This is a genomic window from Bdellovibrio sp. 22V (assembly GCF_030169785.1).
Classification (GTDB): domain Bacteria; phylum Bdellovibrionota; class Bdellovibrionia; order Bdellovibrionales; family Bdellovibrionaceae; genus Bdellovibrio.
The window spans coordinates 453,457-509,833 of sequence record NZ_CP125854.1 but is presented as its reverse complement, the minus strand read 5'-3'; the positions used below and the strand labels follow the sequence as shown (position 1 = coordinate 509,833).

The window sequence follows — 56,377 nt, the reverse complement described above, 5'->3', positions numbered from 1 at the left end:
TGATTCCAGAAAAGAATTCTGTAGCTGTCGACTCTTTCGACAGAAGGACACTTTCTGTCCTCTCTAAATTGAATTAGAGCTGTCTAAAGAGTCTGCAAGAAGATTATGAGGTTTTTCTTGTCTTCCGCAGAGAGGATTTCTTTGCCGTCTTTGATGAAAATGCGATCGTCGTGGCCCGCATTCGACATGCCCTTTTTTCGAGTGTCGTAGAGGTGCTCAGGAGTTTTCCAAGCCTGCGGAGTCATCACTCCTGTCGGGTAACCGTTGCAGGCGAAATCGAAATCCGTCACAGGATTTAAGGCTTCTCCGGAATAATAAGCTTTCGGTCTTTTCGCCGATGGAGTCAAAAGAGCGCACAAACTTGGAATTGAGTTGTTATGGAAGTAAGGCCAACGCGCCCAAATACCTACAAGAGGTGGCGGCACGTATCCAGGTTGAGCTTTGATGACGATGCCGTTCTTTTTGGAAATTTCGAGATCATTGAGTTGCTCAAGGGATTTCATTCCCAAGCGGCGATAGGGATCGGTGCCGACGTCAACGACCGGCGTTTTCTCTTTGTAGCGCACTTGGACCGTCTTGAGTTGTTCTTTCAAAGGTAAACTCTCTGAACCTGCGACACTCCATGCTTTGTCATAATGACCATGGCACTTCGCGCAGTTGTTTTTGAAAACCTGCTCTCCCAGTTTGGCTCTGCCTAAGTCGATCTTCGAAGCTGGAAAGAAATCCGTGATATGAGGAGCCTGACTAGAGAAAACAGCAGTCGTTAATTCTTTAATAACTTGATCGTTCTCTGCCAGCCACTGTTCAAGCTCGTGGAGATCGGCACCACGGCCGATTTCATTCCAAATCAAGTTCGTAAAAATGGGATTGCCGCTAAGGACACTTCCGTCAGAAAGCCAGCGATTTTTATATTTCAAGTTCCACCAGACAGCCGGTTTTGAATCGGCAGGATGATCATCCAAAAGCGCATCACGACGAGGAAAGCGCGCATGCCATTCGCTGTAAGAGGCATAGGCATCCTTTGCACGGCGGTTGAGTGACAGGCTGACTTGCGCAAGTGAAGTATCCAGCCCCAAGGCGATCGGCGCTTTTAAAGAGACGAAACGCAAACGATCTTTCGACTGCGACAAAAGATCCACTTCTGCTTTCGTGGCCCCCGTGTAGGCGCCAAAGATGTGGGGATCGATGACTGTCATCGCTTGTTTTGCTTTAATGAAGAACTCATTGGCGCGCGGAAAGCGATTGGTCATCCCAAGAACTGTTTTTCCAAAAAGATTGCTTGAGTGGCAGGCAGCGCAGCTGAAGGTAAAACCTTGAGCGCCGTTTCTTTCGATCAAACCAAAACCCATGCGTTCATCGGGACGAATGTTGTTGGGATAAGGAACGGCGTAAACGCCTTCATCTGTTGCTTTTGGATATTTGTGAAGTCCTAAAGTTCTAAGAACGTCGTCGAAACTTTTGTAACCACTCACACCGTTTAGAATCTTTTGCAGCCACTTTTTGAATGGATTTTTGGGATCTTCTTCGATGAGCCTTTGCACGGGTGCATAGGGTGGCAGCATGCCGGTGACACTTACGGGATAAATCTGCGTGTGAATCTTTCCCTGATTTTTAAATTGAACGAAATCCTCATCGCTCCATTGATAAATATTTTCGCGACCTGTTGCTGGGACCACGGCTCCTTCAGACCAATCAGGCTCGCTGAAAGCGTGACTTAAGGAAGCAAAAGAAAGAGCGAATATTACAAGAAGACATCTATTCATGACGTCAGTTTAATTACGAACAAGCAATACAAGACAATCACTATCTGTTCTTTGCTGTAAGGCGCGATGTTCTTTAAAAAATTTACAGGCAATAAATGGGGAGGTTGGAACTGAGGACAAGAGGTCTTTTGCCACCAGCCCTCAAGCGTCGTTTACTTCACGAGACTCACTACCTAAAATTTCCCTGAGCGCGACTTTTAAATCTGTCTCGCCAAGGAGGGTCCCATGAAGTTCCTAGTAGCATCTTTTATGGCTCTTTCGCTCTGTCTTGTTACAAACACGAGCGTCGCCGCTGAGTTTACTCCCGAGGGAGGACCCGGCACTTTAGAGAATGTCTTGCCACTCACCGAAGATAAAATGAGCTTGCCGGATTTCGCTGAACGTCTTCTGACTCCGCAGGGAAATGACGATGTCGAGAACCAAACCTACACATGCCGTGCATGGACAACATGCCCGGGCGGCTACCAAATTTCCTGCTGGTCACGCGGCTATCGCTGTAGCTCTTCCGTCATCCCCGGCTACAAAGTTTCCTGCAGCGCCACTTCCCGCAGCGGCTACACTCGTTGGTGGACTTATTACTGTTATTAGAAGACAAAGAACTAATGGCTTCCTTTTCGTATAAGGAAGCCATTGAAAATCAATTATTGATATTTATCGTTATAAACATAAATAAGTTGATAAAAACCCGCTTCGGGTATTTCATAACATTAGAGCAGTTATTAAGTTGTATTTTGAAGAGGTTACTGTGAACGGGCGGTTATCGAAGAGTCTTGGATCATATTTTTTTGATAGATCAATTATAGGAGTTGGAACGCTTGCTTTAGGTGTAATTCTTGTATCGTCAGTTTCACCATATTTTGTGGGTCCCGACAGCTATTTTATAACACCAATCTATATTTGGATTGCCGCGAATATCGGAGTTCACCCTCTCGCTTTCGTTCTTATTTCAGGGCTTTTGTTTTGGCTTATATTCGGAATCTTTCCTCGAGAGTCCGTTCCTTACGTCGCAATTATTTTAAATTTAATTACAACTGCCATCGGAACATATTGGCTGGTTGGTTCTAAACGATATATCACTCCTTATTATCCGGTAAGTTTTTACCTTTGGATGATTCTCGCGTTCATATGTGTGCAAAGTGCCTGCTGGATCGTCGCCCTAAAATTCAAACGACCGATGAGTGCCAATGTTTATCGCTCGGTAAATGCGCTTCTTATTACTCTGAACGTGTGTTGGAGCTTAATGCCTTACTATGGGATTCGATAATTAATAAACATGTGAAGATTACGTGACCTGATAAGTCGGGAGTAAAATAATGAAAATTATTTCGACGATAGTTACAATGGGCTTAATTGGAATCTCAATTGCCATGGCAAAGTGGGTGGCACAGAGTTATCCACCAGACTCCGCTTTAAAGAGTTTGGACTTTAAAACGAGGTTTTATGTAAGAATCTTTCCGTTTGGTAGCAGATGGGTGCCTTATGTTGACCAAAGTTTTAGTAAATTGATGCGAGAATATTCCAGACGTCTACTATATTCTTATTACTTAATGATTGCGTTGGTTTTCATATTCTCTGCTAAGCGTTTTATCTAAGCAAAACGCAAAAACCCCAACATAATTTTTTGTGTTGGGGTTTAGTTCTAAGTGCCGTAGAAACTACTCTTCGCCATCCATGCGCGCTTCGATTTTTCCGGAGCAATCAACAACGTACCAGCCCCAGCAAGAAGCGCCAGCGGCACAGTAGCCGTCATAAACCGCAGATGTTTGGTAGACCATACCGCGAGCATCCCATTCCAGGGATTTAACAGCGTGAGAAACGTCTCTTTGTGTAAGAGGAGCATCGTCTTCGCTCAACCAGTAGAAATCATCTACCGGTACTGTGCCCACAAGCGGGTTCATATACTTTTTAAGAGTAGATTGCGCTTCATTTAAGCTGATGCACTCTTTAGGCTCGAGAGGAAGCTCAAGCTGTTCAGCAAAAGATATTTGAGAAAAAGAAACCAACACTGACAAGAAAAGGAAAGCCACCGACTTCACAAAAGACCTCCGTTTTTAATTATTTATGTGGACGGAGAGGGTGTACCAACTTTTCCCTGAATTTGAAAGACCACGTTGTTAAGATTACATACTGGATTGGGTTTGGTTTTGGTTAAGACAGTAGGTGCCTATTCAAGAAAAACTTAGAGCATGGTCTGCTGACCCTACAAAGGGTCTATCTCATCATTGATATCTCAAATGGGGTGGCTAACTTCACGCCTGCTTTTCCAGACACCTTAAGGAACCAAATAGTTGTCCAGTACCGAAAAAATAGATAAAATTGGACATGGGAAAATTTAGAATTTCTTTTGGGGGCGCTTCTTGTGTCGAGTGTAGAGCAAGAAGTGCTGAAGAAACATCTCTTTGTGAAGTTGTCTTAATGAGATTGGAGCACATAAAAGCTCTATCGTTTGAGCAGCTTAAAAACTTTCCCGAGGAAGAGTACGAAAATTTTGATATTAAGGGAATTCAAACTGCATTGACAATCCATAGATGTGATCTTGATGAACAATCGATACTGATTGTAGTACAGGTTTTTTTACCAACTTGGAAATTTCCAACGTATTTTTCTGTCAATGGTGTCGGTAAAATGTTTGCGGATGGAATTATTGTTAACAAAAATGGACAAAAATCCGATGCGCCCGATGAATACCTTTTTCAATATAGATAGATACTAAATTGCTTGAAGCGGGCAACTATTAAGACATATAGGGGCCAAACCGTGGCCAAAAGTTCACTGAAATTCTCGAAATCCAGCCCAAAACCCCTCTCGGGTCTGGGGCCGCCCGCGATTCTTACGCAGGCTATTTTTCCAAAAGGGACCCAATTTTCAAAGATTTTGTATAGCCATAGAGAGGAAAATAATATCGAAAAATAAGATAAACAAAAATATTTCTGCAATTTTAGTGAAGCTAGCACGGCCTTTTCTTTCAGTTGCATTTATCACGACGGCAGTGGTTTTACTGGTCAGTATGAAATTTCTTGTTGAACCTTGGTGGGAAGCTGTTTGACTCTTATTGGAACTCTTTTGGGCTTTTATAGTATTTGGCTGACGCTAGAGATTTATCGCATTGGCGATCATTTATCCCCGTGAACGGACGAAGTTACTTGAAGGTCAGCATAATGTCATAAAGGAAGTTCATCTTTCGGTGACGGTTCGCTACGGAAAGGTTTATAAGATACTTTCAACGCCTAAAGGAAGCGTAAAGGCTATTTACGATCTCCAAGGAAATCTCACACAAGAATTCGAATACGACGAATACGGCGCGATTCTGAATGCAAAGAACCCTTTCTTCCAACCACTTACATTCAATTCGGGATTATACGATTACGATACTAAGCTCGTTCGATTCGGTGCCAGAGATTATGATCCTGAGGTGGGGCGGTGGACTTCGAAAGATCCGATCTTGTTTGAAGGCGGGGATACGAATTTGTATGGTTATACTTTCAACGACCCCGTGAACTTCATTGACCCAAGTGGTTTGGCTGTTGGTGACTGGTGGGACTTGCCTGCGAACTACAATAGATCACGTGAGATTGCCAACGAGGAGTATGCAAATTGGAGCGGTCACCACAATGACCGGGGAGATGCAATGAGGCATTATGAGTGGAGTCGACGGACTACCGCAGAGACCAACTCCTTTACGGCATTCACAGCCGGATGGGCCCATGAAATTGAATACTTCTTTAGGCGCGGCACTATGCCTGCGAGTCAATACTTGCGAGAATCAATGATGGATGTGCACAATAATGCTTTGGGACGCCAAAATGGCAGAAATGGAAATTTGATATGTCCGTCAAATTTATCTACTCAGCCTGGTTCCGGAGGATATTGAAGTGACGCTAAAAAGAATTATTCCTAGGTTGGCAATAGGCGTGGTTAGTATCGTTATTGCCGTACCAATTAACGCGAAGATTTTCGGGCTATTTGTTAACCCGAATACCGCAGAGATTGCCTTTGAAAATAGATCGAGCCTACAAGTTGAATCGATTGATGTTCGATTATGCTCCGATCTTCAGACGATTGGCCCCGTAGATCCAGGCAAGACGGCGTCACTTAAATTCAATGTATTAGGCGACTGCCATTACTCCATTCAAGCTCGCCTAACTGGCGACAAGCTCTTGAATGCTGAGTTCGGCTATGTCACTGCTGGCTCGGATTTTAAAGACACTGTCACTGTCGAAGATAATCAACTTATCGAAGGCAAGCAAACGATCGAATCTGACCCCAATTATTTAATAAGAACTATCAGCGTGCTTTTGACATATGTCCTGATTGTATTCATCTTATACAAAGTCCTCATGCTTCTTTTGAAGAAGGTAAGACCGGAGCGTGCCTAAATCGTGCCAACAAAATCCAGAAAATCTGGAAAATTTGGACGGGTTGGTCGGTGGACAAGCAAGGACCCGATCTTGTTTGAAGGCGGGGATACGAATCTGTACGGGTATGTTGCCAATGATCCAATCAACCTGATTGATCCAACGGGTCTTTATTGGTTTCGCCAAAACTGGCAAACTCCAGGAGAAGTCGGTCGTGTTGGTTCGATTGTACCGCCAGCACCAGCAGAGCAAATCAGTGACTTTATCGAGAGATATTGACTGACCCCGATGTTCATACCACCACAATATACCTTATAGGGTGAGCTAAGTTAAGGGGTGCAGGTCACACGGTTTGGCCACGAATAAGCCCATCAATCTATTTCGGCTTAGCCTTTTCCCGTACTTTCTTGAGCCATACGTCCCCATCAGTTTCAATTAGCTCGAAACTTTTTAGATGATAAGGCTTATCTAAGAAAACAAGATACTTCTTTCCTTTTTGGAAGTTAGGAACAATTTCACAGCTTGGCTCTATCTGCCCTCGTCCTCCTGATTTCGACCAGAAGCTTTCAAGTGTATGGGCCTTGAAATCCGTTCCGGTTTCTTCTGTTATCAGGGCGGGAACTTGAAACTTCTCCCTCTTTTTCCCTTTTATTCTTTCAATAACCTTGAAATCAACTTTTCCATCTAAGCTCCCCAGAGCTTCTGCCAAATAAATATTATTTGTCCTTTTAATGAGAACTACTGGGTCCGCAACTTGCTCAGGCTTGGGCGCAAAACAAGCCCAAATTACTCCTGGCAAGAATAAGAGAAATCCCATCACCAAGGTCTTAACAATTTTCATATAAGTTTCTCCTCTCTAATATGATGTACGGATTAGCCCATCAATGGGAGTCATAATTGGATTTTCATATCCGTTCACATTGTTCATTCGCCCGTTGTCTCTTGTGCCAGTAAGATGACCTAGCTCATGAGCATGAATGCGAGACGAGATTAAAATGAATTATGTGATGGGTCGTCTTGGGGTAAAATTTCAGAATGGCGACCTAACTGAAGTTTCGAGATAGAAAAAACCCACGATGTTTCCACCGTGGGTTGCAAATCTAAACGATTTTATCCGTCGAAGGATTACTTCAACATAGATTTCAGCGTGATGCCCATTTCTGCTGGGGAGCGAGAAATCTTACAGCCTGCAGACAACAAAGCTTCGAACTTCGCTTCTGCTGTGCCTTTGCCGCCGCTGATGATCGCGCCGGCGTGACCCATACGTTTACCTTTAGGAGCTGCTGCACCCGCGATGAACGCTGTTACTGGCTTTTTGAATTCGCGCTTGATGTACTCTGCCGCTTCTTCTTCAGCAGAACCACCGATTTCACCGATCATGATCACGGCGTCGGTGTCTTTGTCTTTGTTGTACATTTCAAGAACGTCGATAAAGTTTGTTCCATTCACTGGGTCACCGCCGATACCTACGCAAGTAGATTGACCCAAGCCCAATGCCGTCAACTGACCGACAGCTTCGTATGTCAATGTGCCAGAGCGAGAAAGAACGCCGATACGACCTGGTTTGTGAATGTGACCAGGCATGATACCGATCTTACATTCACCCGGAGTGATCACGCCAGGGCAGTTCGGACCCACCAAGCGAGTCTTCTTACCTTGCATGAATTTTTTCACTTTCACCATGTCTAGAACAGGGATGCCTTCAGTGATACAGATCACTAGGTCCAACTCAGCATCGACAGCTTCCATGATAGAGTCCGCTGCGAATGGAGGCGGAACGAAAATAACAGAAGCGTTACAGCCTGTTTTTTCTTTCGCATCGTGAACCGTGTTGAATACCGGAAGACCGATGTGAGTCGTGCCACCTTTACCTGGAGTCACGCCACCGACCATTTTAGTTCCGTAAGCAATCGCTTGCTCAGAGTGGAAAGTACCTTGAGCGCCAGTGAAACCTTGGCAGATAACTTTTGTGTCTTTGTTAATAAGAATAGCCATCGTTATTTTCCTTTAACTGCCGCTACGATTTTCTTCGCAGCATCTGTGAGGTCATCCGCAGGAGTGATATCCAAACCACTTTCCTTCAAGATTTTCTTACCAAGTTCTACGTTTGTACCTTCAAGGCGGCAAACAAGTGGAACTTTCAGACCCAATTCGCGAGAAGCCGCAACCACACCTTCAGCGATGATGTCACATTTCATGATACCACCGAAGATGTTCACCAAGATCCCTTTTACGTTTGGATCTTTAAGGATGATTTTGAAAGCAGCTGTTACTTTTTCTTTATTCGCGCCGCCGCCGACGTCCAAGAAGTTCGCAGGAGAAGCGCCATGAAGTTTAATGATGTCAAGAGTCGCCATCGCAAGACCCGCACCATTCACGAGACAGCCGATGTTACCATCAAGCTTGATGAACGCGAGGTCGAATTTAGAAGCTTCGATTTCAGAAGGTTCTTCTTCGTTCAAATCGCGCATTTCAACGATGTCTTGGTGACGGTAAAGAGCGTTGGAGTCGAAGTTCATTTTCGCATCCAAGCAAAGAACGTCGCCTTCTTTAGTTACAACAAGCGGGTTGATCTCCGCGATAGAGCAATCTGTTGTCACGAACGCGTTGTAAAGACCTTGGAAGAACTTCACAGCTTTGTTCACGATTTCAGGAGCCATGCCGATTTCAAATGCCAATTGACGAGCTTGGAAAGGAGCCAAACCGATTGTCGGGTCGATGTCGACTTTTTTAATCGCGTCTGGATTGTGCTCAGCCACTTCCTCGATGTCCATACCACCTTCAGAGGAAGCCATCATTGCCGCTCTGCCAGTGGCACGGTCGATCAAGCAAGCAACGTAGTATTCTTTCGCGATATTGCAACCTTGCTCGATGAAAACTTTCTGAACAACTTTACCTTCAGGGCCTGTTTGGTGAGTCACCAAAGTCATGCCGATCATTTTCTTTGTTAGATCTTCAACTTCTTGCAAAGTCTTTGCGATCTTAACACCGCCGCCTTTACCGCGGCCACCGGCGTGGATTTGAGCCTTTACAACCCAAATATTTCCGCCGATTTCTTTCGCAGCAGCTACTGCTTCTTCAGGTGAGTGAGCGACTTTACCTTTTAAAGTCGCTACGCCAAATTTTCTGAGAATCTCTTTGGCCTGATACTCATGAATATTCATTTTAACTCCGATTATTGAACGTTTTTAAGAGCAGAAACAAGTGCGCGAACTGCATCTACTGATTTTTTGAATTCTTCTTGTTCAGCAGGGTTCATTTCGAACTTGTGAATTTTCTCAAGACCTTTGCCGCCGATAGTAGCAAGAACACCCACCATCAAACCTTCATTTACGCCGAACTCACCAGTCAGCTCAACAGCTACTGGAAGAACGCGTTTTTGGTCTTTCAAGATGGCTTCCGCCATTTCAACTGCGCCGCGAGAAGGAGCGTAGTAAGCAGAACCTGTTTTCAAGTGGCCGCCGATTTCAGCACCCGCTTGTTTTGTACGAGCCACGATCGCCGCGATTTTGTCAGCAGGAAGAAGCTCTGTAAGAGGAATACCAGAAACGGAAGCGTGACGAACAAGAGGCATCATCGCATCACCGTGGTTACCGATAACGATACCAGTGACGTCTTTAACAGAAACATTCAACTCTTCAGCGATGAATTCACGGAAACGAGCTGAATCCAAGCAACCGCCCATACCAAGAACGCGCTCACGCGGGAAGCCCAAGATTTGTTTTGCGTAAACAGCCATGACGTCCATTGGATTACAAACAACGATGACGAAAGAATTTGGAGCGTATTTTTTAACGCCTTCACAAACGTCTTTAACGATTTTTGCATTGATGCCAACAAGCTCATCGCGGCTCATGCCTGGTTTACGTGGCATACCTGCAGTGATGATAACAACATCAGAATCCGCGATGTCTTCGTACTTGTTTGTTCCTTTGATTTTTGAATCAAACATTTCGATCGGACCAGCTTGAGCTAGATCCAACGCTTTACCGATGGCTGCACCTTCGTTGATATCCAAAACTACAACATCGCCAAGTTCTTTTTGTGCTGCCCAGTGAGCAGTTGTTGAACCTACGAATCCCGCGCCGATAACGGCAATTTTATTTCTTTTGTGAGCCATGTTAATCTCCTATAAGGCTTCAAAACGAATGGAAAAATTTAAAACTTGCGTTCGATGACACATTCAATATCAAATCGTATATAGAGACAAGATTTACCGCTAGGCGCAGAGGACATCGGCGCAAGAAACTGGACGGCCCATGAGTATGATCAGCTTGAAAGACATCACGGTCACTTTTGACTCCTACGAGGTGTTAAAAGGAATCAATCTCGAAATCGCGGCCGGCGAGTGTTTCGTGATCGTGGGGCCGAGCGGACAGGGAAAAACGACTCTGCTTAAGACCATGTCAGGTTTGATAACTCCTCAGAATGGCAAAGTTTTTATCGAACAGAAGGAATGGTTAACGCTGAGCCCCAAAGAGCGTCTGCCATTGCTTAAAAAAATGGGAATTTTGTTTCAGAAAAACGCTCTTTTTGATTCGCTCACCTGTATTGAAAACATCTGCTTTCCACTGAGGGAAACGACGCAACTCACGGAATGGGAAATTACAAAAAAAGCAGAGTCCTTCTTGGGTGCTGTCGGGATTCCGCATGCGAGAGATTTGTACCCCGATGAAATCAGCGGTGGGATGCAAAAGCGCCTCGGTATTGCTAGAGCGCTGGCTCTAGATCCAGAGATTATTTTCTATGATGATCCGACAGCAGGCTTGGATCCCATCACATCGAAAAAAATCATCGAGTTGATTCTAAAGTTGAAGAAGGAAAAAAACTCGACAGTGGTTGCCATCACCAACGATATGAATCGCGCCTTTCAGATGGCGGATCGCATCGGTGTTGTTATTGATCAGAGTCTTTTGATTACGGGAACTCCGGAGCAAACAAAGAATCACAGTGACCCTCGTGTGCATCAATTCATTCGCGGATCTTTAGAGGGTCCGCTGACGGCGATCGTTTAAAATATTTTAAAAGAATTATTCGGCGTGAACTTCAAGACGGCGCAAATACGTTTGCAGTCGTTTCAATGCTTTTTCAGGGTTTCCGCCCGAGAGAACATAGACATCCAAACCGTTTGTAAAAATAAAAAGCTCCTCCGCGAACTTCTTAAACCGGGAGGGGAGAAGTTCGCGGAGGGTGGTGAGGATCTGAGTTTTATCCGCAGTCAGAGTTCCTTTCGCCGGCCACTGCAGACTTGCAAGAGTACAGAGGCGTCTTTCTTCGATGAGAGGTCTTTCCGTTAGAAACAACCAATAATCGCAAACCAGGGACTTCCAATTTTTCTTCGCCGTTAAAGGCAAAGAATCCAACTGCTGTGTCGCCAAAGCCTTGCGGCACTCGGCAATCATTTTTTCTTTCGTACCGAAATGGTGCACTAAAAGTCGCGTCGTCGAATTGATCTGGCGGGCGACTTCATTCAAAGACAAATCCCAGCTGCGATGTTTTCTATACGCTTTCAGAATCGATTTTAGAATTTCTTCGCGTCGCGCGTGATCTTTGGGTCTCGCCAATGCAACTCCGTTTATGAACTAATTAGTTCATAAATAAAAAAGCCGCGCAATAATTATTTTTGATAAAAAACATTTTTATTTTTGCCGCCTCACACTTATCCACAATACACACAGAGTTTTCCACAATTCCCCTCTGAAAAACGGCGGCGGGATTGCTTTTGCAGATGAAGAAACGGAATGTGGAAATGTGGATACTTCAACCCTTGCGGATATCATTCTTTATGCGCACTTTTTATATGTTCTCGGTGTTGTCGTGCCGATTCCGCTGATTGTGATTGGAGCGCGAAGAGGCTGGAGTTGGATACGCAACCGAACCTTGCGGCGAATTCATTTCGCGATGATATTGATTGTGGTTTTTGAATCCTTGATTGGAATGATGTGCCCGTTGACGGTGTGGGAAGAGGCTTTAAGAAAAGGCGATCCGGCAGCGACCGACTATTCCCAAGGTTTTATTGCTACATGGATTTCACGAGTCATGTTCTTTTCATTTCCGCCTTGGATTTTTACTCTTCAGTATCTTTTGGTGGCGCTTTTGATCTGGGAACTCTACATTTGGATTCCTCCACGCAGATAAATACTCGGATTTGTCTATTGACCCGTTGTCTTACGGGCATCTAACATGACTATGTGATTGAGTTTAAAAACCTCGTAAAAAGATTCGGTACAAGGACGGTACTTAACGGATTGAATTTGAAAATCCGCGAGGGCGAGATCATTTTTATTTTGGGGACATCCGGGACAGGAAAATCGGTTCTTCTCAAAAATATCGTAGGTCTGATGACTCCTGATGAAGGCGAAATTTGGATCGACAACGAAGAAGTCTCCAAATTTTCCGAAGAACAATATCTTCCCGTCAGAAAAAAATGCGGAATGGTGTTTCAACATCCCGCTTTGTTTGATTCATTGACGATATTTGAAAACGTTGCTTTCGGTTTGCGCCGGCACTATCGCTTGGACGAAAAAACGATTGAAGACAAAGTGATGAAGGCTCTGAAGCTCGTGCATTTACATGGGATCGTGAATAAAAAGCCCGGCCAAATTTCTTATGGAATGCAAAAACGAGTGAGCTTAGCACGAACCATCGCACTTGAGCCCCGGGTTTTGCTTTTCGACGAGCCGACGACGGGACTGGATCCGGTCACAACAACGGCGGTGAATCAGTTGATTCTTGATCTTTCCCGTGAACTCAAAACCACCTCGTTGGTGGTTAGTCATGACATGAATTGCGCTCTGTCTATTGCGGATCGAATTGTCGTTTTAGACAAAGGCGAGATTGTCGCTCTGGGCACGCCTGACGAATTAAAAAAATCCACGCACCCGCTTGTGAAAGACTTTTTAGCTGAGGTTCTCAGCGCATGACGTTCGTAATCTCCATTCTCGACGAAGTGGGCGGAACACTTCTTTTCCTTCGCAATATTCTAAGAACACTTTTTCAAAAGAAGCTGAAAACCCATGAAGTTTTTGAGCAGATTTGGAAAGTCACAGCGGACAGTTTTTTCACGACAGCAATGGCTGGATTTTTTGTCGGCGCTATTATGACAGTCCAGTTTGCGATGCAAATGAAAGAGTTTGGAGCTCTCGGATACTTGGGAGGACTGGCAACCAGCGGAACCTTCCGCGAAGTGGGTCCTCTTTTAATTGCCTTTATGCTCAGCGGAAAAGTGGGAGCATTCACCTCCGCTGAACTTGGAACGATGCGAGTGACAGAACAAATTGATGCCGTTCGCTGTCTTGGTGCAGATCCGATGCAGGAAATTATTGTCCCGCGATTTATCGGAATTATTATCTCAAGCTTCTTCCTGTTAGGAGGCGGCCTGATTATGTCTGTCTTTGGCGGCATGCTTATGGGACAGGCTTTTGCGGGCGTGAACTTTGAAGAATATCTTCGTCATGTTCCGACGATTGTTAGTCCTGTCTCTGTTCTTAGCGGACTTGTGAAATGCTTCTTTTTCTCTTTGGTTCTGGCGACGGTCTGTACTTTCCGCGGTTATACAACGACAGGCGGAGCAAAAGGCGTGGGTCGATCGGTGGTTGCCACAGCCGTCACAACAATGGTTTGTATTGTGGTGATGGATTGGCTCACAAGCTTTTTGGGTGAGATTATTCTGCAAATGATTCGGGGATATCGCTCATGATCGCTCTTATTGCTGAAACTATCACCGGCATTTTCCTTCCGCCATTTAGAAGAAAAGAGTTCTTCCAACAGCTGTATTTCGTGGCAAATAAAAGCTTACTTATCATCGTTTTCTGCGTTTCTTTCGCGGCCATTGTCACCATTCTTGAGTCGTCTTTTCATATGAAAATGGTGATTCAAAATGATTCCATGGTTCCGGGTTTTGCCGCCCTTCTTATCCTACGAGAGTTAGGTGCTGTGGTAACAGCGCTTCTTCTGACGTCACGAGTGGGAGCCGGGTATGCTTCGGAAGTCGGTTCCATGCAGATCACGGAACAGATCGATGCGCTTCGTATGTTGGGAATTGATCCCGTGAACTATCTCGTGGTGCCAAGATTCCTTGCCTGTGTCTTGGGCGGAATTATTTTAACTATCATTGCGAACATGGCCTGTATCGGATCGGCGATGTTGGTTAGCAGTTCTTATCTGGGTTATACACCTTCGATGTTTTTAACTTCGATGGACCGGTTTGTTCAGTTTAAGGACATGGTTTTTGCAATCATTAAAGGCGCTTGCTTCGGAGGAGTGATTCCTCTAGTGGCATGTTATTTCGGTTTTCGCTGTGAATCGGGAGCCGAAGGTGTTGGCAGAGCGACAACAAATACTGTGGTCGTGGCCTCCATCGCAATTATTGTGATTGATTTTATTTTATCCTATACTTTTAGTTATCTTTATTAGGGACGGCGAACAGAGCTGTGGGCACGAGGCCCTCAAGCTGAAGTAGATAAGGACGTTTTATGAAAGTCGAAACCAAGGTTGGTTTGCTAGCGTTTCTTTCCATAGTACTCGTGGTGGTTTTTGCTTACTTCATGGGTTTTGTTTCTCCTTTCTCTAGCGCTAAAGAGCTCAATGTTATGTACAACTATGCTGGCGGAATTGAAGAAGGTTCTCCAGTGCGTGTCATGGGTATTAAAGTTGGAAAAGTAAAAAGTATTTCCTTCGATCCCTCTTTTAAAATGGCGAATGGTGAAGAGGTTAAATTGCGTCTCACCATCACAATTGATAAAAAAGCCTGGACCAGTGTCCGTAAAGATTCCAAATTTTTCATCAATCTTGCCGGTGTGATCGGCGAAAAGTTTTTAGAAGTTTCCCCGGGGAGTTCTGAGGCGGCCGAATTTTCTTCCGGCGATTATGTTCGTGGCGAAGATCCGCCAAGAATTGATCAATTGATCTCACAAAGTTACGGTTTGGCCGGCAAAATCATCGAGTTGGTGGAGAAAAATGAAGGCTCCGTGACAAATATGATTCAACAATTGGATCGTTTGACCACCAACTTCAATAAAACCCTCGTTCTTTTGGATAAAACGACCAAGAATCGTGAAGTCGCAAGACTTCTTGATAATGCGGTCAAAATCAGCGATGACGTTTCTTACATGACGCATAACTTGAGATCTAAGAAAGCGGAAGAAACTTATGACCTCGTTCATAAGCTCCTTTTCAGATTGGAGCCACTTGATGGCCCGGCAATCAAAAAGTTCTTCCAAGAAGAAGGCGTGAGAGCGCGCATTTTCTAGATCTCCGTAAAAAAGGAGGTTTTATGCATTCCCTTTCAGTACGTTTCGTAGGAGCCGCACTTCTTATCGGCTCTCTTCAGGCGCAAGCGGCGTCTTTGAATTTAGGTTCCGATGCGAATTCCATCAAAATGAAATCGCAAGCGATCGAAAAAGAATACAGCCGTAGCATGCGCATGGAAAATCAAGTCTCTGAGAACAGCGGGCATCAAGGCGCTTTGACTATCGAAGAAGGATCGGCCCCTGTCTCTAACAATGTTCCGCCGCAATATCGCGACATCCGCTCGATTCCTGGCGCCAACAACACTTATTTCTCTGGCTTGAGTGCTGCTCACTATGATTCGACATTGAAAATGCGCGAATCCCGAAAAGTAGGATTGGGTTTGACTGCCGGCGGAGTCAGTGGAGCTATCGGCGCCAACTTAGAACTTAACTTTGAAGATGCCGACGGCGTCGTTGCGGGATTTGGCACAGGACCAGGTTACAACGCTATTTCTCTTTCATGGAAACATGCCTTCGACGGCGACTACATCGCTCCCTACACAACAGTAGGATATTCGCGCTGGTACAATTCTCGCGGTCGTTCCCACGAATACGAAAATTCAGACATCCTAGACCGCGTTTTAACAGATGGAGAGAAAAAAGACGGCCGTTTTGGCACGGATTTTGTGAATGCATCGATCGGTCTGCAATATAATCAGCTTTCCGGCGACTTTGCAGGGTTGTCTTTCTTTGGGGAGTTGGTTGGGATGCTAGAAGTGAAGCGTTCTATCATCGTCCCGAACGGCTCTATCGGCGCACTTTACTATTTCTGATCCGGTTGATGAAAAAGGCCCGGCTGACTTCGTTGTCGGGCTTTTTCTTTCTCTCCGACGTGCTTGGAGCACGCCTGCGTTTCAGAAAAAACCCTCCGCCTCGCATCCGAACCTTTTTGATCAACCTCTATGGGTTGTTTTGGCTTGCCCGTTCCGGGCGTCGCAGCTTTTTTGGAAAGATTATCTTTTGGTTTCCCGGAAAATTTGAAGAGGCGTTTCTGTTTGGCTTATGCCCCTAGAATCCGCTGTGGACGCGGGTTTTAGAAAAGTACAAAAATAGCAGGATGCTATTTTTGCGCGCCAGCCCCGAAGGGGTTTTGGGCCACGATGGCCCAAAACAAAAAACCCCAGAGTTTCCTCTGGGGTTTCTTTTAGAACTAAATTAGTTCCGTAAGAATTACTTCTTAGAAGCTTTTTTAGTAGCTTTCTTTGTAGTTTTCTTAGCGGCTTTTTTAGTAGTTTTCTTAGCTGCTTTCTTAGTAGCTTTTTTTGCTGCTTTCTTTGCCATGTGCTCCTCCTAGGATGCAAACGTTGTTGTTGTTTCTAACTTTAAAAACTTTACTTACTTTAAGTCTTCCGCAATTCGACCAGCGCCGTCAACAAAAAATTTACCTTGCATATTTTTTGCGAGCACTCGTGGCGGTGGAGGTGCCCTTTGCTCATCGTTTTCTCGATTTCATTGCTCGGACATGCACTCATTCATCGGACTCTTATGTCGATGGCTCGTGATTTTGCATTCTCTCAACACTTGGTTCGATCTCTTTTGATATCAAACCTTGCTGTGATCTGCTTTCTAACCGCGAGCAGTGCTCTTTCGCCCACCACACTCTGGCTTTTCATCGGCATTCTTTTAATAACTTTAAAGTTTTTTCCGCAGATTTTGCGTTTTTTCCTTCTTCGCAGACTGCGAAGTGCGCTCATTCCACTTCTTGATTGCGTGATTTTGGGTCTGCAAACGGGAAAATCTTTCCGCTCGTCGCTTCACGCAGCGATCGATATGCAAAGCGGATGGCAGCGTCTTCAGCTCGTGGAACTTTTCGAATCCTTGCATGTAACACAAAAAGAGATCGCCGTAGAATCCGCTCTGCTCAAGGATTTCCGCGAGGAGTTGATCGAGATTGATCGATCACAGAATCGTTGCGTGGAACAAGTTCGCGCGCTCCGCAGAGAATTAAAAATGCACGAAGATTTTCGACGTAGGTCTGGACAAGTCACCCAACAAATAAAAATGCAGGCGATAATTGTCACCGCGCTTTATCTCGCGCTTTTTTCTTTTGTGATTGTGCAGTTCGGCTTCGTTGCACATCGATTTCTGATTTTGTTTTCCTTTTTTGTCTTTTCCGCGGGCCTTATTTGGATATTTTCAGTGGGTCGGAGGCTGCAATGGAAGGTTTAGCGCCACCGTTAGAACTTTTATTAAGCATTAAACGGTCGATTGAGAAGGGGCAATCGGTCAAACAGGGTGTCTTATCTTATGTTAAAAAGAATCGTGGCGAATTTCCCGCGCAAGTTACGCAATGGCTCGCTCTTCTGCAACAGGGGCAGGATCCAAGGGAATGCGTTCAGGGCATTTCATCCCTCCATCGGCGGACTCTTTTGCAGATTTTGGAGCGCGGGCTTCGCGGTGAGTCCATTTATAATGTGCTTTTGCGTTTAGAAGAGGAGCTGATTGAAAGCTGTCATGAGGAAATAACAAATAAAATTGCGCAATTGCCGTTTCTATTGCTGATCCCATTACTGTTATTTCAGTTTCCCGCCTTTCTCATGCTCCTTTTTGGCCCACTTCTCAAAAATTTTTTTCACTCTTTGGGAGGGGGGTGATAGAGTGCTCCTGTTGGAGGAAAAGCCATGGCACAGTCCGATAAAAAGCAAGTGGCGCTGGAAAAATTGGTGGATGAGTTGATGAAAGATCAGCCGAACCGTCAAACCGTCAAGCAACTTACTTCCGAACTCGGAATGGCTTATTCCGTCGATCCTTTGACTCAAATGAATACAGTTTTGCAGTCGATGAACTCCGTTTATCTTCGTTCCAACAGAAGAAAAGACTTAGAAAGATAAAAAGACATGTCACAAATCTATAATTCGATTTTGGATACCGTTGGCAACACTCCAATGGTGGCGCTTCATAACGTTACTAAAGGCTCCAAACATAAATTCTTCGCGAAAGTGGAGTATTTCAATCCCGGTGGCAGCATCAAAGACCGCGTCGCTGTTGCGATGATCGAAGAGGCGGAAAAAAGAGGCGATTTGAAGCCAGGTGGCGTGATCGTTGAAGCCACTTCGGGAAATACAGGCGTGGGTTTGGCTCTTGCGGCGGCCGTAAAAGGTTATAAATGTATTTTCGTCATGCCAGAAAAGATGAGCGAAGAAAAACGCGCCATCTTGCGTGCTTACGGAGCGCAAGTTGTGATCACTCCGATGGTGGATCCGGATCATCCGATGAGCCACTACAATGTCTCAAAAAGAATCGCGGATGAAACTCCGGGTGGATTCTTGGTGAATCAGTTCTTCAATGCAGACAACCCAACTCGTCATTACAAAACAACAGGTCCAGAGATTTGGAAACAAATGGATGGAAAAATCGACGTGCTTGTCGGCGGAGCTGGAACCGGCGGAACCCTTTCAGGTTGCGGCAAGTATCTCAAAGAGCAAAAACACGATGTGAAAATCGTGTGCGCGGATCCGATTGGAAGCATCCTTTACGACTTGTTTTATCATAAAAAAATCGTAGATCCTCCGGGCTCTTATAAAGTGGAAGGGATCGGCGAGGACATGCTTCCCGGCAATATGCATATGGATGTGATGGACGGCTTTGTGCGCGTTTCAGATCCGGAAGCCTTTGAAATGACCCGTCGTCTTGTGAAAGAAGAAGGCCTTCTGGTGGGACCTTCCAGTGCGACGGCTTTGATTGGTGCCATGAAGTACGCCGAAAAGCTTGAAAAGCCATCGAATATCGTTGTTATCTTCCCTGATAGCGGCCGTCAGTATTTGAGTAAAGCGTTCAATGATCAGTGGATGGTTGAAGCGGGCTTTATCAAAGCCGACGAAGTAAAAAATGTATTCAATCGCGTGATCTCTGCGGAAGAAGCGTTAAAAAATCTTTCTAAAAAATAGGTGTGACATGAAAAAGGTAACTGAAAACTTAGGTTTTGCGACAAGAGCGATCCACGCAGGTCAGTCTCCGGACCCGACAACAGGAGCGATCATGACTCCTGTATATTTGACCTCGACTTATGTACAAGAATCTCCGGGCGTTCATAAAGGATGGGAGTATTCTCGCACACATAACCCCACTCGCCGTGCTTATGAAAACTGCTTGGCGAATCTTGAAAGCGGTAAATACGGTTTTGCCTTTGCTTCAGGTTGCGCGGCAACGACGACGATCTTGCACATTCTGAAAGGCGGCGATCACGTCATCGCCATGGATGATATGTACGGCGGAACTTTCCGTCTTTTCGATAAAGTTCTTAAGCATGACGGGATGGAGTTTTCCTTTGTCGATTTGACGAAGGTTGAAAACTTTGAAAAGGCGATCAAGCCCAACACAAAAATGGTGTGGCTTGAAACTCCGACGAATCCGACTTTGAAGCTTGTTGATATTAAGAAAATTTCTGCCATTGCGAAAAGCAAAGGGATTATTGTCGCTGTTGATAACACGTTCATGAGCCCTTACTTCCAAAGACCTCTGGAGTTGGGCGCGGATATCGTGGTTCACTCTGCCACAAAATATATCGGTGGTCACAGTGACGTGGTTGGCGGTGTTGCAGTGACATCACGTGAAGACCTGGCAGAAAAATTGGCCTTCTTGAGTAACGGAATGGGCGCGATTCAAGGTCCTTTTGATTCTTTCATGTGCTTGCGCAGTTTGAAAACTTTGCCTCTGCGTATGAAGGCGCACCAAGAAAATGCGATGACTATTGCACGATTCTTGGAGTCTCACCCGAAAGTTGAAAAAGTTATCTATCCCGGTCTTGAAAGCCATCCTCAACATGCTCTCGCAAAAGAGCAGATGCATGGCTTCGGCGGTATGATCACTTTCTACATCAAAGGGGGCATGGAATCGGCTCGTAAATTCTTGGAAAACGTGAATGTTTTCTCTTTGGCCGAGAGTTTAGGAGGCGTAGAAAGCCTTATTGAGCACCCTGCGATTATGACGCACGCCTCCGTGCCGCCGGAGACTCGTAAGACTTTGGGAATTGATGACTCTCTCATTCGCCTCTCAGTGGGTGTTGAAGACATCAATGACCTGTTGGCGGATTTAAAATTTGCCTTTGATAAAGCCTAATTGTTGACATCAAAGAGGCCAAAAGATACACATTTGGTCTCTTTGATTTCCGTGGCTTGGTAGCTCAGTTGGTAGAGCAGAGGACTGAAAATCCTTGTGTCGGCGGTTCAATTCCGTCTCAAGCCACCATTTTTTTACCCCCGAGAAGGGGAGCCGAAACCCGCCAGTGAGCGGGTTTTTTCGTTTTTACGTAAGATAAATCAACACGCACAAATATTGAAATGCGGTTCCGGCCATCACGCATAAGTGCCACATTCCGTGACCGTGCTTGATTTTCGTATCGTTGAAAAAGAAGTAAACGCCGATCGCGTAGGAAATATATCCCGCCATAATCATCGCAAATCCCACCGGAGGAATCGCATCCATAAGTTGTTTCAGAGCGGGGAGGACCGTGACACTCATGACTCCGTAAAGGGCCAAAGAAAGACTGCGATTCTTCGGCGAAACGACAAGCTCCCACATTATTCCAACAACCGCCAAAGTCCAAACAACGCCCAAAACCATCCAACCGGTTTTTCCACGAAGAGCAAGAATCGCGTAAGGCGTGTAGTTGCCGGCGATCTTCAGATAAATTCCAATGTAATCAAGCTTGCGATAGAACTCTTTCTTCTGTCCGTGTGAGCCGTGATAAATCGTTGAAATGCAATAAAGGCCCACGGTTGTGAAAGCATAAACAGTGAATGAAAAAAGACGCCAAGTATCCTGCTTGTAAGCGGCCAAGTACACCAAAAGTGCCGAACCAATAAGTGCTAGAATAGCGCCCACAGCGTGAGAGAAGGTGTTGAAACGTTCCCCGTCCTGTACGTGCGGTATAATCTTTTCCATCACATCAATGTTAACATTGCCTGCAGACGAGTCGCCAACTTAATATTTTTATTGAGAGGTTATCGATGAAACTTTTTTTCTTAGTGATGTTTAGCTTTTCAATTTCATTCGCCAAATCAAACGTTAGTCCTGAGTTCGTTTGCATGACGGAGTTTCCGACTACCAGCTTTTATGTGAAATCATTTAATTCGCAGAGCGAACCGACCACAGAAATGCAGATCGTTCATCACTTTGGCGCCGATGCCGTACCCGTACATAATGGAGTTGTGACGGCTTACGATTTCGCGCATCTTGAAAAGAAATCAAAACTTTTGCGAAAGCTTGGCGATAAAATCAACGTGACTTTCAAAACGAAGAACTGTGAAACATTCGGGGATGATCTCTATTCGTGTTCGTCGAGTGATCCGATTGAGATCAACGGCCTTGATATCAAAGGCTATAGCGTTGTGACGAGACTCGTAGAAACCAAAGTTTACGAATACTCTTTCAAAGCGCATCAAGTTGTTTTCTCGTTTCTCTTTGAAGGCATGAATTATGACATTCCTATGTCGTATTCCCCTGAGGAGTGCCGTTTTAAAAACTAACGGCGAGAGACGTAAAGATTGTCTTTAAGGTAAAAGCGCAGAGGCCAGGATGCCGCTTCCCCGGCGTAGTCAACGCCAACACGGGTTGTAGAGATAATTTGTCGCGAAGAAACTTTGAAATCGTCTTCACTCACGTACAGTTCGGAATTTTTTTTCCACAAACGCAAACCATCATGATCTTTCGTGATGTGATAATGCCGGCAGAGCTTTCCGGGGCCATTGGTCTTTAGATCTTTTTTCTTTGGATTGGCGGGAGCTTCAAACGGCTCCACGGCGCGAATCAAAACCGCCTCGGGATGTTCTTCTGTGCGAGTCACAAAATTCAAACAATGGTACATACCATAGATAAGATAAACATAACTGTGACCGCCATTCAGATACATCGACTTGGTTCTTTGTGTACGACGGTCGCCGAAGGTATGGCAGGCAGGATCCTCGACACCTAAATACGCTTCGACCTCAACGATACGCGCGCGGTGTTCCCCTTGGTCTTTGTCTTTAATATGCAAAACTTTGCCAAGCAGCGCTTTCGCGACCGTTGTTGTATCTTGATAATAAAAATCCTGGGGAAGGATCATAGAGTGCGACAGATAAAGCTGATCTGTCTTCCAGCCTTTTCTTTGTCGCGACGGTGAGAGTGAAAATCCGGATTCGTGAACGTATCAATGTGTAAATCAAAAACGCGCTCCATCTCGACACCTTCTTGCAGAAGCTGCGTGCGCACGACTTGATTCAGATCCACAAGGGATTTTGATTCTGGCAAAGCTTCACTAAAAAGCGCTCTTTCTTGAATGCTTAACGGACCGAGGCTTGTAAGAATTTGATCGCGTACATCATTACCGACTTCAAAGCTGGACTTTTGAATGTGCGGCCCGATAATGACTTCAAGTTTCTCGGGTGAAGCACCCAAAGATTTTAGCCTCTCAATAGTTTTAGGAATAATTCTGCTGGCAACGCCACGCCAACCCGCATGAGCGCCAGCGATGATGCCAAGATCGTGATGATAAAAGAAAATCGGCACACAGTCGGCCGTGATCACACAAAGCGCAAGATTCTTTTCGCGAGTATAGTGGGAGTCCGCGATCACTTGATAATCAAGCTGAGCATCTTTGGTTTCGACAACCGCGTCACTGTGAATTTGCTTAAGACGAACAAGTGTAAATTGCGGGTAAGCTTCAGCGAGCGTGCTCAAAGGCGCGTTGATGCCGCCGAAGAAAACCGTCAAATGAGGCGTCTTGAGTTCATAACCCAAATGCGTTTGTTCTAAATTCACGTCAGCCCCCATTTTTTGATTAGAAGCTGAATGTCTGAAGGCCAATCCTGCGTGAAAGACATTCGTTCTTGCGTGCGCGGATGAGTGAAGGCCAGCTCTGCGGCATGCAACAAGAAACGGGGAAGATTGCGAATATCCTCTTGAGTGCTTCGCGCTTCGACATTCTTGATTTTTTTATCGGCGCCGTAAATAACGTCCCCGGCAATCGGAAGACCGTTCTCAGACAAATGAACGCGGATCTGATGCGTTCTGCCGGTTTCCAGTTTAAGTTTAAGATAACTTAAACCGCTTTTCCTAGAGATGACTTCATAATGTGTCACCGCCCATTTCCCAATCATCGGCGGATCGTCTTTGTCTTGCAAAGGCTTACGGTCATCTCCCAAAACAGAAGCGTAGCGCTTGCGATCAATCGGATGGCGAGCCAAGAAACTTTTGAAGGTGCCCTTCAATGTTCGAGCTGTTCCGATGCAAACTGCATAGTAGATCCGGTGTGTGGAACGCTCTTTAAACTGCGCCGTTAAGGCTTCATGTGTTTTGTCATTTTTAGCGATAACAATCACACCGCTGGTTTCTTTATCAAGACGATGGACAATCCCGGGTCTTTCTTCACCAAACTTCATTGAAAGATCGTCGGTATGGGCGATCAGCGCATTCACCAAAGTGTCATGCGCGTGCCCTGCCGCTGGATGCACGACAAGTCCCGCCGGCTTATTGATGACGATAAGATCTTCATCTTCGAAAAGAACGTGAAGTTTTAAGTCATAGGGTTGAAGTTCTGTCGGCTCTGGCGCTGGCAATTCAATATCGATCGAGTCATTCTCTTTAATAGCGGCCGAGGCTTTAACGGATTTTCCATTCACAAGAACAGCGGAATTTTCGATAAGATGAGCCGCACGGGATCTCGTTCCCACTTCTGGAACAAGCGCCAACGCTTTATCAAGACGTAGTCCGTCCATTTCAGCAGTGGCGATGATATTGATTTTTTGACCCGGAGAGGAACTATTTTCCAAGACTGTTCTTGAAATTTTTCATGTATGAGTCGGCGACTTTTTTCTCGTCCAGACCCAAAGCTTTCGCCATTTGTACGACGTAACCTCTGACAAAAACCACTGCCGGAAGATTTTCCGCATTCATTCCTTCTACTGCTGTCACATAGTAAGGATTGATCTTCGTGATTTCACTCAGACGTTGAGGGGAGATTTGTTTGTATTCACGAACCTTTTTAAGGAAAGCGCCATCCCAGTTCGTTTGAGCTTGGATTTCGGCTTCAAAAGCTTCGTCTTTTTTATAAGTATTTTGCACGGGCTGTGGCTTTTGTTCTGGAAAGATCTGCTTGCTTGCTTCAATGATTGAAGCGTAAGTCAGATCATTCAAAGAAGCGCGGCCACTCAGCAAGCGTTGGTCATAGATATTGCGAAGAATTTTGTTGCCAAGAATTTCGTAGGCTTCTTCGATAAGAACTAACAACTCGCGGGCTTCCTGCTCAGAGAAGATAGTGTAAATAGCAGGGTTGTCACCGGAGTATGTCGAACGAGCTCTTTCGTAAGCGGTCGTGACCTCGTGTTGAGGTGCATTCGCGCTCAGTTCAAGAATTTCATAATAGTTATAACGAGAAGTAGCTTGCATCGTAGTATTATACTACGGCGCGAAGCTCTTCCGGATCAATAAGTTGTTTGCAGGTAGCCAAAAATTGTCCTGCGAGTGGCGTGAAAGGCTGTGCTTGCAAGACGTGCTCTCGAGAGCGCACTGACTGCCACACCGCATTGTCAAAATCGATGGAGCCCGCATAATCAATACCTAAGTCGTAGTACTTATTGCAGACACTCTTAATTGAATGACCCAAATCACAGTTAATTTGTGTGCGTGCGGAGTTCACCAGAAGACGAACTGGCGTCGATGATAGCGCTTCAAAGAAATTATAATTAATTCCAGTTTGTTCTTTCAGATACGAGCGGAAAGAAAAAGGCTTCGCCAAAGTTCTTTGGCGGTGATCACGCAAAGTCGTAATCATTTCACCGTAAGCATCCGGCGTTGAATCTGCGCGCAAAGAGTAACATACGAAAGATTCAAGAAAGCGATATGTCTTTTCAATGCTTGTCGGCTCTGGTGTTGTGATCAAGAATTTTTCGTCAGCGGCTTTGAAAAGCTCGAGGTGCGCTTCCAAAGCTCCGGCACCGAGATCAACAATCACATAGTCTGCGCGAAGTTTTTTAATTTCAGGAATCAGATTTTGAATTTGTGTGAATGAAATCTCCGTCGGCGTCCAAGAATCCCAGAAACCTTGCACATAAGAAAGATGCGGGAAAGGTGTTGGAATCACGATTTCCTGCAGGGACTTCACGCCTTCAAAGTAATGACGGATATTCATGTGTGAAGGAGGAAGACCTAAAGACGTATGGACATTGGCGCCACTCAAATCTAAATCAACAACAACAACAGAATGACCTAGTTTCGAAAGTGTGATGCCCAAGCTTGTAGAGACAAAGGTTTTTCCGACGCCACCTTTGCCAGATGCCACAACCCACAGCTTTGTGTCGGCTTTTTCTTCAGCTTTAGATGTTTTGAAATCAAGTTCGCTTAGGTGTCCTACTTCAACATCTTCCATGGCTGCTTCCTCTTAATGTGCTACTTGAGCGGAGAGATTAAAATTCCTTTTTTTGTCTCTTCGGCTTCGGAAGCGCGAATATAAAGTGGCACGAACGATTTCCAGTCCAAGGTTTGACCTTTTTTCGCTCGATATTCCGCAAGTTTACCCAGCGTCGAGGCCAAGGGCTCGTCAGGCAATTTCGCGTCACGGGAAAGATGTTTCATCAGCTCTTCAGGGAAGTATTCGTGATAAGCTTCCCAGCCATCACCGACAACAACGCAATCCTGTTGAATGTGGTTTTTCAAGTCACGGACAGGAATTGCTTCAGGACCTTTGATATAAACGGGTTCTGCTCCGCGTACGTCGAAAAGGCCAAGATAAACCATATTCTTGTAGGCGTTGATAATTGCAAGTATAGGTTTATCAGAGCCTTGAGCTTGATGCGCCAGTAACATCAACGAATCAATCGTGATCATCGGTTTGTTAAACGCATAAGCGTACGCTTTTCCTGCATTCGCTGCTACACGAATACCAGTGAAACTGCCGGGACCCTGGCCCACAGCAAACACGTCGATATCTTCAAGTTTTAATTGGGCTTTTTGTAAACAATGGTCCACGAACGGACTGATATTTTCGCTATGAGATTTTTGTCGCAAAGAGGATTCCTCTGCGACGACTTGTCCGTCGATCACGACAGCAACGCCCCCAAGGGCGGTGCTGGTTTCCATTGCTAAGATTTTCATAGACCTAGTAAACGAGTGAAGTCGTTAAACAGCGCAAAGATCATCAAGCTCATAAGAAGAGCCAACCCTACTTGCTGTGCGACTTCCATTTTTCTCATGCTCAGTGGAGCGCCTTTCACAAGCTCAATGATGTAGAACACCAAGTGTCCACCGTCAAGAACTGGAACCGGCATCAAATTCAGAATGAACAAGTTCACGGAAATGATTGCCATCATTTGCAAGAACTGAGTCAAACCAATTTTGAAAGTCTCACTAGCCGCTTGCCCGATTGAGATCACGCCACCGATGTTTTTCGGAGAGATCTTTGCTTGGAACAAACGAACGAAACTCATGACCGTCATCACTGACACGTCCCAAGTTTTTTCCGTTCCGCGCACCAAAGCGTCGATAGGATTCGACGTGCGAAGAACCATCAATTCAGGCGCTGCCAAGTTGGCGATCGGAGCGATACCGATTGTGTAACGTTTTTCTTCCGTTCCTGTAGGCAACATTTGTGTCGTCATTTTTGGCGTGATCTTCAAATCAATCATCTGACCCGCGCGCAGCACAGAGATTGCAACCGGGTTTTTCCCGTCAAACGACTTGATGTTATTGATAACATCTTCCCATTTTTGCAATTTCACATTGTTGATCGTGACCAAACGGTCGCCGTCACGGAGGCCCGCTGCTTGCGCCGGGGAGTCCTTCATCACTTTGCTCAAATAGAGTTCGGAACTCTCAAGGCCTAGGCTTTGTAAAGAGAAAGACTTAATTGAAGTCAGTGGCGCCATCGTCACAGTCAAAGGTTTAGGCTCTTTGTCGCCTTCGCGCACACCGATCGCTTCAATCGTCAATGGTTCACCGGAATTCATTTTTGCAAATGTAGAATCCAGCTGTCTCCAATAACCTACTTTTTGACCATTGATCGCAGTAATCGTGTCGCCTGTTTTCAAGCCCAGCGCATGAAGCGGAGAATTCTCAAGAACACCCACAGTTGTGCCAGCAGAATAAGGAGTCAGACCTTCTACATTCGCGATGTATTCAAACGAACTCAAAACATTGGGATTTGGCTCAGCTTTCGCCGTTGTCGCAATGTTGACCGATTCATTCGTGCCTTCACGTTGAACGACAACGTCCAAGTGAAGATCGTGACTTTCTTTGAGGCTCAAAGACTTCTGCACGTCTTCCCAAGTCGTGATCGCTTTTTCATTCACGGAAACGATTTTATCGCCGGAGCGGAAACCCGCAGCATAAGCGGAAGAAGCCGCAGGAACGTCACCCACAACCGGAGTTTTTGCGTCTTCGCCAATCAAAGCAACGGCAAAGAACACCAAGATCGCAAAGAAGAAGTTCATCAAAGGACCGGCAAGAACGACGGCAATTCTTTGCCACACATTTTTATGTGTAAAAGAATGTTTTTTGTCCTCTTCAGAAATATTATCGCCCGGCTGCTCGCCGAACATTTTCACGTATCCACCTAATGGAATCAGTGAAAGAGCGTAAGTCGTATCGCCTTTTTTGTATTTCAGGATTTTTTTACCGAAACCAAGGCTGAACACTTCAACACGTACTCCGCACCAGCGCGCCACGAGGAAGTGACCGAGTTCATGCACGAAAATCAAAATTCCGAGCAAAACAACAAATGGAACAATCGCAGACAAACCTTGGTGTAAAAATGAAAAAATATCCATTCGAATATTCTAATGGTCGCCTGGAGGGTGAGCTAGGAAATTAAAGTGTTTGTGCGGACGGGCTCGACCTTCTTCTTACGACAAAAGATGAGACAAGATCAGAATTCCGGATAGAACAACAGGACTTGCGAATAGGACGCCATCTATGCGATCCAAAACACCACCGTGGCCCGGCATAATTTTTCCCGAATCTTTCACGTCAGCGACTCGTTTTAAGAGAGATTCGAAGAAATCTCCGAACTGACCGACGAATCCTGAGACACCGGCCAAAATCACCATAAACAAAGCAGATCCTTCGGGGAAAAAGAACAGCCAACAAAGAAGACCGGCTGCCAATGAACCTAAAAATCCACCCAAAGAGCCTTCCCATGTTTTCTTCGGAGAAACAGAGGGCATAACTTTGTGTTTTCCAAAAAGAACGCCAAAAACATACGCCATTGTGTCGCCGGCGAAAACGGATGCGAGTAAAAACGCAAACCACGCCAATCCATTGTGTTGATCCAACAGGCGATACGCAAACGCAGGAAGAAGTCCCATATAGAACAAACCTAGCGCCGCCTTTGAATGATAAGAGGTCATCGCATTCAAATCGCCCGCTTTATTTTCCACAAGAAGATTGGCGATGATCAAAACAATCAAGGCGAGAGCGAAAATCAACGAACCCGTACTCAATGAAACGCAAGTCGCCGCAAAAACAACGAGCGTAAGTGCGAAAAAAAGGAACTTCAAAAACTTGGACGAACTGTTTTTAAAGAGAATACAAACAAGCTCCCAAGTTCCAATCGCGACAATCACGGCAACGGCCGCTTTAAGACCATTGATCGCCCACATGAAATAAAGAAAGAAAATAAGTGCAAGAGCAACAACCGCAGAAGCAGCTCTAGTTAGAAAACTTTTCCACGTTGTCATTCGCTGAAACCTTGCCGAAACGGCGTTGTCTCACAGAAAAAGCTTTGAGCGCTTCATCAAGATGAGACTCGGTAAAGTTAGGCCACAATACGTCTGTGAAATAGAACTCAGAGTATGCGGCTTGCCACATAAGGAAGTTTGAAAGTCGCTGTTCACCGCTGGTGCGGATGATAAGATCAGGATCTGGAGTCGGGAAAGTGCTTAATGAAGAATTAATAGTCTCTTCATCGATCTCTTCCGGCGCAAGCTCCCCCGAAGCGACGCGAGTTGCGATATCGCGCACAGCTTGAGTGATCTCTTGACGAGAGCCATAGCTCAACGCAAAGACCAAGTTAAGGCCTGTGCACTGGGATGTAGCTTCAATAGATCTTCCGATCGCTTCTGCGACGTCTGCCGGGATGCGGGATACATCGCCGATGACGGAAAAACGAATGTTTTCTTTAACAAGGTTTTCAGTTTCGCGTTTCAAATAGCGACGCAGAATTTGCATCAACAAGCTGACTTCCGCTTGTGGGCGGAACCAGTTTTCAGTGCTGAATGCATAAAGAGTGAGATTCTTAATCCCGCGTCGCGAACAAGCCGTAATGATCTTCTTAGCGACGCGAGTGCCTTTGATATGTCCAAACGTGCGCGGGCGACGTTTGAGCTGAGCCCAACGACCGTTACCATCCATAATGATTGCGATATGCTTTGGCAGAGTCATGGGCTCCTTGAGCTTAGATCGTCAAGATGGACTTTTCTTTTTCGTCAGCAACCTGATCAACTTTTTTGATAAAATCGTCAGTGACTTTTTGAATGTCAGCTTCTGCCTTTTTGCCTTCGTCTTCGCTGATCGCTTTGTCTTTTTGAAGTTTTTTAACTTCGTCATTCGCATCACGACGAGCCATACGAACAGCTACGCGAGCTTCTTCAGCGATTTTCTTAACTTGTTTTGCCAAGTCTTTACGGCGTTCTTCTGTCAAATCTGGAACTTTCAAACGAATCACTTTGCCGTCATTCATTGGCGCCATGCCAAGCTCAGACTTGATGATCGCTTGTTCGATTTCTTTAAGGATAGAAACTTCCCAAGGTGCGATAAGGAAAGATTTCGCATCTGGAGTAGAGATAGAAGCCACTTGAGAAAGAGGAGATGGCGTACCGTAGTAATTTACGCGGATACCATCAAGCATAGAAACTTGAGCACGACCCGTGCGGATCTTCTTAAGTTCTTCACCCAAAGCAGCCAAAGTTTTGTCCATCTTTGCTTGAGCGTTCTTTTTTACATCTGCAATAGCCATTGTTGCCTCCTAGTGAACGAGTGTACCGATGTTTTCACCTTGCACGGCTTTTAGAATATTTCCGGGCTGAGTGAGGTCGAATGTGATGATAGGAAGTTTGTTGTCCATACACATGCTGATCGCTGTCGAGTCCATCACCTGCAAACCGCGGTTAAGAACGTCGATGTAGCTGATCTTATCGAATTTTTTTGCATCTGTATGTTTCGCAGGATCTTTATCGTAGATACCGTCTACTTTAGTCGCTTTCATGATCACTTGAGCGTTGATTTCCATAGCACGTAGAGATGCTGCCGTGTCAGTCGTGAAGAATGGATTTCCAGTTCCTGCACCGAAAATCACAATACGGCCTTTTTCTAGATGGCGAATCGCTCTGCGACGGATGTAAGGTTCCGCGATCTCAGCCATTTCAATAGCTGTCTGTACGCGGGTAGGGACGCCTTCTTTTTCAAGAGCGTCTTGAAGAGCCAGGGCATTGATACAAGTCGCAAGCATACCCATGTAATCAGCACTTGCGCGATCCATACCTTCAGCAGAAGCGGCAACACCACGATAGATGTTACCGCCACCGATGACGACGCCCATTTGAACGCCTGCCTTATAAGCTTCTGCCACGTCCTGCGCGATTTGTTTAATCGTTGCAGTATTGATTCCAGTCCCTTGCTTTCCAGCAAGAGCTTCACCACTTAACTTCAGCAAAATGCGTTTATAGACAGGCTCTTTCAAATTAGTGTCCTTTCATTTGCGCAGCAACTTCCGCTGCGAAGTCGTTAGACTTTTTCTCGATACCAGCGCCAAGCTCGAAACGAACGAAACGCTTGATAGAAACGTCAGCACCAATTTTCTTGCCAACTTCTTTCGCCAAATCAGACACTTTCATGTCTGGGTTTTTAACGAAAGCTTGGTCAACAAGGCAGTTCTCAGCCAAGAACTTGCGGATTTGACCTTCAACGATCTTTTCGATCATTTCAGGTTTTTTACCAGACTCAAGGTTTTTAGCTGTCAAAATTTCTTTCTCTTTTGCAACAACTTCAGCTGGGATTTCAGCAGAAGAGATCGCCATTGGGTTCATCGCTGCGATGTGAAGAGCAACGTCTTGAGCGAAAGTTTTCAACTCAGGATTGCTTACAGCTTCTGGTTTAGAAGCAGCAACTTCAATCAACACGCCGATTTTACCTTCACCGTGGATGTAAGTGTGAACCAATGTATTTGCAGAAGCAGTGTACTTCTCTGAACGACGCAATACGATTTTTTCACCGATAGTTGCAGTCGCTTCAGTGAAAAGATCACCAAGCTTTTTAGATGGATTTTTAACGAATGCTTGCTCCAAAACATCAGCTGTAGAAGTTGTTTTAAGCAAATGTTCAGCAACGTCAGCAGCAAGAGCTTTGAAACCGTCGTTACGAGCAACGAAGTCAGTTTCAGAGTTGATTTCCATTACGATACCAGTGTTGCCAACAACTTGTGCGAATACAGCACCTTCAGCAGCAATACGGTCAGCTTTCTTTGCAGCAGCGCCAAGACCTTTTACGCGCAACCATTCAACAGCTGCATCAAAGTCACCAGAAGTCGCTTCAAGTGCTTTTTTGCAATCCATCATACCTGCGTTTGTTTTCTCTCTGAGCTCTTTTACAAGAGTAGCGGAAATAGACATTAGGAAGACTCCTTCAATGATAATTTAGAATAAAGACAAGTTCGATTTAGAAAGACGAATCGCCTCGGCATTGCAGCTTCAGCGGATGGAACTTATGAAAAAGGTGGCTAGGCCACCTTTTTCATTTCGTTCACCGGGAGATTACTCCGCAGAATCTTCGTTTTCTTTGTTCTCAAGCTCAGCTTGGATTTCAACTTCTTCTGCTGTACCAGCAGCAACAAGTTTGCGAGCTTTCGTAGCTTTAACAACTGCAGGACCAGCCGCTTTTTTAGGAGCTTCTTTTCCGCCAGCTTTAGGAGCGCCACGACGCTTAGGAGCTTCTTCTTTGCCTTCAGCTTTCGCTTCTTTAGCAACGTCAGACTGTTTGTCAGTCATTGTGCGAAGTTTTTGTTCCCAAGTTTTAGCACCTTCTAGGTAAGCTTCAGCAACTAGGTTTGCGAACAATTTGATAGAACGGATCGCATCGTCGTTACCTGGGATCGCGAACTCAACAGACTCTGGATCAGAGTTTGTATCAGCGATAGCAACAACTGGGATGCCCAAGCGTTTAGCTTCAGCAACAGCGATGTGTTCTTTAGGAAGGTCTACTACGAACATAGCAGATGGCATTTCCTTCATTTCACGGATACCAGACAAGAACTCAGTCAAGCGAAGGTATTCTTTTTCAAGCTTCGCGCGCTCTTTCTTAGTCAAGTAGTTGAATTCGCCTTTTTCTTTCATTGTGTCGATTTTGCGAAGACGATCGATAGAAGATTTGATCGTTTCGAAATTCGTCATCATACCACCCAACCAACGCTTAGTTACGTAGTACTGACCGCATTTTTGAGCCGCTTCTTGGATTGGCTCGATAGCTTGCTTCTTAGTTCCAACGAAGATCAAACGACCGCCGTTAGCAGCGATTTCTTTTACGAAGTCAGCAGCTTTGTTTGCGCGTACAACAGTCTTTTGAAGGTCAATGATATGAATGCCTCCGCGAGCTGTGTAAACATAAGGTTTCATTTTTGGGTTCCAACGCTGAGTTTGATGTCCGAAGTGGACGCCAGCGTCTAACATTTCTTTCATGGTCACTTGTGCCATGGCAGTACTTCCTTTCTGGTTAATCGTCCTCTCAGGTAGAGCCAGCTTCTTTTTTTCGCCGGAAGACCCCCTATTTCAGTACTTGGGGGACCAGTTAATGCCTGGGAGTGCTTATTGTTGGAGTTTGGGGATATCACACGGTGCCATGGATCGCAAGCATCTTTGTCCGTCTGCTTTCGAGACGTCTAGATTAAATTTTCCAGCTCCCATTAAAGTTTGTTTAGACGCGGCGAACTAAAGCCGATACTCTAGTCGTAGTCCCAATTGTAGAACGTTGATGAGTAGGGAAATGAAACAAAACCAAGCTCGGAACCACCCTGAAGTGGAAAAAATTTTCCAGCAACAGGCGCACGAAATCTGCGTGCGTATGGATCGCGGTTTTGCTTTTCTCATGATAATTCAATGGGTTGCGTGTGTACTCTTGGGAATTTATATAACTCCCGGGACCTGGCTAGGGCAGTTTAGTGGCTCTTTGGAAAACGCTCTGGTTGGTGTCATCTTTGGCGGCCTTTTCGCCCTTCCTTCCTTATATTGTGCCTTGATTCTTCCTGGTCAAAAAATCACCCGTGTTGTGATCTCCGTCGCACAGATGTGCTTCTCGATCCTCCTTATATATTTAACAGGGGGGAGGATCGAAACGCATTTCCATGTCTTCGTTTCTTTGGCCGCCTTGGCCTTCTATAAAGACATCTCTATTTTACTTTTGGCTTCTCTGATCGTGATTATCGACCATGCTTTGCGCGGGATTCTTTTGCCGATGACCGTTTATGGTGAAGGTGTCGGGATGGAATGGCGTTGGGTGGAGCACGCCCTGTGGGTGGCTTTCGAAGATATTATTTTAATTCTGGGAATTGGACGGATCCGGGAAGAACTCAAAGACATGGCTTATTCCAAGTATGAGCTGATGTCAGCGCGCGAAGATGCTCTTCGTCTGTCATCGTTGAAATCCAGTTTCCTTAGTAACATGAGCCATGAGATTCGTACTCCGCTTAACAGTATCATCGGCTTTTCCGACATTCTTCGCGACACGAAACTCGATGAGGAACAGACGGAGTACGTAGGAACGATTCATCGTTGTTCGGATTCGTTGCTTCATCTGATTAATGATATTCTCGATATTTCAAAAATTGAAAACGGCCTTTTGCAAATTGACCGTCATCGTTTTGATTTCAAAGAGCTTCATTCAGACATTCACAAAATGTTTTCGGTGAAATGTCAGGAAAAAGGTTTGGAGTTGGAGCTGGAAATGGACGAAGAAATTCCTCGTCACGCCATGGGGGATTCGCACCGCTTGCGCCAAGTGCTCACGAATCTAGTCGGTAATGCCGTCAAGTTTACAGAAAAAGGCAAAGTGCGAATTGCTGTTCGTAAAGATATCAAAACGCAAACGTACCGGTGGCACGTCCAAGACACCGGTAAAGGCATTCACTACGACAACATCAAAAAGCTTTTCCGCAGCTTCTATCAAGAAGACGCTTCGGTTTCACGCAAGTACGGAGGCTCCGGTTTAGGTTTGATGATTTCAAAAAATCTTGTGGAGCTTATGGGCGGGCAGATTTCCGTGGACAGCAAAGTGGGAGAAGGAACGACGTTCTCCTTCTCCCTTCCTCTTGAAGAGGTTAATTAAAGACAGCTTCGCAGCGCATGCCGACGGCGCCTTTCGGTGCTGTCTTTTGCACAGTTTTCGTTTTTTCGTAACTCAATTCAGACGAATCTTTATTCACCGTCAAACGCGCGTTGATGCGTGTTTCGATTTTGTCGCGGCCTTTTTTAAACATATTCACGATGGCGCGTTTAATTTGATAAAGACTCAAAGGGAAGCCCGCTGTTTTGAATTCATTCTTTGAACTCTTCACGTAACCATAGTGAATCAGAGAGCTTTGCAAGTCAGGTCTGTTTTCCGCCGCCTTTACGACAGCATCGAAAACATCCAATGGCATCTTAATCGAACGCTTAAAGATTTTACCGTCAACCACAACGCCACCTGCTTTAAGAACTCTCAACGTCACATCCGCGCAGTTGCACGTTTTCGCCACATAATTAAGACGTCCCTCTTTCCAGTCGCGGTCGATGGTCGCAATTTCATTGAGCATGTTTTTGATAGCCTCGTTGGAAAGACCATCAAGGCGCACAGCCAAGGTGTCTTTGGCGTAGGCTTGACCTTGCATGCCTGTGAACTCTTCATTGCGATAATAAGTTTTTGTCGAGTAAAGGTATTCAGCTAAGCTGGATTTGTGAACGATGTGCGGTTCACTGCCACGCTCTGCCATGTGATTGATCGTGTAGACGTTTTCACCGACGCGAATGGCGATGTGGCCGAATGGATTCGATTCTTTTCCGTCGCCAAAGTAAGTGCCGGTTTTGGATTTTGGGTAACTTAGCAAAACTTCGACATCACCAGGGAAGTCGCGCGAAAGCTTTGCAAGAGCTTCTGTTGTGCCCTCGACCATGGCGCCTTCCTTAAGTCCCAGGTCAATGCGTACGGTCTCTTGTGCTTTATCGTTGAGTGTCCAGTTCGCGATGTAGTCTAGGTTGACAGAGTTACGGTATTCACGCTGATGCTCCATCATTTGTTTCATCAGTTCCGGATTTGCTAAGACGGACACGGCTTTTCCGCCAAGCTCCGCGGAAGAGTTCACGATTTCTGCCATCTTTGTTTTTTTGAAAAACTCTGCATTTTCTGCTTCGTGTCCGCCGTACTCATTGATCAACACAAGAGGCTTCATCAAAAGTGCACCCTCCGTCGGTGAAAGACCGCCTGACTTCGTGACGTAAAGATCCGCCACGGAAATAAGATCAATAAGTTGCTTGTTCGGAATAAAGCCAAGAGGTTTCAGCGTTACATGCGGCGGAAGTGTTGCCGCCAATTTTTCCAATTCGCTGCGCGCTTTTTCATTCTTTCCGCAAACTGCAACGATTTGAATGGGATCTTTAAACTGTTGTGCAAGTGATTTCACGGCCGTCGGATAGTCACGCAAACCTTCTGAGCCTCCTGACATCACGAATGTCACAGGTTCTGCTTTTAAACCAACGGCTTCAAGAACAGCGCCCCGTTGCACTTCGCCGGGCTCGGGGAGATTTCTGACAGGAATGCCTGTGACTTCCACTTTTTCAGCTTTAACACCGAACTCTTTCCACGAATTCGCCAATTCATTGTGGCCAACGAATGTTTTATCCAAACGCTGCGAGATGCGCGGGAAATAATGTTCAATATAGTCCGTGTGCACCCACGCCGTTTTAATGCCGGGAAGTTTGCCAGAAGACTTTAGATTTCCAAGATTGATAGCTGAGCCATAGTGAGTGGCGATCACTGTCTCCGCGCCGGATTTACGAATATAATCGAGCAACGCCGTTTCGTTGTATCCTGTTTTAATATCGCTGAGATCACGAACTTGCATACCTTTTTGCATCGAACTTAAATACGCATTCGAAAAAGTTTGCGGCATTTTTTTAAAGACAAACCAATACATCTTTTCATCAATAGTACGGCTCATTGAAGGCATGAAATCACGAATGTTTTTAAGCTCCACTTCCGCCTGCGGATTCTGGGCTTTGATTTTTTCTTCAATCGCCCGTGAAGCGCTCAGGTGCCCCATTCCAATAGAGGAATAGAGGATCAAAGTCTTCTGCGCAAACGCGAGAGACGCGAAAAACAAACTGATAAAAAATGAGACAGAAATTCTAAAAAGGACTCTCATGGGAGACCTCCTGACCCTCTTAATATCAAAAGTCAGGCCGAACTCTCCGGAACGCATAGAATCTAGTGGAACAGGGGATTCTCAGAGTGAAACGCTTTCGTCGTTAGATTCTTGTCAACGGTGTTTTAGGATTTCGCCAAGAATTGGCACTGAGAAATGGAGAAGAGGAGAGTTCCTCTTCTCCGAATGAAAATTAGAGAGCAGCTTCGTGCTGCGCCTCTTCTTGAGGAGCACTCACTTCTTGTTCTTGAACTTTAAACCCAAGAGACGCGACGATCATTTCTGCTTGCAAAAGAGCGCCGACAAGATTTTTTTGTTCATTTACTGTTGATGAAGCAATCCAAAGATTTTCCAACTCTGGCATTGTGAGATTTGCACTTAACTTGATATCACCGTTACCCGCAATAATCGGAGCAACGAAAATTCTTTCAAGCTTCAGATTATCCAGAGCTTCAGGGTAGGCGCGCTTGATCTGACGCTTGATTTTCTTTAGCGCCATTCCGACAACTTCGCTGTCTTCAGTCACTTCTTGTTCAATGAATGTCATCCATTGAGACGCCTGCATCGGCTGGCCATCGACTTCAACTGCTGGCAAGAAGCGGCCGGCGCAAGGGCCGATCTCGTCTTGAGTTGTTCCATTAAGAACGTGCATTGCCGTTGACTCCGTCACCATTTTCGAGTGACAGATGTCCAAGCACAACGCCGTCCAATAAGTATTTTTAGAAAGCTTCGTGCGAGCGCGGATAGAGATCGCGTCTTCCGGAAGCAAGACACCCAAGTCCTTCACAGTGCCGGCGAAAATAAAATTTTGCGCATGCAACGTTTTAGAACCGTTGATCGTGATGTGCGAAACCTTTTCGCCCTCTTGATGGAACTTCGTCACGTAAGAACGAGGCATGAAATCGCCTTTGAATTGTTCAAACAAAAGCTGAGTCCACTGATGCGGCTCCAAAGCTAAATCGATACGTTTGCTTGATGTGAAGTAAGAAAGCTCTTCATAGAAAGCAGGCGGCGTGTCGCCGAAGCCCAAAAACGTTTTGAAAGTTCCGGAATCGTAAGTAATCGGGGCTTCCTCGCTGACATCAGCGACGACTTTTGTATTCAAAAGATTTTCAAGAAAGCGCATGGCTTTTTCCGCAAGCACGGAGTCAGGTACAAAACGAAGACCGTTATTGATCGGGCCTGTTGGGAAATTTACTTTTTTGTTTGCACCAAATGCCACATCAGACGCTTCGATAAGCGCGATGTTGTCTGTCTCACGGCTCAAAGCTGCCGCGATGCTGAGACCGGTTAAACCACTTCCAATAATTGCGTAATCATAGATATGAGCCATGCAAATACATTCCCTCAAAACAGAGGGCCTTTGCAAGCGTCAAAGAGAGTAAAACTTAGCTAACGCATTTAATCAAAACACGGAGAAGTGCTCTGACTGCGGGTTTGAGCGCAGGTTGCTTATCGAGTAAGCAAGCAATACGAGGAGAAACACGATAATAAAGCGCGATGAATTTTCTTCCGGCCTTCGAGTTACGAAGTGTAAAATCGCGGAAAGCGCGCAAGCTCATCACTTCAGGCGCCATCGCATCTTCAAAAGCTGACGTTGCAATAAAGCAACGTGGTCGCTCTTTGTCCGACATCTTCAAAAACTGTTTTACGATCTGAGGATGTCTTGCGGTTTTTTGAAACGACTCGGCCTTGCGGATAATGTCTGGATAAATCGGCGTGAACTGAATGAATACGGCCAACTGTTTCGCTGCATGAGACATACGATCTGCATACTTGTCGTGAGTATCGTAAATGCGCAGAAGATCCCAGTAAACGGATGCAACAACAGTCAACTCCGTCGTACGCGCACTTTCTTTAAAGGCTTCCGGTTTAAGGCGTTCGCCTTTTTTGATATCAAAAACGATATCGAGAATTTTTAAATACTTTTCGTAAGAAACGGCGGCTTCGGAATAAAGTTTTTGGCTCATGCACAGGCGCGCTTTTTTAATCAGCATCACGCGACTTTTCCAAAGTTGCAGACGGTGTTGTTCTTTGGCGCGCTCTTGCGCCATCAAAATACCGCCGCTGCTGGAAGCGACTGTGCGACGAAGATCTGAAATACAACCCGCGCAAACTTGCGGAGGCAAATTCGCCTCACCCGCAGCCTGGAGTTTGGTAATCAATTCCGGGTCCACAGGGTGGAGTTCTGTTACTTGTATTCCGCAGCGGGGGCATTGAATCATCGCAATAAAGTTTCCTTAACAATCCATTCTAAGAAAGCCTGGAAATTAAAGCAAACTCATTGGGTCAATATCGATCAAAATTTTTATTCCGGAAGGAACCCACTCCTGATCGCCCAAAAGCTGTCTTGAGAACGGATTTGCCGCCGCGACCTGGGTTGACTTTATGAGGAGATGATAACGAAATTGCCCGCGCAACTTCGAAAGTGGCGCCTCGGCAGGCCCTAAAACTTCAATGGAGGCATATTGAGGAAATTGCGCCTTCAGTGCCTGCGCTCGTCTCGCTAAAAGTCGTGCGGTCTCTTCGACTTTCCCAAGATGCGGCCCCTGAATACGGAAACTCACCAAACGTCCAACAGGCGGGTAGTGCAGTTGTGAGCGAATATTTAATTCATGCTGAGCAAAGCCTTCAAAGTCGTGGCTCTTGGCGAACGTAATGCTGTCGTGTTCAACATTGAAAGTTTGGATAATCACAAGGCCCGGGCTTTCGCCTTCTTTCACATGGCGACCGCTGCGACCGCTCATTTGCGTGATCAACTGAAAGCTTCGTTCGGTGGCGCGGAAATCGGGAAGATTAAAACCCACGTCGGCAAGTACAAGGCCCACAAGTTTTAACTTTGGAAAGTCCAAACCCTTTGCAATCATTTGCGTGCCCACGAGAATATCTATCTCACCGTTTTCCATGTTGGCGATAAGCTCTTCAAGGTCCGCACGGCTTTGTACTTCATCGCGATCCGCGCGTGCGATTTTTTTATCGGGAAACAAGCGCGCCAAATCCGTTTCAAGAAGTTCGGTGCCAAGTCCGATCGCTTCGAGTTCTCCCTCTTTGCAGTCCGGACACTTGGATTTGAAGTTCTCGTGATAATCGCAATAGTGGCAGATCAGATGAGAATGCGCGTGCAAAGTTAAAGAAATATCACAGTTCGGACATTCACGCGTGTGACCACAGGCGGGACAAACCACCATTTGTGCGACTCCCCGGCGATTCAAAAACAAAGCGGCCTGATCGCCCCGGGCGAGCACCTCGTGCATGCGTTCGTAAAGCGCAGGGCTGAGCCAAAAGGGAAGATGCGAATATTTAGTGATGATCTTTTTTTGTTCGTCATCGTCGGACTTTTGTTTGCGCAGATCAATGACTTCAATTTCCGGAAGAGATCTATTCGCCACTCGTCGACGCAAAGTATGTAGATGGTATTTGCCCTCTTGCGCATTTTTCCAAGATTCCAAACTTGGCGTCGCGGATCCTAAAACGACAGGGCAGTTCATCATCTTTCCCATCATAACGGCCGCGTCACGCCCATTGTACTTTAATTTCTCGTCTTGTTTAAAGCTGGGCTCGTGCTCTTCGTCGACAATAATGAGACCCAAATCTTCAATCGGGCAAAACAAAGCCGAGCGAGCGCCAATCAAAATGGATTTTCGTCCTTCAACGATATCCCACCATTGATTGGTTCTTTCACGGTCTGTGAGTTGCGAATGAAGAGCGGCAATTTTATCACCGAATCGGCGCGCAAATCTTTGAATCAGCTGCGGCGTCAACGAAATTTCCGGAACAAGAACAAGGCCTCTTTTGCCTTCTTGCAGAACTTTATCAAGAAGGCGCAAATAGACTTCCGTCTTTCCAGAGCCGGTCACACCGAAAACCAGATGCGTGGAAAAGTGAGCGTGTTGAGAAATATCTTTGAAACACGTCTCTTGTTCCTCCGTCAAATGAAGGGCGCTGTCGCTTTCCAATTTTGGAATGACGGGGGGTCTTTTGGACTGGCGTTGCTTGTCGGTTTTCCGCAGTGGCGGAAAGGCCGATTGCACGACTTGCCCGATCGGATGAATATAGTACTGTGCCAGCCACTCCAGCCATTTTACAAATGGCTCTGGGAGCGCCTGATATTCTTCGTCGATGGAATCAATGCTCTTGATTTCGAAATCGGGAACTTTATCCGTGGGGCCTAGAACCAAGCCTTTAACTTTACGACGTCCAAGAGGGACATTGACAAGCTGACCGCGCTGAAGAGGACCGTTGAAACTGTATGTAAGAGCCTCAGGCAGAGGAGCGTCGACCGCCACTCTCCATAGGGAGTCTTGACTCATCTAAACCTCGAGTAAAACTCCGTGACCACGTCTTTCGCCGGCAAGGACTGAATTCCATCCCATTTCAAGTTACTATCAAGTGAAGAGGGTTGGAAAAGAGCGACCGCTGTCTGCGGCCGAGCCGAAGCGCTGATCAAACGAATCGTCACTGTGTTATTACCCCAACGAATCGTGCGTTGGCGAGGGTAGGAAAGGCCGCGTGCGAACTGATTGTAATTGTTCGCGCTCATCTCCACTTGGCTTGGCAGACGAAGTTTGCGCACGACGAACTGATCTTGTTCAATCCAGATTCCAGGGTAGTTTCCTTCAAGCTCCGTCGGTGTTGCAACACCTAAAGCATAGTTCACGACTCCACCTGTGCGTGAGTAGCGCACCCACGATTCAGGTTCGTGTTTAAAATCAGCTCCCGTTTTTGGCGTCGGTTTCTTTTGCAAGGCACCCACAGGCATCATTTTGTAGTGCACGAGGTTGTTCGCGAAGATATCAGTGCTGCGGAAGTTTAAAAACTTTTCCAGGAAATCTTCAGAAACTTTTTCGCCTTTGCGCTCGTTATTCACAAGACTGAATCTTTGATTGCCGTTGTAGAGATATTGCAGCTTGAACGTGTTCGCGAGATCTTTTCCGCCAGTCACCGTCAAACGCATTGTACGGTCGCTATCAATCAACCAAGTTTCTTTGACTGAAAGAGTTTCTTCGCCGTTGGAAAATTGCACTTCTTGTTCAATAGCGTAAATTCCAGATCCGGAGTTCTCGACCGTCTTTTGCAAAATCGTGCGTGTCGGCAAAATGTACGCAGAAGAAATCGAAGAAAGGAACAAAGCGAGGGCAGTGATAAAATATTTTTTCATAAGTACTCTCGTTATTTGAGGCGTTCTGCCAGATGAAGAATGTAGTTTTTCATTTCCGTGTTCAGCTCCGGATTGCGCAAGGCCAGTTCTATGTTGGCTTGCAAGTAACCGAACTTATCGCCGGCATCAAAGCGATGCGCCGTGAACGTCATCGCATTAAGACCTTTGTGGTGGCATAACTCTTTCATGCTGTCGGTCAGCTGAATTTCACCATGCAACGTTGGCTTTGCTGAATGCAGAATATCCATAATGCTGTTGTCGAAAACGTAGCGCCCCGGCAAAGCCCAGCGACTTTTTGTTTCCGTCGCTTTCGGTTTTTCCACAAGCGAGGTCACTTTAAAGTAACCTTTGCCGTTGTCTTCCACTTCCGCAATCCCGTACTTGGAAACATCTTTGTCATCGACTTTCATCACTGAAATCGTCGATGTGCCTGTTTCTTCAAAAGAGCTTACCAGTTGTGATGTGACGTTAGGTTCGCCTTGAAACCCCATTGTAATCTCGTCACCAAGAAGAACCGCGAAAGGATCTTTGCCGACAATAGGCAAGCCGCTAAGGACGGCATGTCCCAAACCTAGCGCATGTTTTTGGCGAATGCTGATGATGTTCGCTTTGTCACGAATTCGTGTGACACGCTCTAGAAGTTTTTCTTTGCCATCTTTGTGAAGTTTATCTTCGAGCTCATAAGACGTGTCGAAGAAATCCTCGATCGAATGCTTGCCGCGACCAGCGATCAGAATAATATCCTCGATTCCCGCCTGGACCGCTTCTTCCACCACATAAAGGATGATAGGGGCGTCTACGATTGTGAGCATCTCTTTAGGAACTGTCTTGGTCGCAGGTAAAAAACGTGTACCTAGACCAGCGGCAGGAATGATGGCTTTTTTAATTCGTCGCATGCTTTATAAATCTCAAACGTTTCATTCTAAGACAAGAATTAATCCCCCAGTGCGGACCAATTGTCGCACGTTGAGAAAGTTGTGGTTTTTTGTAAATCTGCCGAAATGTACATGGTAGTCTTGTGTTTAGGGGAGAATTCCATGAAAGTTCGTTTCAATAAGACGACTTGGCGGGCAACAAGTGGCATTATTGCCTCTTTTATCCTCGTTGTGTCGTTTCAAAACTGTGGTAAAGCCGGTTTTGATGCTGAACTGGACAGCGGTTTGGACGTCGGTCTGTCTGACGCGGAACTCACTGCTAAATACGGAACTTCAACCGCGGCGAAAGTTTCTAATATCCCCTTTGCCTTTGACGCGACTTTCGACACGATCACTTACAACTCTTGTGCTGAAACTCAATTGCGTAACAATCCTGCGTTCTTCTCTTTGAAAATGGGCGCTTATTCGAACGGCGGTCTTAAAGTCAAAAGTGAGTTTTTTGATTATGCTGATCAAAACTTCAAACCGATCTATCCAGAAACAACTTTGTCAGAGAACCAATATAAAGAACTTCTTGCCGACTCGCCTGTGAATGTCGGCGCGGTTCCTGCTGTGGCTGTGCGTGTGAAGAACAGTTTGCATGATGTATACACGATGAATAACAACGTTACTTTGTGGACGGACGTTATTCCCATGATCGGTACATTAACGGATTCACTGGTGATGGATTCGTTTGCTCGTAAAGGTACGACGGCGACTTATTTCCCATTCTCGCCAGAGCAAAAAGTGATGGAATCGACTTTGACTTTCAACTCCAGCGAAGAATTGGCGCAAGAATATCGCAATATCTTCGGAACTTCCGGAGTGTTGGCTTTAACTTTCATGGCGAACAATGCGGAAGTTTATAAAGTAAGGTCGCCAAGCAGTGCAAGCCCAGTCAAAACGGCTTATGGCAAAAGTTATAGCCTCGTATTTACACCAAATCCGCAAATAGGCGGGCAAGCAGTGACTAACCCAGCCAATGTTCTTGCTTCCGTGACCGAAAATGATTTGGCGAATCCAAGTGTTGGCGCAAAAAACTGGAACTGTAGCCGTATTTATAAAGTGGTTCGCTCTCAAGATGCTGCGACAATGTGTCCGACAATGGCCTATGCGACATTGCAAGGTAATGCCGGCTACAGAAATGAATTGGATATCGTCCGCCGTCATTTACCGGCGCACCAGTACGATGTGAATGTTCAATACCGTTGTGTTGTGCCTAAAACGGGTGTCTCTTGCTATAAAGAAGAGACCGTGAACGGCGCACCCGTTGTGGAGTATGATCTTAGTAAAGAGTGTTTCCGCACAAACGGAAGCTACGCCAGCGGAGTTCCTAACAGCAAATGTATGCATCACGTGACAATCTGTACACGTGATTAATTAGCAGCGACTCTTTCTTCGAGCAGTCGTTCCATCTGAATCGGATAAGGTTTAATGAATTTTACAGGGTCGACCATTCGACCCTTTTTCTTTACTGCGAAATGCAAGTGCGCTCGTGTGCAATATCCTGTGCAACCCACCTCGCCGATCTTTTCTCCTGCTGCGACTTTCAAGCCCTGGCGGATACGCTTATCGATCCGGTGAAGATGGTTGTAGGCGGTTTCAATGCCATTCGAGTGCAGAAGAACAATGTAATTGCCTGCGGCACGATTATGACCGTAGCGGACGACCGTACCCTTGCGAGGAGCAAAAACGGGATCTCCTATAGGCAGCTCGAAATCAATGCCCAAGTGCGGTTGCAAACGCCCTGTGATCGGATGCAAACGATTTGGTTTAAAACGGCTCGCGACTTTGATGTATTCGACAGGAGCATAAAACGGTCGATCTTCCAAAAGATCCTGAGCATTGAAAAACACGCCTCCGTCTTTATAGCGGATAAATTTTTTCTGAACCGGAGAGCCATTAACATCTAAAGAAGTATGCAGAACTTCACCGTATTTTACAAACTGACCGGCTTCGTACTTCTTCTCGACCGTAAACCAGAACTTTGCACCGCGAGCCACATCGCGCGGACTTGCCATATCGAAAACGTAAGCGTCCATAAAACGAGTTGCGACCCAGTTGCTATTGATTTTCGCAAGAATACTTCCCAGCAACGAACCAAAAACGCGGCCTTCGATACGCGCTAACGTCACTTTGTACTTAGGATCATAGGAGGAAGCTTGAACGGAATTCCCTTTTTTAAGAATGCGGAAAGCATCTGAAGTTTGCGAGTCAAACATACGCAGTTCCACTTCGCCTGGTGCACGACGAACTAAATAGCGCGTATCCAAAGTCAAAAACAGGTTACGCAACCCGCGATGGGAAGCTAAAACAGTTTCGCGCTGTCTTTCTGTAAAGCCTTGTTGTCTTAGAATTGAGAGGAGATTGTCGCCAACACGAACAGGTTTTGCAGTAAAAGTGTTGGCTCCGGCGTAAGCGGATTGGTAGGATGTGAATGCCAAAAGAAATGCACTCACGATACTTGCGAGGTGAAAAGTCATGCCCCATCCTTTGAGCTTAGTTAAACTTCCTGTTTTCCTGTTTGTTTATCTTATCGTGAACGCAGCCTCGGCCCAAGTTTATAATTCCTCAATCTCTGCAGCGACGGGCGGAACTGGACGTGCGGCGGTGGAAGCGGGAGACGCGGCATTCTTGAATCCTGGAACTTTGGTGCACTTAAAAGGCCGAAACTTTTTTTCGTCGTTCGCGAAAGATGAATTGGCAATCAACATCAGTGACAGCTCTCCAGAAAGTTTTCTTCCCTCTGCATTAAGCTTTGTGAAGAAAAAATCGGATTATGCAGCGGGTGGTGATTTGCAAACTCAGGATTTCACATTGTCGCTTGCAGAGTTTGTCGTTGATAAACTTTCTTTGGGAGTTACAGGCCACTATCTAACGCAAGAAATTCCCAATGCAACTTATCACCAAATCAACGCGGATTTCGGTTTGATCTATACTCCCAAATCAAACATCGGTTGGGCCTTGGTGGCTTACAATGTGTTCGGCGAAAAGGATGATGTGCCTAAGGAGCTTCGCCAGAAGACCGTTTTTGCCGGGGGCTTTAATTACATCTATCACGCCATGGTGCGCTTTCGCGTGGACGTTGATTCTGAGTCTGTTTATATGGGGGGGGTGGAAACCTACATCAATCAGTTTATTATAACCCGCCTCGGATACCAGAAAGATGCGGATGATGACCGAGAACTTATTACCGCCGGCGCTGGATTTAAGGGCCCTCGTTTCGCTTTAAATTACGCTTACCAGGGAAATACGCAAAACTCGGAGGATTACCGTCATTCGGTTGACTTGGAGATTCCGTTTTGATAATTAACTCGTTCCGTTAAAAACCCAGGGGAGAAAAATGGCTTCTAAAACAAAACGCACTGAATATATTCGTGAAAAGAAAAAGTCCACTAGCGGTAAGAAGCGTAAAGCTGCTGTTCGCACTAAAGGGACAACTAAATCTGCAAAAGTTCTTTTCAAAGACTAATTGTTCTTTGATTTCAGATACTTAAAAGCTTTGGGTGACGACTCAAAGCTTTTTTTTTACTTTGAGCTCATGCCTAAACCCCTTTCGGGGTTTTATTGTCTGCTGGAAATACGCAGGCGGCCGCCATCTTCTTGAATTCCGCCCTTAAGGTCCCAACGGAATGGAAGTTCGACCCATCCCTCTTGGCCAGGATAGAAACGCCATTTTTTAAGGGCTGCTAAGGTCTTAGCGTCTAGATTTCTGAACCCTGTGGATTTGGTCATTTTGAATTTTGTTAGATAGCCATCTTTCGTTACGTAAGCGACGAAACCGATTTCACCTTGGTCACCACGGCGACGCTCTTCACGGTCGTAGTGAGGGCGAGGGTTGCCTGGCATTTGACGAAGCTGATCAAGGCTACGAACTCCCGAAGGAGAACCCGCGACTTGCGTTCCAGGTCCTTGGGAACCGTTGTTGCCAGCGCCGTTGCCTTGTTTTGTGCCGTAACCGTTGCCATTACCGCCAAGGCCTGCTTTTTTCGCGGCCTCTTCACGAGCGGCGGCTTGTCGTGCAGCCGCTAAAGCGGCAGCTCTTTCCGCAGCCAAAGCGGAGGCAATCGCATTGGCGTTTTTCTTTCGCAAAGAATCCTGAGCAGAAGCTAAACGGTTCGCTTCTTCTTTATTAGCCTCGTCCAAAGACGCCAAGTTTTCATCTTGTTCAGCAGCGAGGGCCGCTGCCATAGCATCCATCGAGCGTCTTTCATTTTCTACTTTGGCTTTTTGTGATTGATCAATGTGCTCGAAGTCTTCATTAAAGTCTTCGCTGAGATGAGACTGAACGGTTGTATTCGCCAATTCGCCTTCATCTAATTCGGGAGCTTCGATATCGTCAATCGTCATTGGCACAGCTTTAAAAGTCGTTTTCGGCGCGATACTGCGGGCTGCGGGTTTTGCAGAACTTGCCACTTTGTCAGAAATTTTTGCGGCTTTGGCCGTCGCTTTGGATTTCGCAGGGGATGCCTTCGTAGCCATCGCTGCTTTCGCCGCAGCTTTTGGTTTAGCGACGACAATATCGTCAGGGCTTCCGGCCTCTTCCATTTTTTCTACGATAGGTGTTTCAAGTTTTGCGGGAGTTCCACCTTGTGTAGGAGGCACTCGCACTCCGCGAGCCATTTTCTTTGGTGGAGCAACGTCTTCAATTTCAATCGTGATTGTTTCTGTTTTAGCTTGCTCAACAAGTGGCACCGTCATAACAGCAATTGCGAGGAGCGCCGCTGCGTGGACTGCCGCAGACATCGTCATAAAGCGTGAAGTTTTACTTTGCTCGGGTTCACGGTGAGCCATTAAAAAAGCGTTGAAATCAATCGCTGAAGATCCTTCGTCGGACACTTCTTTTCTTGCAGGAGTTTGCACAAAGTCAGCCTTCGCCATTTGAAAATCAAAAAGGCTAAGCTGATTATCGCCGTTATTGGATTTGTCGTTATCGAAGCTGAAACCCATAAAAACTCCTGTGCTATCAGGAGTTGCATTATCAATTCCCGGGCCACCCGGGCAGGGCTTCAGTTTCAGTTGGAAGAGGGGAGGCTTGTATTAAATACAAGCCTGTACGCGCGCTTGTCAGCCTACTCTGGAAGAAGACCGTCTGGCACCTGACCATGCGCAATTGCCGACGCGATTTTCAAATGATCGGGATGCCCGACAATGTTGACCGCCTCAGACAGTGAAATAGGATCAGGATTTGGAATTTTCATTTTCTTCAACTCAAGAATGCGACGATGTCCCTCTTCAAGTTCCGCAACACTCAAAGTTCCTTGCGCGGTAGCTTCAAGAACAGCTTCAAAGGCTTGCGGCGGAACTTCCGGGTCATTGCAGTAAAGAAGAAGATCGACGCCGGCTTTCAAGGCGCGAACGGGAACTTCATCAATGCCGTAGTGTTTTGTCATCGCTTTCATTCCTAAATCGTCCGTGATGATAAGCCCTTTATAGCGGCATTCATCGCGAATAATACCGCGAACGAATTTCTCTGACAAAGTTACCGGCCAGTCGGGATCAATTTTTGGGAATTTAATGTGTGAGGTCATCACCATATCCACGCGCGCCTTGAATGTTTTCTTAAAAGGAATCATCTCGCAAGATTCCAAACGCTCAAGATCCACGTTCTCAACAGGAAGATCTTCATGACTGTCGATGACCGTGTTGCCGTGACCCGGGAAATGTTTTGCGCAAGTAAGAACTTCGGCTTTGATGTAACCACGAACCAAGGCAGAAGCATGTTTTGCAACCATTTCAGGATCCGAGCTGACAGAGCGATCGCCAATCACAGTATTTGCAGGATTCGTAAAAACATCCACGCAAGGAGCAAAATCTAAATTAATACCGACGGCCTTAAGCTCTTGGCCCATTTTATTCGCGAAGTGAAAAGACACCGTAGGAGCATCAAGATCGCCCAGTTTTCTTAGAGGCGGCCAGACTGTGAAAGGAGCTTTGAGGCGATGAACGCGGCCTCCTTCCATGTCAATACCAATGAAAAGCGGGGCTTTGTCAGCTTGTTTGTGACGAAGTGACTGCAACTCAGAACACAGCTCATGAACTTGTTTTGGATCAGCGACATTGCGACCAAATAAGCAAACACCACCGATGTTGTTATCTACGATGAATTTTTTTTCGTCAGCAGTCAGGGCGTGTCCTGAAAGTCCGATAATGAAATGCTGACCGATTGTTTTCGTCATGCTCATACTAGTTTCCTTTACTATCTGCTTTCTCTGGTTGAGCTTTGATAATAATTCCCTGGCCTTGAGGCACACCCATTTGTTTTGAAGGTGGGGGGGCGTTTGCTTCACGTTCTTTCAGCTTTTGCGCGCGAGCCATAACGTTGTCTTGTCCTGCAGGCACTGAGCCGAAAAGAGTTTTTAAAAGTGTCGCGCTATAGGATTGACCGCTTGTTGCTTCGGAAGGATTTGCGACAAGCTCTGTCGTAATTCCTTGCCCCATGGCATTTGTTCCAAGCACTTCGCCACGTTCGTTAACGTAACTCAAAAATTTGATGTCTTTGAAAGTGTTTAGAATTTTAAACACCTTGAAGCCGTTGAACATCTCTTCTTTGCCAACAAGAGCTTGGCCCTTATAGATGTTAGCATCTTCTTCCGCAATGGCCTGATACTCATAGTTGGTTTCAGATCTTAGGCCTTCTTTACTTTTCAACATCAGATAAACAAGGAAAGTTGAAAGGAAAGTCCCTTTGGGAATTTTCTTTTCGATTCTTTGTACCTTTTTGCCTTTTTTCATAATGCCGCTCAGAGCTCCGCCTTTAAATTTGGCGTCGATAAGCGTGCTCTCTTTGTTTGCTAAAAGAGTGTACTCATAAGAGATCGGGGCGAGTTCCGAATCCGCGATAGCTTTGAGGCTTTCCGTGACTTCGCCGGCGCCTTTTCCCACTTTTGAGAAATAGGTCGATACGAAATGCTTCTTTTTGCTGTCGAACTCGTAGCGGGAGATAACGTAACCAATATGCTCTTCGCCAGAAAGAATTTTTGAATAGCCCTCAAAAAGGATTTCTGCGCGGGCCGCCTGAGCACTCAGGAAAGAAACGCATATAAAGAGAAAAAGTGATCGGACCATCGTCGAGTTGCCTCCGAAGAACTATGGCAAAAGTCTGTCATCTCACTATAGAACAAGTCAAAGTTTTCGAGGTCGAGTTATTGCCTCTCGTCGCAAGCTAAGAGAGAATGTTTAAACACAATGTTGAACCGACGAAGTACTTTTATTCAGAATCTCTACAATCGCAAAGGCCAAGTGGCTCTTTTCATTGCGTTGATCTTTCAGATTCTATTTCTATTTTTTGCGATGGTGATCAATGTCGGTTTGCTCGTTCACCATAAAATCAATCTGCAAAACTCCGTGGATCTTGCGGCCTATTACGGCGCCATGAAGCAAGCTGAAAACATGAACGCGATCGCGCACATCAACTATCAGATTCGTCAAAGTTGGAAGTTGCTCGCGTGGCGCTATCGTATGCTGGGAAGCGCGGGGGAATGGGAATTTCATCCGTACAATAAGACGAGCCGGCAAATAAATCCCGCAAAAACGGGTGATATCATAGATTCATCGAATATTCTGGGAAAGAACTTCCAAGAGGCTCCCGCATTCTGCATTACTTACATTCCGTTTAAGCCAATGCCTCCGGGAGAAAATACCTGTAAGTACATGGCGACGATGAGCCCCATTAGAATGTGGGTGTCGCCTCCGCATATCGCGGGTCACCAGGCTTTCTCGGGATCAATTAGAAATGCCAGTGAAGTTTTAAGAGCGAATGCCTTGGCTCGTTGTCGATATTTCGGATCCTACAACTACGTGATGCTCGGAAAATTTATTGTGGCATTTAACGTTGATCAGGGCGACAGAATGGCCGCGATCTCGGCATTATCTCGAGCGACAAGTTTTAAAGAAGACGACTTTTACGATCTTGATGGTCAAAGCGTTAAAGCCGGAATTGAAAAAACACTTCTTAATAATTTAACGTCTGCGAACCGTGCGACTGCGAATATGAGTGTGTTTAACTCATTAGGTGCTGACGGATGTAATGCTATGGGGGCGGCGGAAGGCCAACCTGCAAAGTGGCTGACGCCTATCCGAATTTATCCCGGTTTCCGTTATGTTGATACGGATTGTAGTAAAGATATTTCGACGACTCCTAAAGAACTGACGGGCAATCCTCAATCATTCCCAATTCACAAAGATTCCGTGCCCGACTTATCCGCGAACATCGATACGCTCGCGCAGTTCATCGGTTATCGCTCCAATCTTAACGACAACTACAACTTTTCTGTTGGTGTTGAAAAGAACCCATGGTGCATGGCCTACACAGGTGTTTCTGCAACTGCAGAGCCGAAGATTCCATTCTCTCCTTTCGGAACTGTGAAACTCAAGGCTCGCGCGTTTTATAAACCGTTCGGTGGTCGCATGGGCCCGTGGTATTACAAGATGTGGAGACGTGGTTCAGCCATGTCGGAAGGAAGCGCCAACGACAAAACCGATCCGTTGTTGCCTCCGCGTGTGACGGATGTTTCTGCTTTGGGCAATATTGGCTCCGATCCAGCGAATGACTCAATTCGCGCGTCGAACTACAGTCGCTTTGTCGGTGACCCGTTCGGTCTTAAAACTTACAAGATGCTCGCTTACTATGGTCAGGCTATTTACAACTTGGATCCAGGATGGCGAAGCGGTTCTGTGACACCAGATAATGGAAATGGTCAGAGTGTTTATGACGGCGGCGATGCTCCCAATTTCGATCACTGGGAAGACATTCCATTCAACTTTGTAAAGTCTCAGGGTTCTGGCGACATTTTGGCGTGGGATTCAAAAACGAATCGTCCGTCAGCAATGCGCATCTTGGAAACGGCTGCTATTCTGCCAGACCAATTCGATATAACTTATTACTCTATTGAGCCTGACTTTTATCACCTTTACTACAAGCGAATTCGCGACGGATATTTTCAAGGCCCTGGAAAAGGATTTAATAAATCTTTTAGACCGGATATTGGTTACCACCGTGGTTACAAGCAAGGCAGTTATAATTTCGAAGAATTCAGCATTAAGAATCAATATGAAACCGTGAAGGATCCGGGTGATGTTGTGAATACAAACGGCCTCATCAAAGATCAATTTACGTTTACCACGATGGATTGGAAGCACATGCTGACAAGCTGGGCGCCCAAAACTTTGAATGACTATTCTCTGGATACAAACAAACTAGGGAAGTGCCAAATTCCTGCAACGGGTTCTGACAAAAACAATCCTCAACCAGCAACATCCGGAAACTGTGTTGTCGGCGGTACCACGGGTTATTCTGTCAAAATGGTTTCTTCTGATTACCTGAGATCTTCCGAGCTCACTCTAGGTGGTGAGGCCGGAGGATCGGGCCCTCTTCTTAATCCACCTCCCGCTGACGACGAATTCTAATAGATTCGCGCGAATCGTTTCATTCTGAGACACCAAGAAAATATTTAAGAATGACTGACCTTTGTCCGAAAAGTGAGACATAGGGGAATCTTATGAAAACTATGAGTCTATTCAAAGCCATCGCGGTTTGTGCCGCACTCATTTCATTCACGTCCCTTTCTTTTGCAAATCCCGCAGATGGTACGTCTAAGTCTGCTGACGCCAGCGCAGGCGATAGTTCTCCTGCAACAGGCGCGGACCCTGCTGTTGGCAGTGCTGGTCCCGGTGGTGCAGGCGGTGGAGGCGGAGCCGCTGGTGGCGGTGACCCTTGTGCAAATACTGAAGAAGGTGAGCCTGGCACTCCTCCAATGACGGCAGCAACCGGAACAGTTAAGCCAGAAGAACAAAATAAGGATCTGTCTGGCAAAGGAAATAAAGAGGCCTGTGAGGGTATTAAGAAAGACATGGATGATCTCAAGACTGTCATCAGCTCTTACCGAGGTAACGGTCTCGTGAACGATCATTTCGAAAAGATCAATGCGGCCTATGAACAGTATACGGGTTGGAGAAAAAGCTGCCTATCCAATCACTCTCGCGCTGCTACAGCTTGTTTAGAAAGTTGGAGTCCCGACCTTGCTGGCACGGCATCTAATATTAACATTCTTCTTTCTACACTCGGCGGAATGGCCGTCAAAGATACGTGTAACAATTTTTCTAAAGCGATGGATCTTGCGAAGGCAGGTCTTACTGCTTATACGTCAGCTTGCGGACTTATGAAGGCGGGCTGTGGATTTTCTTGCGTAAAATCCCGCAGCGGTCTCGAGGATATGGAAAAGTATGCAACGATGGCTTCCAAATCCGCACAATGTGCTCCAACTAACGCAACAGATGGCGGAGCTGCATGTAACACTAATAAGCAAGCATATCTCTCTCGGTTGCAGGCTATGCTTCAATACACGAAGCAAGAACAGAACAAAGCCGACAAACGCTCTATCTCAGGTAAAACAAGTTTGTGTACAGGTAAGTACGCGCAGCTTGCAGCGTCGGCAGCGACGGGAATCATGGGTCTCATAAATTCGGCGAAACAAGGTGAAAAGTGTGAAGAGGAATCTAACGGTACTGGTGGGACTGACCCTACGGTTGCCGCTGGAGAAAAATGTGCGGACCCTGCAAATGCGCAATTGCCAGAGTGTATTTGTAAAGCAAATCCTCGTACGCCAGGTTGTTCTAACAGTTATCAAAAACCAGGCGAAAGCTCTTTAGCTCAAGTGGGTACGGGTGTGACTGACAAAGCCAACGTCAATCCAACGCGTGGCCCTTCAGATATTGATACATCTTCAGGAAATGGTTTGGGAGATATGGGCCGCAATGAAAGCAGCGCTGGCGATGGTGGCTTGCCAGGAGCTCCAACAGGTGGCGGTGCAGGTCTCAGCGGCAGTGGTGGCGGTGGCTCAGGTGGAGTCGCAGGTAAAGATGAAGCTTCGACGAAAAAAGGTTTGAACACAGACATTCTTTCCGGCGCTGGTGGTGGTGGCGGAGGTGGATTTGGTTCCTTTGGTGGTGGTGGTTCAAATTATCGCGCTTACTTGCCAGGCGGAGCGAAAGATCCAAGCAAAGGAGTTGCGGGGCAACAGCAAGCTTGGAAAAACGAAGTCACGGGCCAGGGTGGAAAATCCAATTGGGACAAGGTGAAAGAGCGTTACCGTGATAACCGCAACACGCTTCTTAATAACTAGGGGAATCTTATGGGAAAGAATCTTATCAAACTTGCATGTATCTTAAGCCTTAGTTTCTCTCCGGTGGCTTTCGCTGAATCACCAACAAAAACGCCTACGACCCCAACTAAAGAAAGCGGCTCCAAAGGTGTTGAAACTAAAACTCCAACACCAGTGAGTCAGCCATCTGTTAATAACTCTGCTGATAATACGAAAAGTCAGAACGACAAAGGTCAGGCGATGTCTTTCTTGCAAGGTGCGATGCATATTGCGATGGGAGTGCGCGATCTGTCGACATGCTGTAATACAGGCTGCCAATCTGGTTGTGTTACCGGCCCGATTCAGATCGGTATGGGCTTGCTGTCTCTTGCTCAGGGAAAGCAGCACGGAAAATCTTCAGGCATGGCGGGAATCACGGGCCTTCAATCGGATGGTTTAGGCCTTTATGATGGAGCGGATACAAATCCCTTAGATTTAGACAACCCTAAAAACCCTTTGAATAAAGATCCCGCTTTCAATGCAGTAAAAGGAAATCTTGCACAACTTCAGAAAAATGGTTTGTACGATCCAAAGACGGGGAAAATTAAAACGCCGATGGGGAAAGAGTACAATGTTTCTGACTTTGCTTCGAAAGAAGCGATGGCGGCGGCAGGATTCCCACAGGGTGCGATTGATGGAGCTTACGCCTTTGCATCTGACGCATCAAAAAAAGCGGCAGACAAAGCTGATAAGTTGAAAATCGGCGCGATGACTGCTTCCAACGGTTATGAAGAAGGCGGTGGCGGCGGACTTGGTTCTGCTCCTCCGATGGAGGACGATCTTTCCGGTGGAGTCGCGGGTTACAGCGGTGCCGGTGAGGGTCTTGGCAGAAATGCTCTTGATCGCGATCCATCAAGTTTAGCGGGTATGCAGAAAAATTATAACGGCGAACCAATTGGTGTCGCGGCAGATAGTATTTTCTTGATGATGACTCGTCGATATAAGGTCAAAGAAAGCCAAGAGTCTTTCTATACAGACGCGGACTTGGCTCTCCAAAAATAACTCTAAAGCAAAAGGGTGTTGGCGGCTTTAGTTCCAGCAGGAACTTGAACGCCATCACCAACGATCACGTTTTCCAACTGACAATCTGATGCTACGGAACTGCCGGGACCTGCGCAGAATAAACCCGAGATTTGTGCAGAGATATCAATCCGAGCATTTTCCGAGATCACTCGTTGCCCACCGAACTCTGATGAAATCTTGATACTTTTCGGAGCAAAATCCTGAAGAGTTGCCAGCAAAGCATCCTTCTGAAAAGAGTTTTGTGGAGAGTTTAAATAAGTAAAACATTTCTTGGACGCTTCCAGAAAATCCTGAGGATTTCCTGTTTCAAACCAGCTGCAATCAAAAGGATATGCTTGAACAAGTTCGCCTTTTTGAATGGCCGCTGTCACGGCGTCGTAAAGTATGTTCGATTCGCCCTCTTTCGGGAGATAGTCAAAAATTCTTTCCGAAAGAATCTGCACACCGATAAAATGCCAAGCTTTAAATGCGTTTGGAAAAGCATTTTTTCCAAATCCAAGAACCTGGTTTCTTTCGTCAGTCCACACGCCACCAAACTGAGTGCCCACGCCGGGATGGTCCATAACCATAATAGTAGAAAGGGCACCGGATTGCTTGTGATGTTGAATGGCTTTTTGCAAGATCGAGGAGTCGCGAGGAAGAATAATCTCATCCGCATTCATCAAAATAAAATCGCCGCCACCGATGAAGTGCTCACGGGCTTTATTGAGTCCTCCGCCACTTCCCAAGATTTGATCGGTCTCGTTTGAAAAGTGCAGACTTTCCGCCTTGTGGGGAAGTCTGTGGAAAAGCTCATGGATTTTTCTTGGCAAATGATAAGTGTTCACCACAAGCTTATTGATTTTGTTCCCGCGCAGAAATCCAAGACTGTGCGCCGCTAAAGGCACCGTTAAAAACGGGATCGCCGGTTTAGGCAACACAGTTGTATAAGGGCGAAGGCGAGTTCCTTCTCCCGCCGCGAGAAGCATCACATTCATAGGGATTCGTACTTTCTTTCCAAAGCACCCGAATCAATAAGAACATCGGCAAATGTTTTGTATTCGGGAAACTCATTGATCGCCTTCATCACACGACGCAGAGTTCCCGACAGATATTTCAAGTAACGACGGTCTTCGCGTTGGTGGAAGAAGCTAGCAAAACTTCCGCAGGCTTTAAAGCACCGTTGAATGGACTGCAGTTCGTAAATATGATCGAAGTGTTCACGCGAAAAATCTTTTGGCAAATATTCTTTGGATTTATCCAAATAATAATCCAAAAGAGTTTTTGCCATAGAGTCGTTCATGTCGACGTAAGAGTCGCGCATCAAGCTCACAAGGTCATACTGAATAGGACCCAGGCGAGCATCTTGGAAATCAATCACACTCATTTGATCAAGTTTGAT

General features: G+C 46.0%; 58 protein-coding genes and 1 tRNA gene (1 of these 59 cut by a window edge). 26 read left to right on the top strand and 33 right to left on the bottom strand.

Annotated elements, in window-relative coordinates; all coding sequences use genetic code 11:
- Nucleotides 1-83 precede the first annotated feature (83 nt).
- Nucleotides 84-1,763: a c-type cytochrome gene (locus QJS83_RS02565; RefSeq protein ID WP_284607457.1), complete on the bottom strand. Its 1,680-nt coding sequence runs from the start codon at nucleotides 1,761-1,763 to the stop codon at nucleotides 84-86.
- A gap of 225 nt (nucleotides 1,764-1,988) precedes the next feature.
- On the opposite strand from QJS83_RS02565, the gene QJS83_RS02560 reads away from it, so the two are divergent.
- Nucleotides 1,989-2,351, top strand: a complete 363-nt coding sequence (locus tag QJS83_RS02560; RefSeq protein WP_284607454.1) for a hypothetical protein — start codon at nucleotides 1,989-1,991, stop codon at nucleotides 2,349-2,351.
- A 1,067-nt stretch (nucleotides 2,352-3,418) separates the two neighbouring features.
- Here QJS83_RS02560 and QJS83_RS02555 read toward each other — a convergent pair.
- Entirely contained in the window at nucleotides 3,419-3,799 is a 381-nt protein-coding gene (locus tag QJS83_RS02555) for a hypothetical protein (protein WP_284607452.1), read from the bottom strand.
- Between the two features lie 286 nt (nucleotides 3,800-4,085).
- On the opposite strand from QJS83_RS02555, the gene QJS83_RS02550 reads away from it, so the two are divergent.
- The 4 genes from QJS83_RS02550 to QJS83_RS02535 all read left to right on the top strand — a co-directional run bounded on the left by QJS83_RS02550 (nucleotide 4,086) and on the right by QJS83_RS02535 (nucleotide 6,397).
- Entirely contained in the window at nucleotides 4,086-4,469 is a 384-nt protein-coding gene (locus QJS83_RS02550; protein WP_284607450.1) for a hypothetical protein, read from the top strand.
- A 400-nt stretch (nucleotides 4,470-4,869) separates the two neighbouring features.
- Nucleotides 4,870-5,634: an RHS repeat-associated core domain-containing protein gene (locus QJS83_RS02545; RefSeq protein ID WP_284607449.1), complete on the top strand. Its 765-nt coding sequence runs from the start codon at nucleotides 4,870-4,872 to the stop codon at nucleotides 5,632-5,634.
- 1 nt (nucleotide 5,635) lies between these two features.
- On the top strand, nucleotides 5,636-6,139 hold the full coding sequence (locus QJS83_RS02540; RefSeq protein WP_284607447.1) for a hypothetical protein: 504 nt from the start codon (nucleotides 5,636-5,638) through the stop codon (nucleotides 6,137-6,139).
- A gap of 3 nt (nucleotides 6,140-6,142) precedes the next feature.
- Nucleotides 6,143-6,397, top strand: coding sequence for an RHS repeat-associated core domain-containing protein (locus QJS83_RS02535; protein WP_284607445.1), 255 nt, complete (start codon nucleotides 6,143-6,145; stop codon nucleotides 6,395-6,397).
- Nucleotides 6,398-6,494: 97 nt separating this feature from the next.
- Here QJS83_RS02535 and QJS83_RS02530 read toward each other — a convergent pair whose 3' ends face one another.
- The 4 genes from QJS83_RS02530 to mdh all read right to left on the bottom strand — a co-directional run bounded on the left by QJS83_RS02530 (nucleotide 6,495) and on the right by mdh (nucleotide 10,238).
- A complete protein-coding gene (locus tag QJS83_RS02530) occupies nucleotides 6,495-6,959 on the bottom strand; it encodes a hypothetical protein (protein ID WP_284607444.1) in 465 nt (154 codons plus the stop codon).
- A 284-nt stretch (nucleotides 6,960-7,243) separates the two neighbouring features.
- Entirely contained in the window at nucleotides 7,244-8,113 is an 870-nt protein-coding gene (gene sucD, locus QJS83_RS02525) for a succinate--CoA ligase subunit alpha (protein WP_284607442.1), read from the bottom strand.
- 2 nt (nucleotides 8,114-8,115) lie between these two features.
- Nucleotides 8,116-9,282: an ADP-forming succinate--CoA ligase subunit beta gene (sucC, locus tag QJS83_RS02520; protein WP_284607440.1), complete on the bottom strand. Its 1,167-nt coding sequence runs from the start codon at nucleotides 9,280-9,282 to the stop codon at nucleotides 8,116-8,118.
- 11 nt (nucleotides 9,283-9,293) lie between these two features.
- Nucleotides 9,294-10,238 carry a malate dehydrogenase gene (mdh, locus tag QJS83_RS02515; protein ID WP_284607439.1) on the bottom strand — a complete coding sequence of 315 codons (945 nt, stop codon included), beginning with the start codon at nucleotides 10,236-10,238 and terminating at the stop codon, nucleotides 9,294-9,296.
- 139 nt (nucleotides 10,239-10,377) lie between these two features.
- Here mdh and QJS83_RS02510 point away from each other — a divergent pair, with 139 nt between their 5' ends.
- Nucleotides 10,378-11,133 carry an ABC transporter ATP-binding protein gene (locus QJS83_RS02510; protein WP_284607438.1) on the top strand — a complete coding sequence of 252 codons (756 nt, stop codon included), beginning with the start codon at nucleotides 10,378-10,380 and terminating at the stop codon, nucleotides 11,131-11,133.
- 15 nt (nucleotides 11,134-11,148) lie between these two features.
- Here QJS83_RS02510 and QJS83_RS02505 read toward each other — a convergent pair whose 3' ends face one another.
- Nucleotides 11,149-11,682: a hypothetical protein gene (locus QJS83_RS02505; protein ID WP_284607437.1), complete on the bottom strand. Its 534-nt coding sequence runs from the start codon at nucleotides 11,680-11,682 to the stop codon at nucleotides 11,149-11,151.
- A 187-nt stretch (nucleotides 11,683-11,869) separates the two neighbouring features.
- On the opposite strand from QJS83_RS02505, the gene QJS83_RS02500 reads away from it, so the two are divergent.
- The 12 genes from QJS83_RS02500 (at nucleotide 11,870) to QJS83_RS02445 (ending at nucleotide 20,595) form a co-directional block, all read left to right on the top strand.
- The gene (locus tag QJS83_RS02500) at nucleotides 11,870-12,256 is read left to right on the top strand and encodes a DUF2784 domain-containing protein (protein WP_284607436.1); all 387 of its coding nucleotides are present in this window, start codon (nucleotides 11,870-11,872) and stop codon (nucleotides 12,254-12,256) included.
- A 53-nt stretch (nucleotides 12,257-12,309) separates the two neighbouring features.
- Nucleotides 12,310-13,041, top strand: a complete 732-nt coding sequence (locus QJS83_RS02495; protein ID WP_284607434.1) for an ABC transporter ATP-binding protein — start codon at nucleotides 12,310-12,312, stop codon at nucleotides 13,039-13,041.
- A complete protein-coding gene (locus QJS83_RS02490) occupies nucleotides 13,038-13,817 on the top strand; it encodes an MlaE family ABC transporter permease (protein WP_284607433.1) in 780 nt (259 codons plus the stop codon). Before QJS83_RS02495 ends, QJS83_RS02490 begins: the two co-directional genes overlap by 4 nt.
- Entirely contained in the window at nucleotides 13,814-14,533 is a 720-nt protein-coding gene (locus QJS83_RS02485) for an MlaE family ABC transporter permease (RefSeq protein ID WP_284607431.1), read from the top strand. The genes QJS83_RS02490 and QJS83_RS02485 overlap by 4 nt, the downstream gene beginning before the upstream one ends.
- Nucleotides 14,534-14,592: 59 nt before the next feature.
- Nucleotides 14,593-15,369 (top strand): MlaD family protein, encoded by a 777-nt coding sequence (locus QJS83_RS02480; protein ID WP_284607429.1) that lies wholly within the window; start codon nucleotides 14,593-14,595, stop codon nucleotides 15,367-15,369.
- A 23-nt stretch (nucleotides 15,370-15,392) separates the two neighbouring features.
- Complete coding sequence (locus QJS83_RS02475) at nucleotides 15,393-16,181, top strand: hypothetical protein (RefSeq protein ID WP_284607428.1); 789 nt, start codon at nucleotides 15,393-15,395, stop codon at nucleotides 16,179-16,181.
- Nucleotides 16,182-16,836: 655 nt separating this feature from the next.
- Nucleotides 16,837-17,577 (top strand): hypothetical protein, encoded by a 741-nt coding sequence (locus tag QJS83_RS02470; RefSeq protein WP_284607427.1) that lies wholly within the window; start codon nucleotides 16,837-16,839, stop codon nucleotides 17,575-17,577.
- Nucleotides 17,565-18,002 (top strand): hypothetical protein, encoded by a 438-nt coding sequence (locus QJS83_RS02465; protein ID WP_284607426.1) that lies wholly within the window; start codon nucleotides 17,565-17,567, stop codon nucleotides 18,000-18,002. Before QJS83_RS02470 ends, QJS83_RS02465 begins: the two co-directional genes overlap by 13 nt.
- Before the next feature lie 27 nt (nucleotides 18,003-18,029).
- The gene (locus QJS83_RS02460; protein WP_284607424.1) at nucleotides 18,030-18,239 is read left to right on the top strand and encodes a hypothetical protein; all 210 of its coding nucleotides are present in this window, start codon (nucleotides 18,030-18,032) and stop codon (nucleotides 18,237-18,239) included.
- 6 nt (nucleotides 18,240-18,245) lie between these two features.
- The gene (locus QJS83_RS02455; RefSeq protein WP_284607422.1) at nucleotides 18,246-19,295 is read left to right on the top strand and encodes a PLP-dependent cysteine synthase family protein; all 1,050 of its coding nucleotides are present in this window, start codon (nucleotides 18,246-18,248) and stop codon (nucleotides 19,293-19,295) included.
- 7 nt (nucleotides 19,296-19,302) lie between these two features.
- Nucleotides 19,303-20,466, top strand: coding sequence for a cystathionine gamma-synthase (locus QJS83_RS02450; protein ID WP_284607421.1), 1,164 nt, complete (start codon nucleotides 19,303-19,305; stop codon nucleotides 20,464-20,466).
- A 53-nt stretch (nucleotides 20,467-20,519) separates the two neighbouring features.
- A tRNA-Phe gene (locus tag QJS83_RS02445) sits at nucleotides 20,520-20,595 on the top strand.
- A gap of 57 nt (nucleotides 20,596-20,652) precedes the next feature.
- On the opposite strand, the gene trhA is transcribed toward QJS83_RS02445, so the two are convergent.
- Complete coding sequence (gene trhA, locus QJS83_RS02440) at nucleotides 20,653-21,291, bottom strand: PAQR family membrane homeostasis protein TrhA (RefSeq protein ID WP_284607419.1); 639 nt, start codon at nucleotides 21,289-21,291, stop codon at nucleotides 20,653-20,655.
- A gap of 173 nt (nucleotides 21,292-21,464) precedes the next feature.
- Here trhA and QJS83_RS02435 point away from each other — a divergent pair, with 173 nt between their 5' ends.
- Nucleotides 21,465-21,875 carry a hypothetical protein gene (locus QJS83_RS02435; RefSeq protein WP_284607417.1) on the top strand — a complete coding sequence of 137 codons (411 nt, stop codon included), beginning with the start codon at nucleotides 21,465-21,467 and terminating at the stop codon, nucleotides 21,873-21,875.
- Here QJS83_RS02435 and QJS83_RS02430 read toward each other — a convergent pair.
- The 13 genes from QJS83_RS02430 to rpsB all read right to left on the bottom strand — a co-directional run bounded on the left by QJS83_RS02430 (nucleotide 21,872) and on the right by rpsB (nucleotide 33,062).
- Nucleotides 21,872-22,453, bottom strand: a complete 582-nt coding sequence (locus QJS83_RS02430) for a DNA-3-methyladenine glycosylase (RefSeq protein WP_284607415.1) — start codon at nucleotides 22,451-22,453, stop codon at nucleotides 21,872-21,874. The genes QJS83_RS02435 and QJS83_RS02430 overlap by 4 nt on opposite strands.
- A complete protein-coding gene (gene pgeF, locus QJS83_RS02425) occupies nucleotides 22,450-23,148 on the bottom strand; it encodes a peptidoglycan editing factor PgeF (RefSeq protein WP_284607413.1) in 699 nt (232 codons plus the stop codon). The genes QJS83_RS02430 and pgeF overlap by 4 nt, the downstream gene beginning before the upstream one ends.
- Entirely contained in the window at nucleotides 23,145-24,158 is a 1,014-nt protein-coding gene (locus QJS83_RS02420; RefSeq protein WP_284607411.1) for an RluA family pseudouridine synthase, read from the bottom strand. The genes pgeF and QJS83_RS02420 overlap by 4 nt, the downstream gene beginning before the upstream one ends.
- On the bottom strand, nucleotides 24,148-24,774 hold the full coding sequence (locus QJS83_RS02415) for a helix-turn-helix domain-containing protein (protein ID WP_284607409.1): 627 nt from the start codon (nucleotides 24,772-24,774) through the stop codon (nucleotides 24,148-24,150). The genes QJS83_RS02420 and QJS83_RS02415 overlap by 11 nt, the downstream gene beginning before the upstream one ends.
- Nucleotides 24,775-24,781: 7 nt before the next feature.
- Complete coding sequence (locus tag QJS83_RS02410; protein ID WP_284607408.1) at nucleotides 24,782-25,753, bottom strand: P-loop NTPase; 972 nt, start codon at nucleotides 25,751-25,753, stop codon at nucleotides 24,782-24,784.
- A gap of 20 nt (nucleotides 25,754-25,773) precedes the next feature.
- Nucleotides 25,774-26,478, bottom strand: coding sequence for a tRNA (adenosine(37)-N6)-threonylcarbamoyltransferase complex dimerization subunit type 1 TsaB (gene tsaB, locus QJS83_RS02405; RefSeq protein WP_284607407.1), 705 nt, complete (start codon nucleotides 26,476-26,478; stop codon nucleotides 25,774-25,776).
- On the bottom strand, nucleotides 26,475-28,148 hold the full coding sequence (gene rseP, locus QJS83_RS02400; RefSeq protein ID WP_284607405.1) for an RIP metalloprotease RseP: 1,674 nt from the start codon (nucleotides 28,146-28,148) through the stop codon (nucleotides 26,475-26,477). Before rseP ends, tsaB begins: the two co-directional genes overlap by 4 nt.
- A 75-nt stretch (nucleotides 28,149-28,223) precedes the next feature.
- Nucleotides 28,224-29,057 (bottom strand): phosphatidate cytidylyltransferase, encoded by an 834-nt coding sequence (locus QJS83_RS02395; protein WP_284607403.1) that lies wholly within the window; start codon nucleotides 29,055-29,057, stop codon nucleotides 28,224-28,226.
- Nucleotides 29,029-29,760, bottom strand: coding sequence for an isoprenyl transferase (locus QJS83_RS02390; RefSeq protein ID WP_284607401.1), 732 nt, complete (start codon nucleotides 29,758-29,760; stop codon nucleotides 29,029-29,031). The genes QJS83_RS02395 and QJS83_RS02390 overlap by 29 nt, the downstream gene beginning before the upstream one ends.
- A gap of 13 nt (nucleotides 29,761-29,773) precedes the next feature.
- On the bottom strand, nucleotides 29,774-30,334 hold the full coding sequence (gene frr / locus QJS83_RS02385; RefSeq protein ID WP_284607399.1) for a ribosome recycling factor: 561 nt from the start codon (nucleotides 30,332-30,334) through the stop codon (nucleotides 29,774-29,776).
- Nucleotides 30,335-30,343: 9 nt separating this feature from the next.
- Nucleotides 30,344-31,057: a UMP kinase gene (gene pyrH, locus QJS83_RS02380; RefSeq protein ID WP_350159185.1), complete on the bottom strand. Its 714-nt coding sequence runs from the start codon at nucleotides 31,055-31,057 to the stop codon at nucleotides 30,344-30,346.
- 1 nt (nucleotide 31,058) lies between these two features.
- Nucleotides 31,059-31,985 carry a translation elongation factor Ts gene (gene tsf / locus QJS83_RS02375; protein WP_284607395.1) on the bottom strand — a complete coding sequence of 309 codons (927 nt, stop codon included), beginning with the start codon at nucleotides 31,983-31,985 and terminating at the stop codon, nucleotides 31,059-31,061.
- Nucleotides 31,986-32,126: 141 nt separating this feature from the next.
- Complete coding sequence (gene rpsB / locus QJS83_RS02370; RefSeq protein WP_284607393.1) at nucleotides 32,127-33,062, bottom strand: 30S ribosomal protein S2; 936 nt, start codon at nucleotides 33,060-33,062, stop codon at nucleotides 32,127-32,129.
- Nucleotides 33,063-33,351: 289 nt separating this feature from the next.
- Between rpsB and QJS83_RS02365 the strand changes: the two genes are divergently transcribed.
- Nucleotides 33,352-34,689: an ATP-binding protein gene (locus QJS83_RS02365; RefSeq protein WP_284607391.1), complete on the top strand. Its 1,338-nt coding sequence runs from the start codon at nucleotides 33,352-33,354 to the stop codon at nucleotides 34,687-34,689.
- On the opposite strand, the gene QJS83_RS02360 is transcribed toward QJS83_RS02365, so the two are convergent.
- The 6 genes from QJS83_RS02360 to QJS83_RS02335 form a co-directional block, all read right to left on the bottom strand.
- Complete coding sequence (locus QJS83_RS02360; protein WP_284607390.1) at nucleotides 34,682-36,760, bottom strand: MGDG synthase family glycosyltransferase; 2,079 nt, start codon at nucleotides 36,758-36,760, stop codon at nucleotides 34,682-34,684. The two genes, QJS83_RS02365 and QJS83_RS02360, sit on opposite strands and share 8 nt — an antisense overlap.
- Before the next feature lie 193 nt (nucleotides 36,761-36,953).
- Entirely contained in the window at nucleotides 36,954-38,093 is a 1,140-nt protein-coding gene (locus QJS83_RS02355; protein ID WP_284607389.1) for an FAD-dependent oxidoreductase, read from the bottom strand.
- Between the two features lie 55 nt (nucleotides 38,094-38,148).
- On the bottom strand, nucleotides 38,149-38,985 hold the full coding sequence (locus QJS83_RS02350) for a CFI-box-CTERM domain-containing protein (protein ID WP_284607387.1): 837 nt from the start codon (nucleotides 38,983-38,985) through the stop codon (nucleotides 38,149-38,151).
- A 45-nt stretch (nucleotides 38,986-39,030) separates the two neighbouring features.
- Nucleotides 39,031-41,070 carry a replication restart helicase PriA gene (gene priA, locus QJS83_RS02345; RefSeq protein ID WP_284607386.1) on the bottom strand — a complete coding sequence of 680 codons (2,040 nt, stop codon included), beginning with the start codon at nucleotides 41,068-41,070 and terminating at the stop codon, nucleotides 39,031-39,033.
- The gene (locus tag QJS83_RS02340) at nucleotides 41,067-41,918 is read right to left on the bottom strand and encodes a hypothetical protein (protein WP_284607384.1); all 852 of its coding nucleotides are present in this window, start codon (nucleotides 41,916-41,918) and stop codon (nucleotides 41,067-41,069) included. Before QJS83_RS02340 ends, priA begins: the two co-directional genes overlap by 4 nt.
- 11 nt (nucleotides 41,919-41,929) lie before the next feature.
- Nucleotides 41,930-42,814 (bottom strand): UTP--glucose-1-phosphate uridylyltransferase, encoded by an 885-nt coding sequence (locus tag QJS83_RS02335; RefSeq protein ID WP_284607382.1) that lies wholly within the window; start codon nucleotides 42,812-42,814, stop codon nucleotides 41,930-41,932.
- A gap of 141 nt (nucleotides 42,815-42,955) precedes the next feature.
- On the opposite strand from QJS83_RS02335, the gene QJS83_RS02330 reads away from it, so the two are divergent.
- Nucleotides 42,956-44,212 carry a hypothetical protein gene (locus QJS83_RS02330; protein ID WP_284607380.1) on the top strand — a complete coding sequence of 419 codons (1,257 nt, stop codon included), beginning with the start codon at nucleotides 42,956-42,958 and terminating at the stop codon, nucleotides 44,210-44,212.
- Here QJS83_RS02330 and QJS83_RS02325 read toward each other — a convergent pair.
- Nucleotides 44,209-45,315 (bottom strand): M23 family metallopeptidase, encoded by a 1,107-nt coding sequence (locus QJS83_RS02325; RefSeq protein WP_284607379.1) that lies wholly within the window; start codon nucleotides 45,313-45,315, stop codon nucleotides 44,209-44,211. The genes QJS83_RS02330 and QJS83_RS02325 overlap by 4 nt on opposite strands.
- On the opposite strand from QJS83_RS02325, the gene QJS83_RS02320 reads away from it, so the two are divergent.
- Together QJS83_RS02320 and QJS83_RS02315 are read left to right on the top strand one after the other, a co-directional pair.
- Nucleotides 45,314-46,138, top strand: coding sequence for a PorV/PorQ family protein (locus tag QJS83_RS02320; protein WP_284607378.1), 825 nt, complete (start codon nucleotides 45,314-45,316; stop codon nucleotides 46,136-46,138). The genes QJS83_RS02325 and QJS83_RS02320 overlap by 2 nt on opposite strands.
- Nucleotides 46,139-46,175: 37 nt before the next feature.
- The gene (locus tag QJS83_RS02315) at nucleotides 46,176-46,304 is read left to right on the top strand and encodes a hypothetical protein (protein ID WP_284607376.1); all 129 of its coding nucleotides are present in this window, start codon (nucleotides 46,176-46,178) and stop codon (nucleotides 46,302-46,304) included.
- Nucleotides 46,305-46,396: 92 nt separating this feature from the next.
- Here the strand turns inward: QJS83_RS02315 and QJS83_RS02310 are convergent, their stop codons facing one another.
- The 3 genes from QJS83_RS02310 to QJS83_RS02300 form a co-directional block, all read right to left on the bottom strand.
- The gene (locus tag QJS83_RS02310; RefSeq protein WP_284607375.1) at nucleotides 46,397-47,782 is read right to left on the bottom strand and encodes an energy transducer TonB; all 1,386 of its coding nucleotides are present in this window, start codon (nucleotides 47,780-47,782) and stop codon (nucleotides 46,397-46,399) included.
- Between the two features lie 122 nt (nucleotides 47,783-47,904).
- Nucleotides 47,905-49,017 (bottom strand): beta-N-acetylhexosaminidase, encoded by a 1,113-nt coding sequence (nagZ, locus tag QJS83_RS02305; RefSeq protein WP_284607374.1) that lies wholly within the window; start codon nucleotides 49,015-49,017, stop codon nucleotides 47,905-47,907.
- 1 nt (nucleotide 49,018) lies between these two features.
- Nucleotides 49,019-49,900, bottom strand: a complete 882-nt coding sequence (locus QJS83_RS02300; protein ID WP_284607373.1) for a hypothetical protein — start codon at nucleotides 49,898-49,900, stop codon at nucleotides 49,019-49,021.
- A gap of 120 nt (nucleotides 49,901-50,020) precedes the next feature.
- Here QJS83_RS02300 and QJS83_RS02295 point away from each other — a divergent pair, with 120 nt between their 5' ends.
- The 3 genes from QJS83_RS02295 to QJS83_RS02285 all read left to right on the top strand — a co-directional run bounded on the left by QJS83_RS02295 (nucleotide 50,021) and on the right by QJS83_RS02285 (nucleotide 54,975).
- Complete coding sequence (locus QJS83_RS02295; protein WP_284607372.1) at nucleotides 50,021-52,240, top strand: Tad domain-containing protein; 2,220 nt, start codon at nucleotides 50,021-50,023, stop codon at nucleotides 52,238-52,240.
- A 92-nt stretch (nucleotides 52,241-52,332) separates the two neighbouring features.
- On the top strand, nucleotides 52,333-53,955 hold the full coding sequence (locus QJS83_RS02290) for a hypothetical protein (protein ID WP_284607371.1): 1,623 nt from the start codon (nucleotides 52,333-52,335) through the stop codon (nucleotides 53,953-53,955).
- Between the two features lie 9 nt (nucleotides 53,956-53,964).
- Entirely contained in the window at nucleotides 53,965-54,975 is a 1,011-nt protein-coding gene (locus QJS83_RS02285; RefSeq protein ID WP_284607369.1) for a hypothetical protein, read from the top strand.
- Between the two features lie 2 nt (nucleotides 54,976-54,977).
- Here the strand turns inward: QJS83_RS02285 and QJS83_RS02280 are convergent, their stop codons facing one another.
- Together QJS83_RS02280 and QJS83_RS02275 are read right to left on the bottom strand one after the other, a co-directional pair.
- On the bottom strand, nucleotides 54,978-55,973 hold the full coding sequence (locus QJS83_RS02280) for a nucleotidyltransferase family protein (RefSeq protein ID WP_284607368.1): 996 nt from the start codon (nucleotides 55,971-55,973) through the stop codon (nucleotides 54,978-54,980).
- On the bottom strand, nucleotides 55,970-56,377 hold the final stretch of the coding sequence (locus QJS83_RS02275; protein ID WP_284607367.1) for an aminoglycoside phosphotransferase family protein. It continues 627 nt past the right edge of the window; only the last 408 of its 1,035 coding nucleotides appear in the window; its start codon lies beyond the right edge, outside the window; the stop codon is at nucleotides 55,970-55,972. The genes QJS83_RS02280 and QJS83_RS02275 overlap by 4 nt, the downstream gene beginning before the upstream one ends.

Excerpts from the sequence above, each read along its gene's own strand:
- QJS83_RS02455 (WP_284607422.1), top strand. The coding sequence starts at position 18,246 with ATGTCACAAATCTATAATTCGATTTTGGATACCGTTGGCAACACTCCA.
- rpsB (WP_284607393.1), bottom strand. The coding sequence starts at position 33,062 with ATGGCACAAGTGACCATGAAAGAAATGTTAGACGCTGGCGTCCACTTC.
- QJS83_RS02315 (WP_284607376.1), top strand. The coding sequence starts at position 46,176 with ATGGCTTCTAAAACAAAACGCACTGAATATATTCGTGAAAAGAAAAAG.
- QJS83_RS02285 (WP_284607369.1), top strand. The coding sequence starts at position 53,965 with ATGGGAAAGAATCTTATCAAACTTGCATGTATCTTAAGCCTTAGTTTC.
- QJS83_RS02340 (WP_284607384.1), bottom strand. The coding sequence starts at position 41,918 with ATGAAAAAATATTTTATCACTGCCCTCGCTTTGTTCCTTTCTTCGATT.
- QJS83_RS02530 (WP_284607444.1), bottom strand. The coding sequence starts at position 6,959 with ATGAAAATTGTTAAGACCTTGGTGATGGGATTTCTCTTATTCTTGCCA.
- rseP (WP_284607405.1), bottom strand. The coding sequence starts at position 28,148 with ATGGATATTTTTTCATTTTTACACCAAGGTTTGTCTGCGATTGTTCCA.
- QJS83_RS02300 (WP_284607373.1), bottom strand. The coding sequence starts at position 49,900 with ATGGTCCGATCACTTTTTCTCTTTATATGCGTTTCTTTCCTGAGTGCT.
- QJS83_RS02280 (WP_284607368.1), bottom strand. The coding sequence starts at position 55,973 with ATGAATGTGATGCTTCTCGCGGCGGGAGAAGGAACTCGCCTTCGCCCT.
- QJS83_RS02450 (WP_284607421.1), top strand. The coding sequence starts at position 19,303 with ATGAAAAAGGTAACTGAAAACTTAGGTTTTGCGACAAGAGCGATCCAC.
- QJS83_RS02415 (WP_284607409.1), bottom strand. The coding sequence starts at position 24,774 with ATGCAAGCTACTTCTCGTTATAACTATTATGAAATTCTTGAACTGAGC.
- QJS83_RS02310 (WP_284607375.1), bottom strand. The coding sequence starts at position 47,782 with ATGGGTTTCAGCTTCGATAACGACAAATCCAATAACGGCGATAATCAG.
- QJS83_RS02510 (WP_284607438.1), top strand. The coding sequence starts at position 10,378 with ATGAGTATGATCAGCTTGAAAGACATCACGGTCACTTTTGACTCCTAC.
- QJS83_RS02365 (WP_284607391.1), top strand. The coding sequence starts at position 33,352 with ATGAAACAAAACCAAGCTCGGAACCACCCTGAAGTGGAAAAAATTTTC.
- QJS83_RS02465 (WP_284607426.1), top strand. The coding sequence starts at position 17,565 with ATGGAAGGTTTAGCGCCACCGTTAGAACTTTTATTAAGCATTAAACGG.
- tsaB (WP_284607407.1), bottom strand. The coding sequence starts at position 26,478 with ATGAAAATCTTAGCAATGGAAACCAGCACCGCCCTTGGGGGCGTTGCT.
- QJS83_RS02360 (WP_284607390.1), bottom strand. The coding sequence starts at position 36,760 with ATGAGAGTCCTTTTTAGAATTTCTGTCTCATTTTTTATCAGTTTGTTT.
- QJS83_RS02320 (WP_284607378.1), top strand. The coding sequence starts at position 45,314 with ATGCCCCATCCTTTGAGCTTAGTTAAACTTCCTGTTTTCCTGTTTGTT.
- QJS83_RS02290 (WP_284607371.1), top strand. The coding sequence starts at position 52,333 with ATGAAAACTATGAGTCTATTCAAAGCCATCGCGGTTTGTGCCGCACTC.
- QJS83_RS02410 (WP_284607408.1), bottom strand. The coding sequence starts at position 25,753 with ATGGAAGATGTTGAAGTAGGACACCTAAGCGAACTTGATTTCAAAACA.
- QJS83_RS02355 (WP_284607389.1), bottom strand. The coding sequence starts at position 38,093 with ATGGCTCATATCTATGATTACGCAATTATTGGAAGTGGTTTAACCGGT.
- QJS83_RS02430 (WP_284607415.1), bottom strand. The coding sequence starts at position 22,453 with ATGATCCTTCCCCAGGATTTTTATTATCAAGATACAACAACGGTCGCG.
- QJS83_RS02490 (WP_284607433.1), top strand. The coding sequence starts at position 13,038 with ATGACGTTCGTAATCTCCATTCTCGACGAAGTGGGCGGAACACTTCTT.
- QJS83_RS02295 (WP_284607372.1), top strand. The coding sequence starts at position 50,021 with ATGTTGAACCGACGAAGTACTTTTATTCAGAATCTCTACAATCGCAAA.
- frr (WP_284607399.1), bottom strand. The coding sequence starts at position 30,334 with ATGGCTATTGCAGATGTAAAAAAGAACGCTCAAGCAAAGATGGACAAA.
- QJS83_RS02335 (WP_284607382.1), bottom strand. The coding sequence starts at position 42,814 with ATGCGACGAATTAAAAAAGCCATCATTCCTGCCGCTGGTCTAGGTACA.
- priA (WP_284607386.1), bottom strand. The coding sequence starts at position 41,070 with ATGAGTCAAGACTCCCTATGGAGAGTGGCGGTCGACGCTCCTCTGCCT.
- QJS83_RS02475 (WP_284607428.1), top strand. The coding sequence starts at position 15,393 with ATGCATTCCCTTTCAGTACGTTTCGTAGGAGCCGCACTTCTTATCGGC.
- sucD (WP_284607442.1), bottom strand. The coding sequence starts at position 8,113 with ATGGCTATTCTTATTAACAAAGACACAAAAGTTATCTGCCAAGGTTTC.
- sucC (WP_284607440.1), bottom strand. The coding sequence starts at position 9,282 with ATGAATATTCATGAGTATCAGGCCAAAGAGATTCTCAGAAAATTTGGC.
- QJS83_RS02480 (WP_284607429.1), top strand. The coding sequence starts at position 14,593 with ATGAAAGTCGAAACCAAGGTTGGTTTGCTAGCGTTTCTTTCCATAGTA.
- QJS83_RS02390 (WP_284607401.1), bottom strand. The coding sequence starts at position 29,760 with ATGACTCTGCCAAAGCATATCGCAATCATTATGGATGGTAACGGTCGT.
- QJS83_RS02560 (WP_284607454.1), top strand. The coding sequence starts at position 1,989 with ATGAAGTTCCTAGTAGCATCTTTTATGGCTCTTTCGCTCTGTCTTGTT.
- QJS83_RS02350 (WP_284607387.1), bottom strand. The coding sequence starts at position 38,985 with ATGATTCAATGCCCCCGCTGCGGAATACAAGTAACAGAACTCCACCCT.
- QJS83_RS02460 (WP_284607424.1), top strand. The coding sequence starts at position 18,030 with ATGGCACAGTCCGATAAAAAGCAAGTGGCGCTGGAAAAATTGGTGGAT.
- QJS83_RS02485 (WP_284607431.1), top strand. The coding sequence starts at position 13,814 with ATGATCGCTCTTATTGCTGAAACTATCACCGGCATTTTCCTTCCGCCA.
- trhA (WP_284607419.1), bottom strand. The coding sequence starts at position 21,291 with ATGGAAAAGATTATACCGCACGTACAGGACGGGGAACGTTTCAACACC.
- QJS83_RS02565 (WP_284607457.1), bottom strand. The coding sequence starts at position 1,763 with ATGAATAGATGTCTTCTTGTAATATTCGCTCTTTCTTTTGCTTCCTTA.
- nagZ (WP_284607374.1), bottom strand. The coding sequence starts at position 49,017 with ATGAGCATGACGAAAACAATCGGTCAGCATTTCATTATCGGACTTTCA.
- QJS83_RS02550 (WP_284607450.1), top strand. The coding sequence starts at position 4,086 with ATGGGAAAATTTAGAATTTCTTTTGGGGGCGCTTCTTGTGTCGAGTGT.
- QJS83_RS02325 (WP_284607379.1), bottom strand. The coding sequence starts at position 45,315 with ATGACTTTTCACCTCGCAAGTATCGTGAGTGCATTTCTTTTGGCATTC.
- mdh (WP_284607439.1), bottom strand. The coding sequence starts at position 10,238 with ATGGCTCACAAAAGAAATAAAATTGCCGTTATCGGCGCGGGATTCGTA.
- QJS83_RS02395 (WP_284607403.1), bottom strand. The coding sequence starts at position 29,057 with ATGACAACGTGGAAAAGTTTTCTAACTAGAGCTGCTTCTGCGGTTGTT.
- tsf (WP_284607395.1), bottom strand. The coding sequence starts at position 31,985 with ATGTCTATTTCCGCTACTCTTGTAAAAGAGCTCAGAGAGAAAACAAAC.
- QJS83_RS02330 (WP_284607380.1), top strand. The coding sequence starts at position 42,956 with ATGAAAGTTCGTTTCAATAAGACGACTTGGCGGGCAACAAGTGGCATT.